At 73.5% G+C, this 55,935-nt stretch carries 50 protein-coding genes, 1 tRNA gene and 1 pseudogene (1 of these 52 only partly in view); 16 read left to right on the forward strand and 36 right to left on the reverse strand.

The window, feature by feature from the left end; all coding sequences use genetic code 11:
• Nucleotides 1-4: 4 nt before the first annotated feature.
• Nucleotides 5-79 (forward strand) — tRNA-Val (locus tag Q0994_RS31415).
• Between the two features lie 114 nt (nucleotides 80-193).
• Here the strand turns inward: Q0994_RS31415 and Q0994_RS31420 are convergent.
• From Q0994_RS31420 to Q0994_RS31430, 3 genes are all read right to left on the reverse strand, one after another.
• On the reverse strand, nucleotides 194-493 hold the full coding sequence (locus Q0994_RS31420) for a zf-TFIIB domain-containing protein (RefSeq protein WP_299541704.1): 300 nt from the start codon (nucleotides 491-493) through the stop codon (nucleotides 194-196).
• A 75-nt stretch (nucleotides 494-568) separates the two neighbouring features.
• The gene (locus Q0994_RS31425) at nucleotides 569-1,633 is read right to left on the reverse strand and encodes an aminoglycoside phosphotransferase family protein (protein ID WP_299541607.1); all 1,065 of its coding nucleotides are present in this window, start codon (nucleotides 1,631-1,633) and stop codon (nucleotides 569-571) included.
• 333 nt (nucleotides 1,634-1,966) lie between these two features.
• Nucleotides 1,967-2,152, reverse strand: coding sequence for a hypothetical protein (locus tag Q0994_RS31430; protein WP_299541609.1), 186 nt, complete (start codon nucleotides 2,150-2,152; stop codon nucleotides 1,967-1,969).
• Between the two features lie 611 nt (nucleotides 2,153-2,763).
• On the opposite strand from Q0994_RS31430, the gene Q0994_RS31435 reads away from it, so the two are divergent.
• Nucleotides 2,764-4,170, forward strand: a complete 1,407-nt coding sequence (locus tag Q0994_RS31435) for a serine/threonine protein kinase (protein ID WP_299541612.1) — start codon at nucleotides 2,764-2,766, stop codon at nucleotides 4,168-4,170.
• 243 nt (nucleotides 4,171-4,413) lie between these two features.
• Here Q0994_RS31435 and Q0994_RS31440 read toward each other — a convergent pair whose 3' ends face one another.
• From Q0994_RS31440 to Q0994_RS31475, 8 genes are all read right to left on the reverse strand, one after another.
• Nucleotides 4,414-5,235 carry an RNA methyltransferase gene (locus Q0994_RS31440; protein ID WP_299541614.1) on the reverse strand — a complete coding sequence of 274 codons (822 nt, stop codon included), beginning with the start codon at nucleotides 5,233-5,235 and terminating at the stop codon, nucleotides 4,414-4,416.
• Between the two features lie 60 nt (nucleotides 5,236-5,295).
• Nucleotides 5,296-6,549, reverse strand: a complete 1,254-nt coding sequence (gene cobA / locus Q0994_RS31445; protein WP_299541616.1) for a uroporphyrinogen-III C-methyltransferase — start codon at nucleotides 6,547-6,549, stop codon at nucleotides 5,296-5,298.
• 233 nt (nucleotides 6,550-6,782) lie between these two features.
• Nucleotides 6,783-10,523: a nicotinate-nucleotide--dimethylbenzimidazole phosphoribosyltransferase gene (cobT, locus tag Q0994_RS31450; protein ID WP_299541618.1), complete on the reverse strand. Its 3,741-nt coding sequence runs from the start codon at nucleotides 10,521-10,523 to the stop codon at nucleotides 6,783-6,785.
• Nucleotides 10,524-10,857: 334 nt separating this feature from the next.
• Complete coding sequence (gene cbiE, locus Q0994_RS31455; RefSeq protein WP_299541620.1) at nucleotides 10,858-12,084, reverse strand: precorrin-6y C5,15-methyltransferase (decarboxylating) subunit CbiE; 1,227 nt, start codon at nucleotides 12,082-12,084, stop codon at nucleotides 10,858-10,860.
• 122 nt (nucleotides 12,085-12,206) lie between these two features.
• Nucleotides 12,207-12,854 carry a GNAT family N-acetyltransferase gene (locus tag Q0994_RS31460; RefSeq protein WP_299541623.1) on the reverse strand — a complete coding sequence of 216 codons (648 nt, stop codon included), beginning with the start codon at nucleotides 12,852-12,854 and terminating at the stop codon, nucleotides 12,207-12,209.
• A gap of 142 nt (nucleotides 12,855-12,996) precedes the next feature.
• Nucleotides 12,997-13,860, reverse strand: a complete 864-nt coding sequence (locus Q0994_RS31465) for a MetQ/NlpA family ABC transporter substrate-binding protein (RefSeq protein WP_299541625.1) — start codon at nucleotides 13,858-13,860, stop codon at nucleotides 12,997-12,999.
• Nucleotides 13,861-13,964: 104 nt separating this feature from the next.
• Nucleotides 13,965-14,636, reverse strand: coding sequence for a methionine ABC transporter permease (locus tag Q0994_RS31470; RefSeq protein ID WP_299541627.1), 672 nt, complete (start codon nucleotides 14,634-14,636; stop codon nucleotides 13,965-13,967).
• Nucleotides 14,633-15,733, reverse strand: coding sequence for a methionine ABC transporter ATP-binding protein (locus Q0994_RS31475; RefSeq protein WP_299541629.1), 1,101 nt, complete (start codon nucleotides 15,731-15,733; stop codon nucleotides 14,633-14,635). The genes Q0994_RS31470 and Q0994_RS31475 overlap by 4 nt, the downstream gene beginning before the upstream one ends.
• 742 nt (nucleotides 15,734-16,475) lie before the next feature.
• Here Q0994_RS31475 and Q0994_RS31480 point away from each other — a divergent pair.
• Nucleotides 16,476-16,835: a hypothetical protein gene (locus tag Q0994_RS31480; protein ID WP_299541632.1), complete on the forward strand. Its 360-nt coding sequence runs from the start codon at nucleotides 16,476-16,478 to the stop codon at nucleotides 16,833-16,835.
• Between the two features lies 1 nt (nucleotide 16,836).
• Nucleotides 16,837-17,292, forward strand: a complete 456-nt coding sequence (locus Q0994_RS31485) for a hypothetical protein (RefSeq protein ID WP_299541634.1) — start codon at nucleotides 16,837-16,839, stop codon at nucleotides 17,290-17,292.
• Nucleotides 17,293-17,377: 85 nt separating this feature from the next.
• On the opposite strand, the gene Q0994_RS31490 is transcribed toward Q0994_RS31485, so the two are convergent.
• The 3 genes from Q0994_RS31490 to Q0994_RS31500 all read right to left on the reverse strand — a co-directional run bounded on the left by Q0994_RS31490 (nucleotide 17,378) and on the right by Q0994_RS31500 (nucleotide 19,848).
• On the reverse strand, nucleotides 17,378-17,881 hold the full coding sequence (locus Q0994_RS31490) for a GNAT family N-acetyltransferase (protein WP_299541706.1): 504 nt from the start codon (nucleotides 17,879-17,881) through the stop codon (nucleotides 17,378-17,380).
• Nucleotides 17,882-17,927: 46 nt separating this feature from the next.
• A complete protein-coding gene (locus tag Q0994_RS31495; RefSeq protein ID WP_299541636.1) occupies nucleotides 17,928-18,482 on the reverse strand; it encodes an RNA polymerase sigma factor in 555 nt (184 codons plus the stop codon).
• A 187-nt stretch (nucleotides 18,483-18,669) separates the two neighbouring features.
• Nucleotides 18,670-19,848: a glycerophosphodiester phosphodiesterase gene (locus Q0994_RS31500; protein ID WP_299541638.1), complete on the reverse strand. Its 1,179-nt coding sequence runs from the start codon at nucleotides 19,846-19,848 to the stop codon at nucleotides 18,670-18,672.
• 232 nt (nucleotides 19,849-20,080) lie between these two features.
• Here Q0994_RS31500 and Q0994_RS31505 point away from each other — a divergent pair, with 232 nt between their 5' ends.
• Nucleotides 20,081-20,752: a 1-acyl-sn-glycerol-3-phosphate acyltransferase gene (locus Q0994_RS31505; protein ID WP_299541640.1), complete on the forward strand. Its 672-nt coding sequence runs from the start codon at nucleotides 20,081-20,083 to the stop codon at nucleotides 20,750-20,752.
• A gap of 327 nt (nucleotides 20,753-21,079) precedes the next feature.
• Here the strand turns inward: Q0994_RS31505 and Q0994_RS31510 are convergent, their stop codons facing one another.
• Nucleotides 21,080-22,624, reverse strand: coding sequence for an MFS transporter (locus Q0994_RS31510; protein ID WP_299541642.1), 1,545 nt, complete (start codon nucleotides 22,622-22,624; stop codon nucleotides 21,080-21,082).
• Entirely contained in the window at nucleotides 22,621-23,172 is a 552-nt protein-coding gene (locus Q0994_RS31515) for a TetR/AcrR family transcriptional regulator (protein ID WP_299541644.1), read from the reverse strand. Before Q0994_RS31515 ends, Q0994_RS31510 begins: the two co-directional genes overlap by 4 nt.
• Before the next feature lie 97 nt (nucleotides 23,173-23,269).
• Here Q0994_RS31515 and Q0994_RS31520 point away from each other — a divergent pair, with 97 nt between their 5' ends.
• Nucleotides 23,270-23,785: a hypothetical protein gene (locus Q0994_RS31520; protein WP_299541646.1), complete on the forward strand. Its 516-nt coding sequence runs from the start codon at nucleotides 23,270-23,272 to the stop codon at nucleotides 23,783-23,785.
• A 40-nt stretch (nucleotides 23,786-23,825) separates the two neighbouring features.
• Here Q0994_RS31520 and Q0994_RS31525 read toward each other — a convergent pair whose 3' ends face one another.
• Both Q0994_RS31525 and argH read right to left on the reverse strand, forming a co-directional pair.
• Nucleotides 23,826-24,797 (reverse strand): aldo/keto reductase, encoded by a 972-nt coding sequence (locus tag Q0994_RS31525; protein WP_299541709.1) that lies wholly within the window; start codon nucleotides 24,795-24,797, stop codon nucleotides 23,826-23,828.
• Between the two features lie 178 nt (nucleotides 24,798-24,975).
• Entirely contained in the window at nucleotides 24,976-26,412 is a 1,437-nt protein-coding gene (gene argH, locus Q0994_RS31530; RefSeq protein WP_299541648.1) for an argininosuccinate lyase, read from the reverse strand.
• A 397-nt stretch (nucleotides 26,413-26,809) separates the two neighbouring features.
• Between argH and Q0994_RS31535 the strand changes: the two genes are divergently transcribed.
• The 3 genes from Q0994_RS31535 (at nucleotide 26,810) to Q0994_RS31545 (ending at nucleotide 29,483) form a co-directional block, all read left to right on the forward strand.
• A complete protein-coding gene (locus Q0994_RS31535; protein ID WP_299541650.1) occupies nucleotides 26,810-28,027 on the forward strand; it encodes a hypothetical protein in 1,218 nt (405 codons plus the stop codon).
• A gap of 99 nt (nucleotides 28,028-28,126) precedes the next feature.
• Complete coding sequence (locus Q0994_RS31540) at nucleotides 28,127-28,720, forward strand: pyridoxamine 5'-phosphate oxidase family protein (RefSeq protein WP_299541652.1); 594 nt, start codon at nucleotides 28,127-28,129, stop codon at nucleotides 28,718-28,720.
• 64 nt (nucleotides 28,721-28,784) lie between these two features.
• Nucleotides 28,785-29,483: a L,D-transpeptidase gene (locus Q0994_RS31545; RefSeq protein ID WP_299541654.1), complete on the forward strand. Its 699-nt coding sequence runs from the start codon at nucleotides 28,785-28,787 to the stop codon at nucleotides 29,481-29,483.
• A 65-nt stretch (nucleotides 29,484-29,548) separates the two neighbouring features.
• On the opposite strand, the gene Q0994_RS31550 is transcribed toward Q0994_RS31545, so the two are convergent.
• From Q0994_RS31550 to Q0994_RS31575, 6 genes are all read right to left on the reverse strand, one after another.
• Entirely contained in the window at nucleotides 29,549-30,085 is a 537-nt protein-coding gene (locus Q0994_RS31550) for an arginine repressor (RefSeq protein ID WP_299541656.1), read from the reverse strand.
• 25 nt (nucleotides 30,086-30,110) lie between these two features.
• Nucleotides 30,111-31,307 (reverse strand): acetylornithine transaminase, encoded by a 1,197-nt coding sequence (locus Q0994_RS31555; RefSeq protein WP_299541658.1) that lies wholly within the window; start codon nucleotides 31,305-31,307, stop codon nucleotides 30,111-30,113.
• Nucleotides 31,304-32,206 carry an acetylglutamate kinase gene (argB, locus tag Q0994_RS31560; protein WP_299541660.1) on the reverse strand — a complete coding sequence of 301 codons (903 nt, stop codon included), beginning with the start codon at nucleotides 32,204-32,206 and terminating at the stop codon, nucleotides 31,304-31,306. The genes Q0994_RS31555 and argB overlap by 4 nt, the downstream gene beginning before the upstream one ends.
• Nucleotides 32,203-33,357, reverse strand: a complete 1,155-nt coding sequence (gene argJ / locus Q0994_RS31565) for a bifunctional glutamate N-acetyltransferase/amino-acid acetyltransferase ArgJ (protein ID WP_299541662.1) — start codon at nucleotides 33,355-33,357, stop codon at nucleotides 32,203-32,205. Before argJ ends, argB begins: the two co-directional genes overlap by 4 nt.
• Entirely contained in the window at nucleotides 33,354-34,382 is a 1,029-nt protein-coding gene (gene argC, locus Q0994_RS31570; RefSeq protein ID WP_299541664.1) for an N-acetyl-gamma-glutamyl-phosphate reductase, read from the reverse strand. Before argC ends, argJ begins: the two co-directional genes overlap by 4 nt.
• A gap of 96 nt (nucleotides 34,383-34,478) precedes the next feature.
• The gene (locus Q0994_RS31575; protein ID WP_299541666.1) at nucleotides 34,479-35,471 is read right to left on the reverse strand and encodes an alpha/beta hydrolase; all 993 of its coding nucleotides are present in this window, start codon (nucleotides 35,469-35,471) and stop codon (nucleotides 34,479-34,481) included.
• 413 nt (nucleotides 35,472-35,884) lie between these two features.
• Between Q0994_RS31575 and Q0994_RS31580 the strand changes: the two genes are divergently transcribed.
• Nucleotides 35,885-36,331 carry an ATP-binding protein gene (locus Q0994_RS31580; protein WP_299541711.1) on the forward strand — a complete coding sequence of 149 codons (447 nt, stop codon included), beginning with the start codon at nucleotides 35,885-35,887 and terminating at the stop codon, nucleotides 36,329-36,331.
• A gap of 107 nt (nucleotides 36,332-36,438) precedes the next feature.
• Here Q0994_RS31580 and Q0994_RS31585 read toward each other — a convergent pair whose 3' ends face one another.
• The 5 genes from Q0994_RS31585 to Q0994_RS31605 all read right to left on the reverse strand — a co-directional run bounded on the left by Q0994_RS31585 (nucleotide 36,439) and on the right by Q0994_RS31605 (nucleotide 41,277).
• Nucleotides 36,439-37,221, reverse strand: a complete 783-nt coding sequence (locus tag Q0994_RS31585; protein WP_299541668.1) for a VOC family protein — start codon at nucleotides 37,219-37,221, stop codon at nucleotides 36,439-36,441.
• Between the two features lie 173 nt (nucleotides 37,222-37,394).
• A complete protein-coding gene (locus Q0994_RS31590; protein WP_299541670.1) occupies nucleotides 37,395-38,297 on the reverse strand; it encodes a carbohydrate ABC transporter permease in 903 nt (300 codons plus the stop codon).
• Nucleotides 38,294-39,181: a carbohydrate ABC transporter permease gene (locus tag Q0994_RS31595; RefSeq protein ID WP_299541672.1), complete on the reverse strand. Its 888-nt coding sequence runs from the start codon at nucleotides 39,179-39,181 to the stop codon at nucleotides 38,294-38,296. Before Q0994_RS31595 ends, Q0994_RS31590 begins: the two co-directional genes overlap by 4 nt.
• Nucleotides 39,178-40,452 (reverse strand): ABC transporter substrate-binding protein, encoded by a 1,275-nt coding sequence (locus Q0994_RS31600; protein WP_299541674.1) that lies wholly within the window; start codon nucleotides 40,450-40,452, stop codon nucleotides 39,178-39,180. Before Q0994_RS31600 ends, Q0994_RS31595 begins: the two co-directional genes overlap by 4 nt.
• Nucleotides 40,453-40,866: 414 nt before the next feature.
• The gene (locus tag Q0994_RS31605; RefSeq protein WP_299541676.1) at nucleotides 40,867-41,277 is read right to left on the reverse strand and encodes a DUF5997 family protein; all 411 of its coding nucleotides are present in this window, start codon (nucleotides 41,275-41,277) and stop codon (nucleotides 40,867-40,869) included.
• 58 nt (nucleotides 41,278-41,335) lie between these two features.
• Here Q0994_RS31605 and Q0994_RS31610 point away from each other — a divergent pair, with 58 nt between their 5' ends.
• Together Q0994_RS31610 and Q0994_RS31615 are read left to right on the forward strand one after the other, a co-directional pair.
• Nucleotides 41,336-42,136 (forward strand): LysR family substrate-binding domain-containing protein, encoded by an 801-nt coding sequence (locus Q0994_RS31610; RefSeq protein ID WP_299541678.1) that lies wholly within the window; start codon nucleotides 41,336-41,338, stop codon nucleotides 42,134-42,136.
• Between the two features lie 170 nt (nucleotides 42,137-42,306).
• Nucleotides 42,307-42,804, forward strand: coding sequence for a peptidylprolyl isomerase (locus Q0994_RS31615; protein WP_299541680.1), 498 nt, complete (start codon nucleotides 42,307-42,309; stop codon nucleotides 42,802-42,804).
• A gap of 194 nt (nucleotides 42,805-42,998) precedes the next feature.
• On the opposite strand, the gene Q0994_RS31620 is transcribed toward Q0994_RS31615, so the two are convergent.
• From Q0994_RS31620 to Q0994_RS31630, 3 genes are all read right to left on the reverse strand, one after another.
• Entirely contained in the window at nucleotides 42,999-44,165 is a 1,167-nt protein-coding gene (locus Q0994_RS31620; protein ID WP_299541682.1) for a serine hydrolase domain-containing protein, read from the reverse strand.
• Nucleotides 44,166-44,292: 127 nt separating this feature from the next.
• Entirely contained in the window at nucleotides 44,293-44,868 is a 576-nt protein-coding gene (locus Q0994_RS31625) for a histidine phosphatase family protein (protein ID WP_299541684.1), read from the reverse strand.
• A 90-nt stretch (nucleotides 44,869-44,958) separates the two neighbouring features.
• Complete coding sequence (locus tag Q0994_RS31630) at nucleotides 44,959-46,413, reverse strand: PLP-dependent aminotransferase family protein (RefSeq protein ID WP_299541686.1); 1,455 nt, start codon at nucleotides 46,411-46,413, stop codon at nucleotides 44,959-44,961.
• Here Q0994_RS31630 and Q0994_RS31635 point away from each other — a divergent pair.
• A pseudogene (locus Q0994_RS31635) lies at nucleotides 46,412-47,386 on the forward strand (DMT family transporter); the annotation flags it as partial. The gene Q0994_RS31630 and the pseudogene Q0994_RS31635 sit on opposite strands and share 2 nt — an antisense overlap.
• Before the next feature lie 295 nt (nucleotides 47,387-47,681).
• Nucleotides 47,682-47,915: a DUF1918 domain-containing protein gene (locus Q0994_RS31640; protein ID WP_299541688.1), complete on the forward strand. Its 234-nt coding sequence runs from the start codon at nucleotides 47,682-47,684 to the stop codon at nucleotides 47,913-47,915.
• 73 nt (nucleotides 47,916-47,988) lie between these two features.
• Here the strand turns inward: Q0994_RS31640 and Q0994_RS31645 are convergent, their stop codons facing one another.
• Nucleotides 47,989-49,236: a glycoside hydrolase family 10 protein gene (locus Q0994_RS31645; protein ID WP_299541690.1), complete on the reverse strand. Its 1,248-nt coding sequence runs from the start codon at nucleotides 49,234-49,236 to the stop codon at nucleotides 47,989-47,991.
• A gap of 199 nt (nucleotides 49,237-49,435) precedes the next feature.
• Here Q0994_RS31645 and Q0994_RS31650 point away from each other — a divergent pair, with 199 nt between their 5' ends.
• Entirely contained in the window at nucleotides 49,436-50,296 is an 861-nt protein-coding gene (locus Q0994_RS31650) for a 3-hydroxybutyryl-CoA dehydrogenase (protein WP_299541692.1), read from the forward strand.
• Between the two features lie 524 nt (nucleotides 50,297-50,820).
• On the opposite strand, the gene Q0994_RS31655 is transcribed toward Q0994_RS31650, so the two are convergent.
• Nucleotides 50,821-52,215 carry a DHA2 family efflux MFS transporter permease subunit gene (locus Q0994_RS31655; RefSeq protein WP_299541694.1) on the reverse strand — a complete coding sequence of 465 codons (1,395 nt, stop codon included), beginning with the start codon at nucleotides 52,213-52,215 and terminating at the stop codon, nucleotides 50,821-50,823.
• Between the two features lie 8 nt (nucleotides 52,216-52,223).
• A complete protein-coding gene (locus Q0994_RS31660; protein ID WP_299541696.1) occupies nucleotides 52,224-53,858 on the reverse strand; it encodes a polyketide synthase in 1,635 nt (544 codons plus the stop codon).
• A 561-nt stretch (nucleotides 53,859-54,419) separates the two neighbouring features.
• On the opposite strand from Q0994_RS31660, the gene Q0994_RS31665 reads away from it, so the two are divergent.
• Nucleotides 54,420-54,809: a nuclear transport factor 2 family protein gene (locus Q0994_RS31665; RefSeq protein WP_299541698.1), complete on the forward strand. Its 390-nt coding sequence runs from the start codon at nucleotides 54,420-54,422 to the stop codon at nucleotides 54,807-54,809.
• A gap of 95 nt (nucleotides 54,810-54,904) precedes the next feature.
• Here the strand turns inward: Q0994_RS31665 and Q0994_RS31670 are convergent, their stop codons facing one another.
• On the reverse strand, nucleotides 54,905-55,935 hold the 3' portion of the coding sequence (locus Q0994_RS31670) for a cytochrome P450 (protein ID WP_299541700.1). It continues 487 nt past the right edge of the window; the window shows 1,031 of its 1,518 coding nt (coding positions 488-1,518); the start codon falls outside the window, past its right edge; it ends in the stop codon at nucleotides 54,905-54,907.

Below are 55,935 nucleotides of genomic sequence, written 5' to 3' on the forward strand. Positions count from 1 at the left end.
CCCCGCGCGATTAGCTCAGCGGGAGAGCGCTTCCCTGACACGGAAGAGGTCACTGGTTCAATCCCAGTATCGCGCACCACCGGAAATCCCCGGCCGTCTCCACGGCCGGGGATTTTCTCGTTCCCGCGGTCGCCCCGGGTGCGGGTCCCGAAGCCCCGGGCTTCCGCGGACCCGCACGGCGGCGGGCGACGGATCAGGAGGAGAAGAGCATCCGGCCGAAGCTCTTCTGGCGGTGGTGGCCGTAGTGGCCGCCGTGCCCGCCGTGCTGCGGTGCGCCCCAGGCGGGCGCGGCGGGGGCCGCGGCCGGGTAGCCCTGCGGGGACGGCGGCACGGGCGGCGGCGCCTGCTGCGTCCACTGCGACTCCAGGCGCGTCAGCGACTCCAGCTCGCCGTAGTCGAGGAATATCCCCCGGCAGCCGCTGCACTGCTCGATCTGGACACCGTTGCGGTTGTACGTGTGCATCTGGGCGTGACACTTGGGGCACTGCATCATCGACTCGGGCTCCTCGCCGTCGGTTTCCGTCACCGGATCCTGCCCGGCGACGGTCGGTTCACCCTACGACGCCCGTCACGCCGTCAACTCGGGCGGGACGGCGGCCATCCGCGCGCAGGCGTCGATCACCATCTGTTCCACTTCGTCCGGAATGCGCTGTTCCGCCGCGGACTTGGCGAGGGCGAGCGCGGCGGTCTGCACGGTCAGCGCGCGGGCCGGCACGTCCAGGTGCGCCCAGGGGTCGCCGGACGCAGGCACGGCGGGGCCGCCGGCCGCGCGGTAGGCGGCGAGGAAACGGGACCAGACGTCCGGGGCGAGGAGTCCGGCCGCGTACCAGGCGGCGGGGCGGGCGAGATCCCAGGCGGGGTCGCCGAGTCCGGCGTCGTCCACGTCGATGAGCAGCCAACTCCCGTACGGGGACGGGTCGCGCACCAACTGGCCCAGATGCAGATCGCCGTGGCACAGGAAACCCGCCCGGCGCGGGGGCGCGGCGGCCTCGCCGCGGGCCCAGCCCGGCAGGGCGTGCCAGGCGGCCAGCACCGGTCCGGTGACCGGCTCCCCGGGGCGGGCCGCGCCCATCCGGGCGACCGCGAGCGCGGCCTTGACCGGGCCCCGCATCGGCGGCAGCGGGTGCGGGGGCGCGGTCAGGTGGAGACGTGCCAGCAGCCCGGCCGCCTCCTCCCAGGGGGCGGCGTCCGGGTCGTCGGGGTCCACCGGTTCGCCGTACGGCCAGAGCGAGACGGCCCGTCCGTCGCGGGTGCGGGCGGCCGGACCGGGGGCGCGTGGGCCGGGGGCCGGGGGGCCGGGGCTTCCGGGGAGGGGAGGGAGCAGGACGCCGGCGAGGGCGGGGGACGCGGCGAGCGCGAGGCGGGCGTCCAGCCCGGCGGGATCGGCGTCGGGGGCGTGCGCCTTGGCCACCACGGGGCCGCAGCGCACCACCGTGCCATCGGCGCGGTCGGCCAGCACAAGGGGGCGCGGGCACCCGCAGGGGGTCGGCGGGGCGGTGCGGGGGACGATCGCGGGAGCGGTCGCGGTCCCCGGGTGCAGCACGGCGTGCGCGGCGGCGCGGGCGCGGGTGCCGAGGTCGTGCGCCAGGGAACCGGGGGCGGGGGCGTCCTCGTCGTGCCGCTCGCGTTCCATCGGCTCCCCCGGTCGTCGTGCACGGTCTCGGCGGCACCGCCACCGGGCACCGCCCGCGGGGATCGCCGTGGCGCGGCGCACCCACGCGCTCGTGGTGCGCGCGGTCCGGCCGTCCCGTGACCGCGTGGGCGTCGCGCGCGGCTCGTCCCACGGTCCGGGGCGCGAGCGTTCGGCGGGCGCTGCCCCCGTACCGTACCGGTCCCGGACAGAGCGATGTCCGGCCGGCTTCGCAGCCGGCCGGACACGCGCAGTCGTCCGCCGCACCCCCGTCCCCACGGGGTTGAACAGGCCGATGTCCCGGTCCGGACCGCTCTTCCGGACCCGGGGCGCCGCTCAGCGCCCCAGCATCACGCCCACGGACGACGCCTGTGTGACCACCGCGTCCCAGCCGCCGAAGACGACCACCAGAAGGGCCGCCAAAGGAAGAACCATGGCCGCCGCCACCAGCGGGTGACGGGTTCCGGCAGGCGCCTCGCGGCCGCGTGCCCGGAACATGGCCCTCGTGGCCGTGTCCGCCATGGGTCCTCTCCTGACCGGGTGTGGTGGTGGGCGGCTGCTCCGTCGGCCGCCGCTCCGAGATCAACCCTAGGCAGGCGGGGGCGCGGGGTCGTCATGCCCGCGTACCGATCGGCGGGCCTCCGGGAGGATGAGCCGTGCGTAATCGTCGTACTCCCCTGGGTGGAGAACACCCGAACGGATCCCGGGCGGGAGGCGGAGGCCGTCCCGGAGACGGAACGCCCTCACGGGACGGGTCCGACGGCCGGGGGCCGCGCCGGAAAAGGTACGGAGGGGGTGATGTCACTCACTCCGGACGGGGGCGGAGCCGGCCGGATCCGCCGGGGAGCCGCAGGTCGGCGGGGTGTGCGGGACGCCGCGTCCGGGGCGGACCGGCAGCGCGGCGGCGGCGTCGCGTGATCCCCGCGGGGCGGCAACCGCCCCTGAGCGGAGCGTCCTTGTGGGCGACCGTGCGTCAGGGTCGCCGTACGAGTCCGTTTCTGACCGTCCTTCGGCCCCCGGACCGGGCACCCGCGATCGAATCTGCGGCGAGGGCGCGGCCTCTGAGCGCGCCGGGCGCGGGATACGTAAGCTGTGCCTCGTCAGGCGGACCAGGCAGCGGGGATGGGCAGACGATGGCGATGATGCGGCTCCGGCGCGAGGATCCGCGTCTCGTCGGCTCGTTCAGACTGCACCGGCGGCTCGGAGCGGGCGGCATGGGGGTCGTCTACCTCGGCTCGGACCGGCGCGGCCAGCGGGTGGCGCTCAAGGTGATCCGGCCGGACCTGGCGGAGGATCAGGAGTTCCGCTCGCGGTTCGCCCGCGAGGTGTCGGCGGCCCGGCGGATCAGGGGAGGCTGCACGGCCCGTCTGGTCGCGGCCGATCTGGAAGCGGACCGCCCGTGGTTCGCGACCCAGTACGTCCCGGGTCCGTCCCTGCACGACAAGGTCGCCGAGGAGGGCCCGCTGTCGGCGGCGGAGGTCGCCACGATCGGCGCGGCGCTCTCCGAGGGCCTGGTCGCGGTGCACGAGGCGGGGGTGGTCCACCGGGACCTGAAGCCGTCCAACATCCTGCTCTCCCCCAAGGGCCCGCGGATCATCGACTTCGGCATCGCCTGGGCGACCGGTGCGAGCACGCTGACCCATGTCGGCACCGCCGTCGGCTCCCCCGGCTTCCTCGCGCCCGAGCAGGTGCGCGGCGCCGCGGTGACGCCGGCCACCGACGTCTTCTCGCTCGGCGCCACGCTGGCGTACGCGGCGACGGCCGACTCCCCCTTCGGGCACGGCAGTTCCGAGGTGATGCTGTACCGCGTGGTGCACGAGGAGCCTCACCTGTACGACGTGCACGACGCGCTGGCCCCGCTGGTACGGGCCTGCCTGGCGAAGGACCCGGAGGAGCGGCCGAGCACGCTCCAGCTCTCCATGCGGCTGAAGGAGATCGCGGCACGGGAGGCTCAGGGGCTGCACGAGAGCCGGCCGCCCGCCCAGCGTTCCCCGCACGAGGCGGACCGCCCGACGGGGCGGCTCGACAGCCCCTGGACCGACCAGCACACGCGGCGGGCGGAGAGCCCGTCGAACACCCGGCCGCCGCAGGGCAGGCGCCCCGCGCCGGCCTCCGGTCCGGCGTCCTCGCCGTCCGCCGCCGGCTCCGGCCGCGCCACGGCGCCCCGGACCGGTGATCCGCGGGCCGGCGATTCCCGGTCCGGTGATTCCCGGACGAGCGGTGCGCGGACCGGCGGGGCCCGGCCTCCGCAGGGGCGGGACGGTACACGTCCGGTCCGGCGTCCGGCGGCGGGCCGTAACACCACGGGCCACCGGCAGGGCACCCGTCCGGGCGGCAGCCGCACGACCGGCACCGGCCGGCGGCCCGCCAACCCGCGACTGCTCCGTCAGCGACTGGTGGTGTTCGTGGTGGTGACCCTGCTGGTCGCCCTCGGCATCGCGGCCGCCCAGGGCTGCCAGGGCCCGGCCGACGGGCTGGGCCCGGTGACGGAGAGGTCCGGCGGACCGGCGGCCGCGGCGGAGGGCCGCGTCGAGGGATAGCTCCCCCGGCACGCAACCCCTCGGCACGCAGGCCGCGCGGCACGCACACACCCCCCGCCATGCACACCTCGGTACGCACCCCCAGAACGCACGCCTCCCGGCCGGAACCCCCGGCGGGAAATCCTCGGTGCGCGGAGCCCTCGCGATCCGTGCTCGCCCTGCGGTGGCCGCTCGGGGGTGTCGGGTGCGCCGCCGGGGCGGGCCCCGCGGTCCCGTTGCCCGGGGGCGCGGCGGGCCGGGCGGCTACCGGGACCAGCGGGCCGCTTCGGGGCGGGTGGCGTAGAAGGCGACCGCGGAGGCGGCGGCGACGTTGAGGGAGTCGACGCCGGGGGCCATCGGGATGCGGACGTGGCTGTCGGCGGCGGCCAGGGCGTCGCGGGACAGGCCGTCGCCCTCGGTGCCGAAGACGAGCGCGAGGCGTTCGTGGTCCTGGGCGGCCAGCTCGTCGAGTGTGAGGGAGCGCTCGCCGAGGCAGAGCGCGGCGGTGTGGAAGCCCGCCCCCCGGAGCAGGCCGGCGTCCGCGGGCCAGGACTCCAGGCGGGTCCACGGGACCTGGAAGACGGTGCCCATCGAGACCTTGACGGCCCTGCGGTAGAGCGGATCGGCGCAGCGCGGGGTGAGCAGGACCGCGTCGACGGAGAGGGCCGCGGCGTTGCGGAAGGCCGCCCCGAGGTTGGCGTGGTCGACGATGTCCTCGAAGACGGCGATCCGGCGCCCGGTGAGGAGTTCGGGCACCGGGCGGAGCGGGCCGCGCTCCATCGAGGCCAGCGCGCCCCGGTGCACGTGGTAGCCGGTGACCCGCTCGGCCACCTCCGGGCTGACCAGGTGGACCGGCGCGTCGGTCGCCCCGATGAGGTCGGCCATCACCCCGGCCCACTTGGGGGTGAGCATCATCGAACGCATCGGGTGGCCGGCCGCGATCGCGCGGCGGATGACCTTCTCGCCCTCGGCGATGAAGAGTCCCTCGGCGGGTTCCCGGCGGCGGCGGAGCTCGACGTCGGTCAGGCCGGTGTAGTCGTGCAGGCGCGGGTCGGCGGGGTCGTCGACGGTGAGGGGTTCAGCCACGGGAGGGTGCCTCGTCCGGTGCGGGGACGGTCCGCTGGGGAGCGTCGGTCGGCGGGTGGGTCAGTGGGTGGGCGGCGTGACGGTGTCCAGGCCGACGCCCACGACGTCGCCGACGACGATGACGGCGGGCGGCCGGACGTCCTCCGCCACGGCCCGCTCGCCGACGGTCGCCAGGGTGGCGTCGACACGGCGCTGGGCGGCCGTGGTGCCCTCCTGGATCAAGGCGACGGGGGTGCCGGGGTCCTTGCCGTGGGCGATCAGGGCGGCGGAGATCTTGCCGATCTTGTCGACCGCCATCAGCAGCACCAGGGTGCCGCGCAGCCGGGCGATGGCGGCCCAGTCGACGAGCGAGCGCGGGTCGTCGGGGGCGACGTGGCCGCTGACGACGGTGAAATCGTGCGCGACCCCGCGGTGGGTGACCGGGATGCCGGCGGCGCCGGGGACGGAGATGGTGCTGGAGATGCCGGGAACGACCGTGCAGGGGATGCCCTCGGCCGCCAGGGCCTGGGCCTCCTCCATGCCGCGCCCGAAGACGAACGGGTCGCCGCCCTTGAGGCGTACGACGGCCTTGCCGGCCTTGGCGTGCTCGATCAGTGCCTGGTTGATGGCCTCCTGGGCCATGTACCGGCCGTACGGGATCTTGGCCGCGTCTATGACCTCGACGTGCGGCGGGAGTTCGTCGAGCAGGTCGCGGGGGCCGAGCCGGTCGGCGATGACGACGTCGGCGGCGGCGAGCAGGCGTCGGCCGCGGACGGTGATCAGGTCGGGGTCGCCGGGGCCCCCGCCGACGAGGGAGACGCCGGGGGTGTGGGTGCGGTGGTGCGGGGCGGCGAGGGTGCCGTCGCGCAGGCCCTCCACGATCGCGTCGCGCACGGCGGCGGAGTGCCGGGGGTCGCGTCCCTGGGAGGTGGTGGTGAGGACCGCCACGGTGACGTTCTCGCTGCGGCCGGTGGCGGGCGTCCAGGCGGTCGCCGCCTCGGCGTCGTCGCTGCGCACGCACCAGGTGCGGGTGCGTTCGGCCTCGGCGGAGGCCGCGGTGTTGGCGGCGTGGTCGCTGCTGGCGACCAGCGCGTACCAGGTGTCCGCGAGGTCCCCGTCCTGGTAGTGGCGGCGCTCCCAGCGGATCTCGCCGGCGTCGGCCATCGCCTCGACGGACGGGGTGGCGGACGGCGAGACGAGGGTGATGTCGGCGCCGGTCGCGATGAGCGCGGGCAGTCGGCGCTGCGCGACCTGCCCGCCGCCGACGACGACGACGCGGCGCCCGTGGAGACGCAGTCCGACGGGGTAGGCGGGGTGATCGGCGTGCTCGGCCATGGCGGGGCGGACTCCTCGGCAGGGTGCGGCGCGTGCGGCGCGGACGTGGGCGCGGGACGCGGCACGGTACGACGGGGGTACGGGCGCTGCGGCGGTGGAGCGGCCGTGACGTGCGGATGTACGGGAGGGTGGCGCGGACCACGATACGGGGTGGCGCGCCGGGGCCGGCCGGACGCCGGTGTGCGGTACGCCTCAGGAGCCCGGCGGGTGGGCCGGGCTCCCGGGGCGGTCCGTCACTTCTCGGTGACGCCCGCCGAGTCGAACGTGGCGACCTCGTGCATGGCGCGGGCCGCGCTCTGCACGATCGGCAGGGCGAGCAGGGCGCCGGTGCCCTCGCCGAGCCGCAGGTCGAGGTCGATCAGCGGACGCAGGCCGAGCTTGTTGAGCGCGGCGACGTGGCCGGGCTCGGCGCTGCGGTGGCCCGCGATGCACGCGGCCATGGCCTCCGGGGCGATCGCGCGGGCGACCAGGGCGGCGGCTCCCGCGCTGACCCCGTCGAGGATGACGGGGATGCGGAGCGAGGCGCCGCCGAGGAGGTAGCCGGCCATCGCCGCGTGCTCCAGGCCGCCGACCGCGGCGAGGACGCCGATCGGGTCGGACGGGTCGGGCTGGTGCAGGTCCAGGGCGCGGCGCACCACGTCCACCTTGCGGGCGTGCATCTCGTCGTTGATGCCGGTGCCGCGGCCGGTGACCTCGGACGGGTCGCTGTCGGTGTACACGCAGATGAGCGCCGCCGACGCGGTGGTGTTGGCGATGCCCATCTCGCCGATGAGCAGGCCCTTGTTGCCGGCCGCGACCAGGTCGCGGGCGGTCTCGATGCCGACCTCGATGGCGGCGAGGACGTCCTCGCGGCTCATCGCGGGCCCGGTGGTGAAGTCCGCGGTGCCGGGGCGCACCTTGCGGGGCAGCAGGCCGGGGGTGGCGGGCAGCTCGCCGGCGACGCCGACGTCGACCACGCACACCTCGGCGCCGACCTGGTTGGCGAAGGCGTTGCAGACCGCGCCGCCCGCGAGGAAGTTGGCCACCATCTGGGAGGTGACCTCCTGCGGCCACGCGGTGACGCCCTGGGCGTGCACCCCGTGGTCGCCGGCGAAGATCGCGACGGCGGCGGGTTCGGGGATCGGCGGCGGGCAGGCGCGGGACAGTCCGGCGAGCTGGGCGGAGATGATCTCCAGCATGCCGAGGGCGCCCGCGGGCGTGGTCATGCGCTTCTGCCGCTCCCATGCCTCGCCGAGCGCCTTGGCGTCCAGCGGGCGGATGGCGGAGATCGTCTCCTGGAGCAGGTCGTGGGGCTCCTCGCCGGGCAGCGCCCGGCGGCCGTACGTCTCCTCGTGGACGACCCAGGACAGGGGACGGCGCTTGGACCAGCCGGCTTGCATCAGCTCGGGCTCCTCGGGGAATTCGTCGACGTATCCGACGCACAGATAGGCGACGACTTCGAGGTGCTCGGGCAGGCCGAGGGCGCGGACCATCTCGCGCTCGTCGAAGAAGCTGACCCAGCCGACGCCGAGCCCTTCGGCGCGGGCCGCGAGCCATAGGTTCTCCACGGCCAGCGCCGAGGAGTACGGGGCCATCTGCGGCTGGGTGTGCCGGCCGAGCGTGTGGCGGCCGCCCCGGGTCGGGTCGGCGGTGACGACGATGTTGACGGGGGTGTCGAGGATGGCCTCGATCTTCAGGGCCTTGAACTGCTTGGCCCGGCCCTTGGGCAACGAGGTCGCGTAGGCGTCGCGCTGGCGCTCGGCCAGTTCGTGCATGGCGCGGCGGGTCTCGGCGGACCGGATGACCACGAAGTCCCACGGCTGCGAGTGACCGACGCTGGGCGCGGTATGGGCGGCTTCGAGGACCCGGAGCAGGACCTCGTGCGGGATGGGGTCGCTGCGGAAGCCGTTGCGGATGTCGCGGCGCTCGCGCATGACCCGCAGCACGGCCTCGCGCTCGGCCTCGTCGTAGCCGGGGGCCGGGGGGCCGGGCGCGAGGACGGGCTCGGCGGCCGGTTCGGCGTCGGTGGGCCCGACGGCCTCCGGGGGCAGCTCGGCGGACTCGGTCTGCCCGGCGGACTCGGTCTGCCCGTTGGCGCAGGGCTGCTCCGCGGTCGGGGGCTGCTCGGCGGGGAGGTTCTGATCGTCGGGGACAGGCAGCTCCGCGGGCGCCGCGGCGGGCTCGTCCGGGGCCCGGTGGACCGGACCCATCGCGAACGGGACCCGGGCCGGGACAGGCTCCTCGACGGGCTCTTCGGCCTCCTCGGCGGCTTCCCGCGCCCGGGCCGCCTCGCGGGCGGACGCGGCGGACGCGTCCACGAACGGCTCGGCCGGCGGCACCGCGACGGACGCCTCGGGGAGGGCCTGCCCGGAGGTGTCGTACGGCGCCTGCTGGTCGGCGTACTGGACCTGCTCGGCGGTCTCGTACGGGGCCTGCTCGGTGGACGGCGCCTGCTGGTCGGCGTGCGCGGCCTGCCCGGCGGTCTCGTACGGGGCCTGCCGGTCGGCGGGCGCCTCGGCCGGGAGCCCGGCCGGAACGGCGTATGCGGTCGCTTCGTCGGCCGGCTCCCTCTGCTCGGGCACCGCCACCGGTTCCGGCGCGGTCCCTACGGCGTCCGGGGAGGCCACGGCCTGAACCTGCGGCCCGGCCGGTCCGGCGGGAGCGGTCGCGGGCAGGTCGGGGACGACCGTTTCTGCCGCGACATCGGTCACGGGAGCGTGCCCGGCTTCCGTGTACGGAGCGGGGGCGGGCTCGGCGGGGGCGGGCTCGGCGGAAGGGCTGTCGGCCGGGGCGAACGCCTGCGCGGCGTCCTGCGGGACCTCCTGGGCGGGCCACACGGGAGTCTCCGGGGCCGCGGGAGCCTCCTGAACCGCGGCGACCACCGGGGCCACGTCGGCCACGGCCGCCACGGGGATCCCGGCGGGCTCACCCGGCTCGTACGCCACGGGGGCCGCGGCCGTCCCGGAAACCTCGGGAGCCACGGGGGCCTCAGCGCCCACCGGGGCCTCGGAAACCGCCTGGGGCGCGGGCGCCTCGGGGGTCACCGGCGCCTCGACAACCTCCGGGGTCGCGGACTCACCGGCAGCGACAGGAGCACCGTCAGCCACGGGAGCGTCAACAGCCGCAGGCACCCCGGCGGTCTCGTACGCCTGAGCCGTCTCGTGCGTCTCGTGCGTCTCGTGCGTCTCGGTCGCCACGGGCGTCTCGTGCGGCACGGACGTCTCGTACGCCGCAGGGGCCTCATAGGCAGCGGGCGCGAAGGGGGCCCGCTGTTCCTCGGCGGCGGGCACGGCGGCGAGGGAGTCCTCCCCGCCGGCAAGCTGCTCGGGCGCGGCTGTCTGCTCCGGGACCGGCACGGCCTCCGGGGTGGCGGGCACCTCGGCGGGAGCCGTCTCCGGCGGGAGGGACGTCTCCGGCTGGGTGGGAGCCTCCGGCTGGGCGGGCGCCCAGGCGCCGCCCTGCGGCGGGACCTCGCCGAACTGCGGGCCGGGCAGCACCGGGGTCTCCTCGGCCGGGGCCTCGTAGGACTCGGGGGCGGGTGCGCTCGGCGCGGCGTGGCGCACCGGGGTGTGCGTGCGCGGGGCTCCGGCCGGGCCGCGGTCGGCGAGCGAGCGGACCACACCGCCGCCGGGCGGGGTGGTGCCGTACGTCGGGCCGTCCACGGCGGACGGCCCGCGGTGCAGCGGGCGGCGGACCGGGGTCTGCGGGCGGGTGTCGTACGGAGTGCGGACCTGCTCGGGGACCTGTGCCTGCGCGGAGGGGACCTGCGCCTGCGCGGCGGAGTCCTGGCCGGCGGGCCGGGCGTGGCCCGGAGCGGTCTGGTGCTCGCTCCAGGCGCCCTGGGCGGCCGGCATCAGCAGCAGGTCGTCGTCCTCGGGGGCGTGTGCGGAGGGTTCGAGGTAGGTGTAGTCACCCGGGGCGGGTACGCCCGGCTGCTCCACCATGCCTGCGTTCTCCGGCTGTCCCTCTTCCGGGAACCGGCCGGTGTCAGTCATGCGTACCCCTTGCCCATCGTCAGTGCTCCTTCGGCCCTTCGCCCGGGACGCGCGGCCACGGCACGCCGGTACTCGTCACGTAGAACGAGCGGGCTCGCCGCGCGGCACGAAACGCCCGCGGACCTCTTCATATTCTCGCGTCCGCCCGCCGCGGCGGCAGGCCGTTGCGCAGCGACCCGATGTGGACTGCGCCACGTTGCGCTTTCCCCGGTTGCGCCCTACCACAAGATGGACCAAAAGAGTCCCCTTTTCCGGACATTGACGCACGAAGCGTCGAACGGCGCGGTTCGGTACGACGATCGGCCAGCCTACCTCTCGCGCCCCGGCGACCTGGTCAGGGGGCGTGCTCCGAACGCCGGGCGGAGAGCAGGAAGACGACGGAGCGTTCGCGTTCCGCCCATACGTCGGTGTCCAGTTCGACGGACTGCAGCAGCGTGCACTCGACCTGGTAGCCGGTGCCGGAGAGGGCGGCGACGAGAGCCTCGGCCTGGTCCCGTGTCGCGGCGTGGGTGACGATCCGTTCGGGGCGCCGGTCCACCACGGCGGCCAGCACCTGGACCCCGCCGCCGCCGACGCGTACCACGTCGGGTTCGGGCAGGCGTTCCAGGACGTGCGGGGCGCGGCCGTGCACCACGTCGACGGTGACGCCGAAGGCGCCGGCCGCTGCGGCCGTCCGTTCGCAGGCCTCCGGGTCGCTGTCGACGGCGAGCACGGCGGCCCCGAAGCGGGCGGCCTCCACGGCGAACGCGCCGCTGCCGGAGCCGAGGTCCCAGACGAGGTCGCCCGCGCGGGGGCCTAGGCGGGCGAGTTGAGCGGCGCGCAGACCGGGCGACTCGCCCTCCACGTACCGCTCGGGGCTCGCGTCGCCGGTCGCGTACTCGCGCGTCGGCAGGGCCCAGCCGCGGACGGTTCCGGGGGCGCGTCCGGCGAACCAGCCGCCGGTGGCGGACGTTTCGGGGCCGCCGCCGGCCACGATGACGACGTTCGGGTCGCGCCAGGTGTGGTCGGCGACCTTGTCGGAGGTGAGGACCGTGACGCGCTCGCGCTCGGTGCCGAGTTCCTCGCAGATCACGAACGTGCGGTGGACGCCCTCCAGGAGCAGGGCGAGTTCGGCCGGTCCGGCGCCCGGCGAGGTGAGGACGGCGACCTTGTGGTGGGCGCGGCAGATGTTCACGGCGCGGCGCAGGGTGCGCGGGTGGGCGACGACGATCTGGGCGTCGTCCCACGGCATTCCGGCACGGGCGAAGGCGGTGGCGACGGAGGAGACCGCCGGCACCACCTCGACCTCCAGGCCGTGTTCGGGGGCGCGCAGGGTGCGGACGACGCCGAAGAAGCCGGGGTCGCCGTCGGCGAGGACCACGACGCTGCCGCGGTGGCGGGCGATCCGACGGGCGGCGAGGTCGACGCTGCCGAGCCGGACGCGTTCGGCGCCGCCGGGGATTTCGGGGAGCGCGAGGTGGTGGGCGGCTCCGGCGACGAGCGTCGCGGCGGAGAGCGCCGCCGTCGCCGCGCGGGTCAGCGGCGAACCGTCCCAGCCGATCACCGTGACGCGGTCGGCCATCGTCGTGTGTCTCCTGGTTCGCTGGTGCCGTGCTGCGGGCGTGCCGCCCCGCCGGACGGGGTCCGGCGGGCAGGGTGAGGTTACCGGGTCGTCCCCGGGGCCGTGCGGGGGACCGCCCGCCGTCAGCCCCAGTCGTCGTACGTGCCGTATCCCCCGGCGTCCGCGAGTTGTTCCGCGACGCCTTCGAGGTCCTCGGGGAGCAGCCCCCAGACGATGAAGTCGGTGCGCACGTCGGTCCAGCCGCCGTCCTCGCCGTTCTCGGTCCGGGTGCGCGCTATGCACGCGTTGCGCAGGACGCCTTCGCTGATGCAGCCGAGTTTCTGCGCGACCTGCTGGGAGGCGGTGTTGTCGGCCTGGGTGCGCAGCTCGATGCGTTCGAACCCCTGGTCGCGGAAGAGCCATTCGGCGAGGGCGAGCACGGCTTCGGTGGCGTATCCCTCGCCGCGGGCCCAGGGGGCGGTGATGTAGACGACCTCGGTGGACCTGGTGCGCCAGTCGGTGTTCAGCAGCCGTACGGAGCCGACGAGCCGCTGGGTGAGGAACTCGGTGACGGCGAGGACGATGCCGCGGCCCTGGGTGCGTTCGGCGGGCGCGATGCGGCGGACCCAGCGTTCGGCGTCGGTCGTGGTGTAGGGGTGCGGGCCTTCGGTCCAGGCGGTGACGGCCTCGTCGTTCATCATGTCGGTGAGCGGGGGTACGTCGGCGGCGTCGAAGGGGCGCAGCACCAATCTGTCCGTGCTGATGGAGATGGACGGAAAGGTGGCAGTCATGCGCAGCTCCATGCCGAGTACCGGGTTAAAGGCACAGCATGCAGCATCGGGCGTGCCGGGCGCATGGGCGGGTCCGCGCGCGGCGGAGCCCCGCACCCCCCGGGCCGGGGGGTGCGGGGCTCCGCCGGAGGGACCGCGGGGGTCAGGAGGCGTCGGAGGCGCCGAACGCCGGGACGACCGAACCGTCGTAGGTGTCCTCGATGTACTGCTTGACCTCGTCGGAGTTGAGGAGCTTCGCGAGCTTCTCGACGCGCGGGTCCTTCTCGTTGCCGTCCTTCACCACGAGGAGGTTGGCGTACGGGTTGCCGTCGGCGCTCTCCAGGGCGAGGGAGTCCTCGGCGGGCTTGAGCTTGGCCTCGATCGCGTAGTTGCCGTTGATGACGGCGGCGTCGACGTCGTCCAGGGCGCGGGGCACGGTGGCGGCCTCCAGTTCCTTGAACTCCAGGCCCTTCTTGTCCGTGATGTCGTTCAGGGTGGCGTCGGTGCCGACGCCGTCCTTGAGGGTGATGACGCCCTGGTCGGCGAGGAGCAGCAGGGCGCGGCCCTCGTTGGTGGTGTCGTTGGGCACGGCGATGGTCTGACCGGCCTTGATGTCCTTGATGTCCTTGATCGTCTTGGAGTAGACGCCCAGCGGCTCCAGGTGCACCTTGACGACCGGCACCAGGTGGGTGTCGTTCTTCTTGTTGAAGTCGTCGAGGTACGGCTTGTGCTGGAAGAAGTTGGCGTCGACCTGGCCGGTCTCGGTCGCGGTGTTCGGCAGGACGTAGTCCGTGAACTCCTTGACCTCCAGCTTGAGGCCCGCCTTCTCCGCCAGGTTCTTCTTGACGAAGTTCAGGATGTCGGCGTGCGGCGTCGGGGACGCGGCGACGACGAGGGCCTTGGAGGTGTCGGCGCTCGCGCCGGCGCCGCTGGAGGACGGGTCGGAGGAGGTGCCGCAGGCGGTGAGGCCGAGGGCGAGAGCGGCGGTGGCGGCGGCTGCCGCGGCGAGCTTCTGGTTCTTGCGCACGAAGAGTGCCTCTTTCGGTGGTGAGGTGGTGCGCCCGGACAAGGAGTGCGGGCTGAGGTCGCGCCGGTGCGACGGGGTCGCCGCCGGCCGGCGTCGGAGGGAGGTCAGGAGGCGGTGCGGCCCCGGCGGGCGAGCAGCCGCACGGCGAGGTCGCCGACGAGCTGGACCACGGAGACGATGACGATCAGCAGCACGACGGTGACGAGCATGAACTGGTTGTCGAACCGCTGGAATCCGTAGGTGACGGCCTTGGAGCCGAGCCCTTCGCCGCCGACCGCACCGGCCATGGCGGAGTAGCCGATCAGCACGATGACGGTGGTGGTGACGCCGGAGACCAGGGACGGGAGGGCCTGCGGGAGCAGCACCTTGCGGACGATGGTGGGCACCGAGCCGCCCATCGACTGGACGGCTTCGACGAGTCCGTGGTCGACCTCGCGGACGGCGGTCTCGACGAGCCGGGCGAAGAACGGGACGGCGCCGACCGCGAGCGGGACGATCATCGCGGTGGGGCCGATGAAGGTGCCGACGACCCAGGTGGTGAAGGGGATCAGGGCGATCAGCAGGATGATGAAGGGGAGCGAGCGCCCGATGTTCACGATCACGCCGACGACCTTGTTGACCACGGTGTTGCGGAGCAGGCCGTCCTTGTCGGTGAGGACGAGGAGCACGCCGAGCGGCAGGCCGATCACGACGGTGACCAGCGCGGACCACAGGACCATGTAGAGGGTGTCGAAGGTGCCCTGCGTCAGCAGGGGCTGCATCTCGGACCAGGTCACTTCGCGGCCTCCTTGGCGAGCGGGGCGGGGGTCTGGGCCGGGACGGCGGCTGCGGCTTCGGCGTCGGCCCCGGCTTCGGCTTCGGCTTCGGCTTCGGCCCGGACGATCTCGGCCTGGAGTCCCTGTTCGCGCAGGAAGCCGATCGGCACGACGTTGTCGTCGAACGTGCCGGGCAGTTCGATGCGCATCCGGCCGATCTGTTTGCCCCCGACGGTGTCCATGGCGGCGCCGAGGATCGAGATGTCGATGTTGTACGTCCGCGAGAGCTGCGAGATCACCGGGCGTCCGGCGGACTCGCCGTGGAAGGTGACGTCGATGACCGTGCGGTCCGGGCCGGAGACGCCGCCGCCGACGGGAAAGAGCGCGCCGGCCAGTTCGGAGCCGGGGGTGGCGAGCAGGTCGCCGACGGTGCCGGACTCGACGACGCGGCCCCGGCGCATCAGCGCGGCGGAGTCGCAGACCGTCTTGACGACGTCCATCTCGTGCGTGATCAGCAGGACGGTGAGGTTCAGCTCGCGGTTGAGGTCGCGCAGGAGCTGGAGGATCGAGCGGGTGGTCTCGGGGTCGAGGGCGGAGGTCGCCTCGTCGGAGAGGAGCACCTTCGGGTCGCCGGCGAGGGCGCGGGCGATGCCGACGCGCTGCTTCTGTCCGCCGGAGAGCTGGCCGGGGTACGCCTTGGCCTTGTCGGCGAGGCCGACCAGGTCGAGGAGTTCGCGGGCCTTGCGGGTGCGGGCCTGGCCGGAGACGCCGAGGATCTCCAGCGGCAGTTCGACGTTGCCGAGGACGGTGCGGGAGGAGAGGAGGTTGAAGTGCTGGAAGACCATGCCGATCCGGCCGCGCGCCTCGCGCAGTTCCCGGCCGGCCCGCCGACCGCGGCCGGCGAGGGCCGTGAGGTCCTGTCCGGCCACGGTGACGGTGCCGGAGGTGGGGCGTTCAAGGAGGTTGACGCAGCGGATCAGGGAGGACTTTCCGGCGCCGCTCTGTCCGATGACGCCGAACACCTCGCCCTCGCGGACGTGCAGGTCGACGTCGTCGAGTGCGGTGACCTCGCGGTCGCGCGACTGGTAGACCTTCGTGAGGCCCGAAGTGGTGATCACAGGGGTTTCCGTCACTGTCGAGTGCGCGGCGCGGTGTCCGCCGGGCACGGGGCGTTCGTCCGAAGAGGCCGGACCGGCACGGTCGGCCGGTCGGTCTCGGCACGTGGGGCCCGGCGGTGGCCGGGTCGACTCGTGCGGGGCGTGGCTCGGTCCGCGGGGGCGCGGACGGCACGGCTCGGTCTCGCTTCGGGGCGCGAGACGCAGGCGGGGGCCCTCAGATGGCGCGCATTCGACACATACAACGAGCACCGGGCGCGCTGATCGCCTCGGTCGCAGGGGTGCGGTTGCTCGTCGTGGTCATGGGCCAAGTAAAACAGATGTAACTTCTCCGGGTCCGAGAGTGTCCGGATACCGGACACCTCCGGGCCGGCCCCCGCGGCGCGGCCCCGCTGCCTCCACCGTACGTTATAGGGTCTCTCTGACCTGCACGGATACCGGTCCTCGGGGTACCGGCCAGGGGCCGTGGGGGCGGGGTGTACGCCCGTGCGATGTGGCCAACGCCACGGCGGGGGGCGGTGGTGGCCCCCTTCGGTTCGTACACGAAGCGTGACGGGCGGAGTGACCGCAGAGGCGGAGGGGCCGCGGACGGACGCCCGGCGGGTGAACGGTCCGGAAGCCCGGGGCCGCACGGCCCCCTGGGGAGCGGGCCGGGCCGGGGCGGGGCCGGGGTCGCACGCCGGGGCGGGGCCGGGGGCGCGGGGTCGCACGCCGGTTCCGGGCGGGGCCGTAATACCCTCGGCTCATGCTCGTCGCCCTGACGGTCACGCTCGCCGTGGCCGCGCTCGCCCTCGCCGCCTGGTGCGGATTCGCCGCCTACCGGGACCAGCCCACCAAGGACTGGCACTTCATCGGCATGGCGGTGGTCTCGCTGCTGGCGTTCGCCCAGCTCGTGGTGGGCATCGTGCTGCTGGCCCGCGGCGAGCGGCCCGACCAGGGCATGACGATCTTCATCTGCTATCTCATCGGCTGCTTCGCGGCGGTCCCGGCGGCCGGTGTCATGTCGCTGACCGAGCGGACCCGTTGGGGTTCGGCGACCGTGGCCGCCGGTGCGGTCGTCCTGGCCGTGCTGCAGGTCCGCCTCTACGACATCTGGGGAAACTGACGTGACCGACACCGACCGCACCCAGGCCCCGGACGCGGCCGGCGCGACCGCCGCCCCGCAGTCCCCGTCGGGTCGGCTGGCCTCGGGCCCCGGCCGGATGCTGGTCTGGTTCTACGGGGTGTTCACCGTCGCGGCGGCCTCCCGCTCGATCGTCCAGATGGCGACGGACTTCGACCGCGCCCCGCTCGCGTACGTGCTGTCGGCGGTCGCAGCGTGCGTGTACGGCTTCATCACCTACTCGCTGGTGCGCGGCGGGGAGGGCGCCCGCCGGGCGGCCCTGCTGTGCTGCGCCGCCGAGTTGGCGGGGGTGCTGATCGTCGGAGCGTGGACCCTGGCGGACCCGTCCGCCTTCCCCGACGCCACGGTCTGGTCCGACTTCGGCATGGGGTACGTCTTCATCCCGGTGATCCTGCCGGTGACCGGCATTCTCTGGCTGCGCCGCCGCCGCACCCTCTGACGCCGCCCGCCTCGCGCGGCACACATCCGGGGCCGGACCGCGGCGGGTTCGCCGGGTACGGCCCCGAAGGCGTGTGCGCCGGCGCTTACGCGCTGGCCACGAAGGACCGCGCGCCCGCTTCCTTCTCCAGCAGGATCAGCCGTACGCCGTCCTCGCCGGTGGCGTCGCCGACCCGGGCGTATCCGGCGCGGCGGTAGAGCCGCAGATTGCCCTCGCTGCGGTGACCGGTGTGCAGCCGGAAACGGGTGGGGTGCCGCTCCGCCTCCAGGGCCGCCTCCGCCGCGTCGAGCAGCCGGGCGCCCAGGCCGTGGCCGCGGAGGCGGGGGTGGACGCAGAGCTTGCCGATCCGTCCGGTGCCGTCCTCCTCGGTGAAGCCCCGTACCGATCCGACGACTTCGTCGCCGAGCCGGGCCACCAGCACGAGGTCCGTAGCGACTTCCGCACGGACCGATTCGAGGGACTGGACCAGAGGGTCGATCCGGTAGTTCCCGTACAGCTCCGCCTCGCTCTGGAAGCAGAGGTACTGAAGTCTGAAGATCTGCTCGACGTCCTGTGGGCCCGCCGCCTCGATGATCACGCTCATGCCCATGTGCGCATGCCTCCCGCTCACCTGATCCGCCGGTTGTGTACCGCTCCTATCCCCGCAGTTCAGGAGCTACAACCTCCGCCGCGAGCATTCTGCGCAGACATCCAAGGCATCGGGAACGCATCGGACCCAAACTCCCCTGTGACATACCCAACTCTCCTGCGATTTCGCGGTAGGTGGGGTCGCCCGGCGAGAGCATCGCCTCCAGCAGCCCGGCGCACTTGCCGGGCAGCCTGGCCACCGCGGCGCGCAGCACCCGCCGTTCGTCGGCGCCGAGCAGGGTCCGTTCGGGACACACGCGGGGGCCGGCCGGCGGCTCGCCCTCGTCGTGCGGCCGCTCGCGCAGCGCGGATCGGCGGGCGCGGCGGGCCTCGGCGCGCACGGTGTCCCGGATCCAGCGGCCGGGATCGGCGGGCGGTGCGACGGCGCCCGAGGCGAGCCCTTCCAGCAGGTGCAGCCAGACCGCCTGTTCGAGGTCGGCGGGCTCGGTGGCCGCGGCGGGCGCCTCCGCCGTGACCTCGGCGCGGACCAGCCGGTGCAGCGGGTGCAGGGACACGGCGGCGTACGCGGTGGGGGCCGCCGGAACGTGATCGGTGAGGGTCATGCCCGCCCAACGCCCGCCGTGCCCGGCCGGTTGCCGAACCGGTGGAGCGCCACCCGCCCGTGGCACTTCGGGCGGCGTGCTGACGCGGCCCCGCCCGCCCGGGTGCGGCGGGCGGGGCGGGGGCCCGGTGGGCGTGGTGCGGCGGGCGGGGCGGGGGCCCGGTGGGCGTGGCGCGGTGGGCGGCGCGTCAGTCGCGGCCCGCGTCGGACGCGGCGAGCAGGGCGGTGTCGGGGTTGTCGGAGAAGACGCCGTCGATCCCGGTGGCGAAGTACGCCCGGAAGGCGCCGAAGGCGTCCCCGTAGGCGTTCGGGTCGGTGCCGCGCCGGAAGTCGGCCGGCAGGAAGCTGTTCTCGTTGCGCATCGTGTAGGGGTGCAGCACCAGCCCCTGGGCGTGCGCGTCGCGCACCAGGGTGGTGGGCGTGGCCAGCTTGCCGGCGGCGTCGCGCGGGATCACCAGGTCCAGGGTCGGACCGATGCCCTGGGCGAAGGACGCCAGCCACCGCAGCCCGGCCGGGGTGACCAGGTCGGCGACGGTGCGCGGGTCGCCGGCCGCCGTGAAGTCCCACGGCCGCGAGGAGGCGCCGGAGAGCAGCACCACGCGCGGGGTGGAGACCAGCTTCGCGAGCCGCTGGACCGAGCCGGGCTCGAAGGACTGGAGGATGAGGGCGGCGTCGGCGTGGTCCCGGCCGTAGCGGCGCAGCAGCCGGGCGAGCGGCTCCTCCAGGCCCAGCCCCAGGGAGCGGAAGTAGGTGGGGTGCTTGGTCTCGACGTACAGCCAGACCGGCTTGCCGCGGGTGCGGCCCTGGGTTTCGGCCCAGCGCAGCACCTCCTCGAAGGTGGGGATCTCCCAGCGGCCGTCGTAGAGGGTGTTCTCCTGGCGGGTGCCCGGGATGCGCTCGGTGGCGCGGAGGGTCTTCAGCTCGGCGAGGGTGAAGTCCTCGGTGAACCAGCCGGTGAGGGAGACGCCGTCGACGGTCTTGGTCGTCCTGCGGCCCGCGAACTCGGGGTGGGCGGCGACGTCGGTGGTGCCGCTGATGTCGTTCTCGTGGCGGCAGACGAGGTGGCCGTCCTTGGTCGGCACCAGGTCCTGCTCGACGATGTGCGCGCCGAGGTCGAGGGCGAGCTGGTAGGAGCCGAGGGTGTGCTCGGGGCGGTAGCCGCTCGCGCCGCGGTGGCCGATGACGGTGGGGACCGGCAGGTCGCGCAGCCGGCGTCCGCCGCCCTTCGGTCCGCCGCCCTTCTTCCCGGCCTCCGACGACGGGGCCGCGGCCGCGGGCCCCGCCACCGCCCCTATTGCCGCCGTCGAGAGCACCGCCGCCCCGAGGAGGGTCCGTCGGCCGGGGCCGTGCTGCGCGCGGTCTGTCATGGGGACTCCTCGTACGGGATGTGGGTGGGCGCCGCTGCGGGACGGGCCGATCGTAGGCAGCGGGCGGGTACGCTGGGCGTCCCGCGCCGGAACGGCGGGTTAACGCACATCAACAGCGCGTATCGACCGCGTGAACCCGGTGTGCGGTCGGCGCGTGCCCGCGAGTATCGTCCTCACCTGCACATACCCTCAACGCACATCGGCCGGCCCGGCCACGACACCGGAGGAACCGTTGTCCCGACTCACGGTCATCAAGGCAGTGCTCGGACCGATCCTGCGCCTGATGTTCCGCCCGCAGGTGGAGGGCGCGCAGAACATCCCGGGGGACGGGCCGGTGATCCTCGCGGGCAACCACCTCACCTTCATCGACTCCATGATCATGCCGATCTGCGTCGACCGGCCGGTGTTCTACATCGGCAAGGACGAGTACGTCACCGGCAAGGGGATCAAGGGCCGCGCGATGGCCTGGTTCTTCACCGGCTGCGGCATGATCCCGGTGGACCGGGACGGTGGGCGGGGCGGGGTCGCCGCGCTGATGACGGGCCGCCGGGTGCTGGACGAGGGCAACGCCTTCGCCATCTACCCCGAGGGGACCCGCTCCCCCGACGGCAGGCTGTACCGCGGCCGCACCGGCATCGCCCGGCTGACGCTGATGACGGGCGCGCCGGTGATCCCGTTCGCGATGATCGGCACCGACAAGCTTCAGCCGGGCGGGGCGGGTATCCCCCGGCCGGGCAAGGTCACGGTCCGCTTCGGCGAGCCGATGGAGTTCTCGCGCTACGAGGGCATGGACCGCGACCGCTACGTCCTGCGGGCGGTGACCGACTCGGTGATGGCCGAGGTGATGCGGCTGTCCGGCCAGGAGTACGTGGACATCTACGCCACCAAGGCCAAGGCCGCCTGACGCCTCCCCACGGGCCCGCGCCCCCCTTCCGGGGGCGCGGGCCTTCGGCGTGCCCGGGGCGGAAAAGGACGTGTGGCGCGGACGGCCGGGGAGCGCGGTCCCGGCCATGGCCGACGAGGAGAACGGGAACGCCGCGGACGCCGCGGACCGCACGGACGACGCGTACGGAGCGGGCGGTGGGAGGGCGGGGACGGGCGGCCGTTCACCCGGGAGAGCGAAAGCCATGTCCCGGTGTGGGAGAAGCCGGCCGCCTGACCCTCCCGCGCCACGGCGGGCCGTGCTTCCGGAACGCCGGCGGGCCGGGTGTTCGGCCGGGGTGACGGCGGGTCAGCCGTGTGCCGGGGCGCCGTCCTCCAGTTTCTGGCCGCGCAGCAGGAACCAGGCGGCGACGGCGGCGGCGAGCAGGACGGCGGCGCCCACCCCGGCGGCGGCCCGCATCCCCTCCACGAACGCGTCCTGGGCCGCCGCGACCAGCCCGGCCGCCTGTCCGGCGGGCAGCGGTCCGGCCGCTTCCACCGCGCCGCCCAGCGACTGGTGGGCGGCGGCGGCCGTGCCGGCGGGCACTCCGGCCGGGGTGGCGAAGCCCTGGTAGACGCCGGTGACGATGGAGCCGAGCAGGGCGATGCCGAGCGCCGTGCCCAGTTCGTACGCCGTCTCGGAGACCGCGGAGGCGGAACCGGCCTCCTCCTGGGGGACGCTGGAGAGGATGACGTCGGCCGTGACGGTGAAGGCGAATCCGGCGCCGACGCCGACGATGAGCAGCATCGCCCCGAGCAGCGGATAGCCGGTGTCGCGGCTCAGCAGGGTGACGGAGGCCAGGGCCACGCCGACCGCGCCGAGTCCGCCGGAGACCACCGACCGCACGGAGAACCGGCGGGCGGCGGTGCCGGCGAGCAGACCCGCGGCCACCGAGCCGACGGCGGCCGGGAGTTCGGCGAGTCCCGCCTCCAGCGGACCGCGCCCCTGGACCAGTTGCAGGAACTGGGAGAGGAAGAAGATGAGCCCGGACAGTCCGAGGATGGTCAGCAGGTCGGCGAGGACCGCCCCGGAGAAGCCCCGGTGGTGGAAGAGGCGCATGTCGAGCAGCGGCTTCGGCAGGGTGAGCTGGCGCCGTACGAAGCCGGTGAGCGCGGCGGCGCCGACGGCTGCGGCCGCCAGGACCTGGGCGCCGATCCCGTGCGCCGCGGCTTCCTTGACCGCGTAGACGACGCCGATGACGCCGACCAGCGACAGCAGGACGCTGGGCAGGTCCCACGGGCCGGGGGCGGGGTTCTTCGACTCGGGGAGGAACGTGATGCCGACCAGGACGAGGACCGCCATCACCGGCAGGTTGATGAGGAAGACCGAACCCCACCAGAAGTGTTCGAGGAGGAATCCGCCGACGACCGGTCCGACGGCGGCGCCCGCGGAGGCCGTCGCGCCCCAGATGCCGATGGCGAGGCTGCGTTCGCGGGGGTCGTGGAAGAGGTTGCGGATGAGCGCGAGGGTGGACGGCATCAGCGTCGCTCCGGCCACGCCGAGCAGGGCCCTGGCGAGGATCATCATGCCGGGGCCGGTGGCGTAGGCGTTGAGCACCGAGACCGCGCCGAACGCGACCGCGCCGGTCAGCAGCAGCTTCTTGCGGCCGATCCGGTCGCCGAGGCTGCCCATGGAGACCAGCAGGCCGGCGATGACGAAGGAGTAGACGTCGCCGATCCACAGCAGCTGGGTGCCGGTGGGTTCGAGGTCCTCGCTGAGGTAGGGGGTGGCGAGGCCGAGCACGGTCGCGTCGACCGCCACCAGCAGCACGGCGAGGACGAGGACGGCCAGCGCGATCCACCGCCCGGGGCTGCGTCCGTCGGTGGTCGAGGGTCGTATGGCGGTGCTGGTCACGGCTGCACGCTCCGTCGTACGCCGCCGAGCAGCAGCTCGGCGACCATGTGGGTGAAGTCCTGGGGGGCGACCCGGCCGGTCTGGACGGTCCAGGCGGCGCTGGAGACCAGGCCGTAGAGGGCCTCGGTGAGCCAGGCGGGGGTGAGGTCGATGCGGAACTCGCCGCGCTCCTGGCCGGCGCGGAAGAAGGCGGACACCTGCGCGTCGAGGCGGCTCCAGCCGTCGTCGACCTGGTCGCCCTCGAAGAGCTGGTTCTCCGTGATGAGGAAGGCCAGCAGTCCGGCGGAGGGTTCCACGGCGGCGACGAGCCGACGCAGTGCCTCCTCGGAGGTGCCCTCGTCGAGCGCGGCGGCCCGGACGGCGCCTTCGAACTCCTGGATGCCGAGCCGTTCCAGCGCCTTCACCAGGGCGTCCCGCCCGGCGAAGTGCCGGTGCAGGGTGGCACGGCTGATGCCGGCGGCCCGCGCCACCTCGTCCATCGTGGCGGTGGACTTGTGGGTCAGCAGACGGGCGGCGCTGCGCAGCACCTGGTCGCGGTCGAGAGGCATGAGACGACCATAACTCACATGAGACAACTTTGTCTCAGGAAGGGATCGTGGAGCAGTATCGGTGTCGCGCGGGCGCGCCCGGCGACAGCATGGGGGGATGAAGCCGCTGCTGCTGATCGACGTCGACGGGCCGCTGAACCCCTTCGCGGCGCTCGCCCGCCGCCGCCCGCCGCAGGGCTACCGGCGGCACCTGATGCGCCCGACCGGCTGGGAGGCCGGGGACCCGCTGCCGGTGCTGCTCAACCCGGAGCACGGCGACGAGCTGCTGACCCTGACCGACCGGTTCGAGCTGGCCTGGGCCACCACCTGGAAGGCGGAGGCGAACCGCTGGATCGCCCCGCAGCTGGGGCTGCCCGCGCTGCCGCACGTCGAGTGGCCCGGCCTGCTCGGTCCCGGACCGGACGCCACGTACGGGAAGACCCAGCACGTCGTGGCGTACGCGGACGGGCGGCCGTTCGCCTGGGTGGACGACGAGATCACCGACCGGGACCGCGCCTGGGTGACCGTCCACCACCCGGCACGGGCGCTGCTGCTGACGATCGACCCGCGGGTCGGCCTGGTGCGGCGCGACTTCGACACGCTGGCGGCGTGGGTGGCGGACGCGGGGGCGTGAACGGGCCCGGCGGGGCGGCCGCGGCGGCGGGCCGGGGTTCTCAGTGCCACGGCAGCGCGGCCCGGTGGCGCCAGTACGCCTCCGGTTCCTCCACCAGGGCGTCGAGCCGTGCCACCCGCTCCTCGTCCAGGTCGAGGGTGACGGCGTGCAGGTTGCCGGAGAGCTCGTCGACCGTGGTCGCGCCGGACAGGACCGCACCGGCCCACGGCTGCCGGAGCACGAAGGCGAGCGCGGCTGCGTCGCTGCCGAGGCCCTGCTCGGCGGCGAGTTCGCGGAGCACGGCGGGCGCGTCGGCGCCGGCCAGCCGGCCGTTGGCCATCGCCTCCTTGACGATGACGGTGAGTCCCGCGTCGTGGGCGTCGGCGAGCGCGGGCCCGGCGGAGGTCTCCAGCACGTTGTACGTGGACTGGACGGTACGGAACAGGGGCTCGCCGTCGACGGTCACGCCGAGCGCCGCCCGGATCGCGTCGGCCTGGCCGGGGCCGCTGGTGGACAGGCCGACGGTGACGCCCTCCGCGGCCAGCGCGGCGAGGCGGGCGTGCAGCTCCTTGTCGGTGAGCGCCGGGCTGTCGGCGGTCACCGAGTGGATCTGGTAGAGGTCCAGCCGGTCGCCGAGCAGGGCGTGGGTCTCGGTGCGCTGCCGCTCGTAGGTGGCGAGGCCGTGGTCCTTGACCTCGTGGGCCTCGGCGTCGATCCGCCAGTCGGCGGTGTAGGTGTAGCCCCACTTGCTGCCGACGACCACGTCCGTGACGTGCGGGCGGGCGGTCAGCCACTCGGCGAGGAACGCTTCGGAGCGGCCGTAGGACCGGGCGGCGTCGAAGTACCGGACGCCCTGGGCGTACGCGGCGTCCAGCAGTTCGTGGGTCCGCTCCCGCAGCGCCTCGGGGGTGCGGGCCCCGGGTTCCCCGAGGTCGCGGGTGACGTTGATGTAGCCGGGCCTGCCCACGGCGGCCAGGCCGAGCCCGATGTGGGCGGTCGAGGTCGTCGCTGCGGTCAGGCGGTCGAAGGACATCGTGGGTTCCTCGCTCTCGGGACGGCTCGTCGTCTCCGGGGCCGCCCCGGCCCGCGCCGGCGGCAGCCCCACCCCGTCAACGTAGCCCGCGAGAGCGTCCCCACACCTCAGGCGGGGGTGTGGGGCGGGTGCGGGCCGCCGCGCACCGGCCGGAGCCGGCGCGCGAGGGCCCGGCCGGCTACCGCGCCTGCGCCCAGGCGTGCTGGACGGCGAGGTCCCGCTTGACCTCGGCGAGCTGGACGGCGACCGCCGAGGGGGCGGTGCCGCCCCGGCCGTCGCGGGAGGCGAGCGCGCCGGGGACGTTGAGCACCGTGCGGACCTCGGGCGTCAGGTGCTCGGAGATCTTGGCGAACTGCTCGTCGGTCAGCTCGTCGAGCTCGATGCCCCGGTGCTCGCACTCCTTGACGCACTCCCCCGCGACCTCGTGGGCGACGCGGAAGGGGACGCCCTGCTTCACGAGCCACTCGGCGATGTCGGTGGCGAGCGAGAAGCCGGCCGGGGCGAGCTCCTCCATCCGCTCCCGGTTGACGGTGAGGGTCGCCATCATGCCGGTGAAGGCGGGGAGCAGGACCTCCAGCTGGTCGCAGGAGTCGAAGACGGGCTCCTTGTCCTCCTGGAGGTCGCGGTTGTAGGCGAGCGGGAGGGCCTTGAGCGTGGCCATGAGGCCCGTCAGGTTGCCGATGAGACGGCCCGACTTGCCGCGCGCCAGCTCGGCGATGTCCGGGTTCTTCTTCTGCGGCATGATCGAGGAGCCGGTGGAGAACGCGTCGTGCAGGGTGACGAAGGAGAACTCCTTCGTGTTCCAGATGATGATCTCTTCGGCGATCCGCGAGAGGTTCACGCCGATCATCGCGGTGATGAACGCGAACTCGGCGACGAAGTCGCGGGAGGCGGTGCCGTCGATGGAGTTGGCGACCGAGCCGCCCTCGAAGCCCAGGTCGGCGGCGACGGCCTCCGGGTCGAGACCGAGCGAGGAACCGGCCAGCGCGCCGGAGCCGTACGGCGACACGGCCGTGCGGGTGTCCCACTGACGCAGCCGCTCGGCGTCGCGGGACAGCGACTGGACGTGGGCCAGCACGTGGTGGGCGAAGAGGACGGGCTGCGCGTGCTGGAGATGGGTGCGGCCCGGCATGGCGACGTCCGGGTGCGCGTCGGCGAGACCGACCAGGGCGTCCTGGAGGTCGGCGAGCAGCCCGCCGAGGATCCGGGCGTGGTCGCGCAGGTACATCCGGAAGAGGGTGGCGACCTGGTCGTTGCGGGACCGGCCGGCCCGCAGCTTGCCGCCGAGGTCCTTGCCGAGCCGCTCCAGCAGGCCCCGCTCCAGGGCGGTGTGGACGTCCTCGTCGGCGATGGTGCCGGTGAACGAGCCGTCCGCCACGTCGGCTTCGAGCTGGTCGAGTCCGGCGGTCATGCGGGTGAGTTCGTCGTCGGTGAGCAGCCCGGCCTTGTTCAGGACGCGTGCGTGGGCACGGGAACCGGCGATGTCGTAGGGCGCCAGCCGCCAGTCGAAGTGGACGGACGCGGACAGCTTGGCCAGCGCCTCGGCCGGTCCGTCGGCGAAACGGCCGCCCCAGAGGCGTACGTCGTCGTGGCCGGTGCCGTTGCCGTTGCTCACTGCTGCTCCTGGGAGAACAAGGGGGTGGATGGTGCGGCCGCCTCCCCGCCGCCGAGGAGCGGGAAGCCGGAGACGTGCCTGCCGCGAAGGTACGCGGGCCGGGGCGGGACCTCATGACCCCACGCTGGGCAGGTATAACTATGCAGTGGTCCGTATGTTTTGTCAAAACTCATGATCTCCCCGGTCCCGCCGCCCGGAAACCACGATGCCCCCGCGTCCTCGTGTCCCTTACAGTCGGCGCGGGCGGGCCGGCGGACGCACGGCTGCCGGGGACGGGGGCCGGACGATGGGTGACGGGGCGAAGGCCGATGCGACGAGCGGGGCGGGGCGCGCTCCCGCGCCGGACACTCCCGGCCGGGAGCCGGCGTCCGCCGACCCCTACGGGTACGGGTACGGCGTGGACGCGGCACTGGACGCCGCGCTCGCCGGCGCCGGCCCGGACGTCTGGATCGCCTTCGACCACGCCGCCCGCGACGCCCTCCGCTACGGCGCCCTGACCCTCCCGGTGTACCGGCGGACCCCCCGGGGCGGCTTGGGCAACCTCCTGGTGCCCGGACGCCGGAAAGCCCCCGGCGACCGCGTCGACCCGGAGTCCGTCGCCGGTCTGTCCCCGAGGAGACGGGCACTCGCCGCGTGCCACGCGGACGGCCGGGTCCGCCGGGCGGCGTTGGAGGCGTTGGCCGCCCTGCCGGAACTCACCCCGCTCCTGCTGCTGCGGGCGACGGACTGGGTGCCGCAGGTCCGCGAAGCCGCCCGGACCCTGCTCGAAGGGCTCCCCCACTCCACGGTCCTGCTCCACGGCAGCCTGATCCTGCGCCTGTCCCGGCGCGAGCGGGGCGGCTTCGCCCGGGAGCTGTTCGGCCGTGCGGTGGACGCCGCGACGCCGGAGGTGATCGCCGCGCTCCTGACCGACGACGACCGCGCGGTGCGCCGGACCGCCCACCGCACGGCACTGGACCGCGGCACGCTCTCCCCCGCCCGGCTGGCCCGGATCGCCGCGGCCGACGCCGACCCGAAGGTCGCGACGATGTGCGCGGAGGCGGCGGTCGCCTCCGTCCGGGGCCCCGGGGACGGACCCGTGGTGGACCTGCTGCTGACGGCCCGGAATGCGCAGGTCCGGGCCGCCGGGGTCACCGCGCTGCGCCGGGCGGGCCGGCATCCGGAGGCCGTGGCGTTCCTCGCCGACCGTTCCGGGGTCGTGCGGGCCTGCGCCCGCTACGTGCTGCGGCAGGACGGCACGGACCCGCTGCCCCGCTACCGCGAACTGTGCGCGGACGCCGGACGCCATCCGGCGGCCGCTACCGGGCTCGGCGAGTGCGGCGGGCAGAGCGAGGAGGACGTCGCCACGCTGTGGGCCCTCACCGGCCACCCGGTGCCCGCCGTCCGCGTCCACGCCGTGACCGGCCTGCGCCTGCTGGACGCCACCCGCCACGAACGGCTCCTCCCGCTGCTCGACGACCCGTCGTCCGCCGTGGTGCGGACGGTCACCCGCGCCCTGCTGCCCGACGCCGCCCGGCTGCCGGGCGCCCGGCTGCGGGACAGGACGGCCGACGACCGGCCGCCCCACGTGCGGGTGGCGGCTCGACGGCTGCTGCGGGCCGCGACCCGGCAGTGACGGCGCACGCGGACACCGGGCACGCGATCCGGCCACGGGGCGCACCCCCGGCCGGAAAAGCGCGTGCGGGCCGGCGCGCCGGAGATCGACACTGACCCCATGGGAAAAACGTACGAGCGTATCGACGGACGTCTGCGGGCCTTCATCGAGGCACAGCAGGTCTTCTTCACCGCGACCGCGCCCCTGGACGCCGAAGGGACCGTCAACCTCTCGCCCAAGGGGGTGGCCGGGTCCTTCGCGGTGCTGGACGAACACACCGTGGCCTACCTGGACTTCGCCGGGAGCAACGCCGAGACCGTCGCCCATCTGCGGGAGAACGGCCGGATCACCCTGATGTGGTGCGCCTTCCAGGGGCCGCCGAACATCGTGCGGGTGCACGGACGCGGCGAGCCGGTGTTCCGGGACGACCCCCGCTTCCCGGACCTGGTGGCCCGCTTCCCCGGCGTGGCCGTGGAGTCGCACGGGCTGCGGGCCGTCGTCGTCGTGAGCGCCGAACTCGTCCGCGACACCTGCGGCTTCGCGGTGCCGTACCTGGCGTACGAGGGTGAGCGGACGCTGCACGGGGACCGCTTCGCGCGCGAGGACGACGAGAGCCTCGACGCGTACTTCGGGAAGAAGGAGCACATCGCGACGTCCCTGGACGGGCTGCCGGGGCTCCCCCTGCCGCTGCCGCCGCTGCCGTCCGCCGGGTGACCGACCGGGGCCGTACGGCGTAGGGCCGCTGGGCCGGGGTCGCGGACCGCCGTACGGTCCGGGCATGCGCAGAGCTCTCGTCACCGTGCCGGTCCTGTTCGCCCTCGCCGGCTCGCTCGCGGCCGGGCCGCCGGACCGCCCGCTGCCCGCGCGGATGGCCGACACCGGCGGCGGCACCCAACTGATCACCGCCGAGGCGCCTTCGGCCGGTTCCACCCGTGGGCGGGTGACCTGGTGGGAGCTGCGGCGGGGCCGGTGGACGAAGGCGGGTTCCGCGCCGGCCCGGTTCGGCTCGGGGGGCCTCGTGGAGGGCCGCACCCGCGAGCAGGGCACCAGCACCACGCCGACCGGGCTGTACGGGCTGCCGTACGCGTTCGGGATCCGGCCGGCCCCGGCCGGCGCCACGTACCCGTACCGCCGGGTCACGGAGCGTTCCTGGTGGTGCCAGGACAACGCGGCCCGCGCGTACAACCGGTGGGTGGAGCCCCGGCCGTCCGACTGCCGGGCGGCGGAGGCCGAGCACCTGATCACCTACCGCGCGCAGTACGCCCGCGGGCTGGTCGTCGGGTTCAACTACGCGAAGCCGGTGCGCGGCCGGGGCGCGGGCATCTTCCTGCACGTCAACGGCAGCGGCGCGACGGCGGGTTGCGTCTCCGTGCCGGCCGGGGCGATGGACCGCATCCTGGCCTGGGCGAAGCCGGGCAAACGCCCGCACCTCGCGATCGGGACGGCCTCGGGGCCGACCCGCATCACCCGGTACTGAACGCGACGGGACGCGCCCGCGCGGGGCGGAAGGTGTCCCCCTCCGTCCCGCGCGGGCGTCGCGCGTCAGCGGTCGTTCTGCGCCAGCCGCAGCAGGTGGTCGGCGAGGGCCTGGCCGCCCGCCGGGTCGCGGCTGATCAGCATCAGCGTGTCGTCCCCGGCGATGGTGCCGAGGATGTCCTGGAGTTCGGCCTGGTCGATGGCCGAGGCGAGGAACTGCGCGGCGCCCGGCGGGGTGCGCAGCACGACGAGGTTGGCCGACGCCTCCGCCGAGATGAGCAGTTCGGCGGAGAGGCGGCGCATCCGCTCCTCCTTCGCGGACCCGCCCAGCGGTGCCTGCGGGGTGCGGAATCCGCCCTCGCTCGGCACCGCGTAGATGAGTTCGCCGCCGGTGTTGCGGATCTTCACCGCGCCCAGCTCGTCGAGGTCGCGGGAGAGCGTCGCCTGGGTGACGCTCAGTCCGTCGTCGGCGAGCAGCTTGGCGAGCTGGCTCTGCGAGCGCACCGGCTGCCGGTTGAGAATGTCCACGATCCGGCGGTGGCGGGCCGTCCGGGTCTGCGGCACCGCGGGCCCCCCGTGGTCGTTCTCCTGGGCCTCGGTCATCGTCGTCGCCTCATTCTCCGGGAGTTCATGCTCCGGATCGTCCGTCCCCGTGCACCGCTTCGAGAGCACCGCGCATGATTCCCAGGAACGCGTCGACTTCCTCGTCCCCGACGAGCAGCGACGGCATGAGCCGTACGACGTCGGGGGCGGGGGCGTTCACCAGGAGTCCGGCTCCCTGGGCCGCCTGCTGCACCTGCGCGGCGACGGGCCCGGTGAGCACGATACCCAGCAGGAGGCCGGAGCCGCGGACGTGGTCGACCAGGGGGTGTCCCCAGCCTTCCACCGCGTCGCGGATCCGCTCGCCCTGCCGCTTGACCTGGTCCAGCGCGCCGTCCGCAGCGAGGGTGTCGAGGACGGCGAGTCCGGCGGCGCAGGCGACGGGGTTGCCGCCGAAGGTGGTGCCGTGGTGGCCGGGGCCGAACAGCTCGGCGGTCGGGCCGAAGGCGACGGTGGCGCCGATCGGCAGGCCGCCGCCGAGGCCCTTGGCGAGGGTGACGATGTCGGGCTCGACGGACTGGTGGGCCTGGTGCTCGAACCACTGGCCGCACCGGCCGACGCCGGTCTGCACCTCGTCGAGCACCAGCAGGGTGCCGGTGGCGCGGGTGATCTGCCGGGCGGCCTCCAGGTAGCCCTTCGGCGGGACGACCACGCCGTTCTCGCCCTGGATCGGCTCGATGATCACCAGGGCGGTGTCCGTGGTGACGGCCGCCCGCAGGGCCTCGACGTCCCCGTACGGCACATGGGTGACCTCGGACGGCAGCGGCAGGAACGGCGCGCGCTTCCTGGGCTGGCCGGTGAGGGCGAGGGCGCCCATGGTCCGGCCGTGGAAGCCGCCGTCGGTGGCGACCATGTGGGTCCGCCCGGTGAGCCGGCCGATCTTGAAGGCGGCCTCGTTGGCCTCGGCGCCCGAGTTGGAGAAGTAGACCCGGCCGGTCCGGCCGAAGAGCTGGAGCAGCCGTTCGGCGAGGGCCACCGGGGGTTCGGCGACGAAGAGGTTGGAGACGTGGCCGAGGGACGAGATCTGGCGGGTGACCGCCTCGACCACGGCCGGGTGGGCGTGGCCCAGCGCGTTCACGGCGATGCCGCCGACGAAGTCGAGGTACTCGGTACCGTCCTCGGCCCACACCCGCGCCCCGGCGCCGCGCACCAGGGAGAGCGGCGGGGTGCCGTAGTTGTCCATCAGGGCGCCCTGCCAGCGCTCGGTCAGACCGCTGCCGCTCATGATTCCCCCTGCGCGTCGGGCACGACCATCGTGCCGATTCCCTCGTCGGTGAAGATCTCCAGCAGGATCGAGTGCTGGACCCGGCCGTCGATCACCCGGGCCGTCTCGACGCCGTTGCGCACGGCGTGCAGGCAGCCCTGCATCTTGGGGACCATGCCGCTGGACAGGTCCGGCAGCAGCTTCTCCAGCTCGGTGGCGGTGAGGCGGCTGATCACGTCGTCGCTGTTCGGCCAGTCCTCGTAGAGGCCCTCGACGTCCGTGAGGACCATCAGCGTCTCGGCGTTCAGCGCGGCGGCGAGCGCGGCGGCCGCGGTGTCGGCGTTGACGTTGTAGACGTGGTGGTCGTCGGCGGACCGGGCGATCGAGGAGACGACCGGGATCCGGCCGTCGTCCAGCAGCGCCTGGATGGCGCCGGTATCGATGGCGGTGATCTCGCCGACCCGGCCGATGTCGACGGCTTCGCCGTCTATGACCGGCAGGTGCTGGACCGCGGTGATGGTGTGGGCGTCCTCGCCGGTCAGACCGACGGCGAGGGGGCCGTGCTGGTTGAGGAGGCCGACGAGTTCGCGCTGCACCTGTCCGGCGAGGACCATCCGTACGATGTCCATCGCCTCGGGCGTGGTGACCCGCAGCCCGGCCTTGAACTCGCTGACCAGTCCGTGCCGGTCGAGCGCGGCGCTGATCTGGGGGCCGCCGCCGTGCACGACGACCGGCCTGAGGCCGGCCTGCCGGAGGAAGACCACGTCCTGGGCGAAGGCCGCCTTGAGATCGTCGTCGATCATGGCGTTGCCGCCGAACTTGATGACGACGATCTTGCCGTTGTGCCTGGTCAGCCAGGGCAGCGCTTCGATGAGGATCTGCGCTTTCGGGAGTGCGGTGTGCTTCCGCGCCGCACTCATGAGCTGTACGCGCTGTTCTCGTGGACGTAGTCCGCGGTCAGGTCGTTGGCCCAGATGACGGCGGACTCGGCGCCCGCGGAGAGGTCTGCGGTGATCTTGACCTCACGGTAGCGCATGTCCACCAGGGTGCGGTCCTCGCCGACGCTGCCGTTCTTGCAGACCCAGACGTCGTTGATGGCGACGTTCAACCGGTCGGGCTCGAAGGCGGCCCCGGTGGTGCCGATCGCGGAGAGCACCCGGCCCCAGTTGGGGTCCTCGCCGTGGATCGCGCACTTGAGGAGGTTGTTGCGGGCGATGGTGCGGCCCACCTCGACGGCGTCGTCCTCGGTGGCCGCGTTGACGACCTCGATCCGGATGTCCTTGGAGGCGCCCTCGGCGTCGCCGATGAGCTGGCGCGCCAGGTCGTCGCAGACGGTCCGGACGGCCTCGGCGAACGCCTCCCGCGCGGGCGTGACCCCGCTCGCCCCGGAGGCGAGCAGCAGCACGGTGTCGTTGGTCGACATGCAGCCGTCGGAGTCGATCCGGTCGAAGGTGGTGCGGGTCGCGTCGCGGAGCGCGGCGTCCAGTCCGGCGGTGTCCACGTCGGCGTCGGTGGTGAGGACGACCAGCATGGTGGCGAGACCGGGGGCGAGCATGCCCGCGCCCTTGGCCATGCCGCCGACGGTCCAGCCGTCGCCGCCGGCGACGGCGGTCTTGTGCACCGTGTCGGTGGTCTTGATGGCGATGGCGGCCTTCTCGCCGCCGTGCTCGCTCAGCGCGGCGGCGGCGGTCCCGATACCGGCCAGCACCTTGTCCATCGGGAGCAGTTCGCCGATGAGGCCGGTGGAGCAGACGGCGATCTCGCCGGCGCTGTGGCCGTCGAGGACCTCGGCGGCCTTCTCCGCGGTGGCGTGGGTGTCCTGGAAGCCCTGGGGGCCGGTGCAGGCGTTGGCGCCGCCGGAGTTGAGGACGACCGCGGTCACCTCACCGCCCTTGAGGACCTGCTGCGACCACAGGACGGGGGCGGCCTTGACGCGGTTGGAGGTGAAGACACCCGCGGCGGCGCGGCGCGGCCCGAGGTTGACCACCAGGGCCAGGTCCGGGTTTCCGCTGTCCTTGATCCCCGCGGCGATGCCCGCCGCCGAGAATCCCTGTGCTGCCGTGACGCTCACGGTGCGACTCCGATCGTGGAGAGACCTGTGTCCTCGGGGAGTCCGAGGGCGATGTTCATGCTCTGCAGGGCGCCGCCCGCGGTGCCCTTGGCGAGGTTGTCGATGGCGCTGATCACGATGACCCGGCCCGCCTCCGCGTCGTACGCGACCTGGAGCTGCACGGCGTTGGAGCCGTACACGGAAGCGGTCGCCGGCCACTGCCCCTCGGGCAGCAGGTCGACGAACGGCTCGTCCGCGTACGCCTTCTCGTAGGCGGCGCGGAGCGAGGCCGCGTCGGTGCCGGGCTTGGCCTTCGCGCTGCACGTGGCGAGGATGCCGCGGGGCATCGGCGCGAGGGTGGGGGTGAAGGAGACGGTGACCCGCTCGCCCGCGGCGGCGCTGAGGTTCTGGACGATCTCCGGCGTGTGCCGGTGCCCCCCACCGACGCCGTACGGGGTCATGTTGCCCATGACCTCGGAGCCGAGCAGGTGCGGCTTGGCGGCCTTGCCGGCGCCGGAGGTGCCGGAGGCGGCCACGACGACGGCCTCGGGCTCGGCGAGCTCCGCGGCGTATGCGGGGAAGAGCGCGAGGGAGACGGCGGTCGGATAGCACCCGGGCACCGCGATCCGCTTGGACCCGGCCAGCGCCTGCCGCGCGCCGGGCAGCTCGGGCAGCCCGTACGGCCAGGTGCCGGCGTGCGGCGAGCCGTAGAACTTCTCCCAGTCGGCGGAGTCCTTCAGCCGGAAGTCGGCCCCCATGTCGACCACCAGCACCTCGTCGCCGAGCTGTTCGGCGACGGCGGCGGACTGGCCGTGCGGGAGCGCCAGGAAGACCACGTCGTGTCCGGCGAGGACCTCGGCGGTGGTCGGCTCCAGCACCCGGTCGGCCAGCGGCCGCAGGTGCGGCTGGAGCGCGCCGAGCGTCTGCCCTGCGTTGGAGTTCCCGGTCAGCGCGCCGATCCCGACCTCGGGATGCACCAGCAGGAGCCGGAGCAGCTCACCACCGGCGTACCCGCTCGCCCCGGCCACCGCTGCACGTACCACCATCGAAATCCTCCTCGTCGATGGCATGACTATACGCAGGTGCGCAGTTTTATGCAAAGGGCGCGTTGTGAGCCGCCTGCCCCGGAACCGCCGGCCGCTTCACCCGGCGAGTGGCGGCAGGGAGGTGAGCCAGCCGGTCAGCAGGCGGTTGACCTCGCCGGGGCGTTCTTGCTGGATCCAGTGGCCGCAGCCTTCCAGCAGGTGGGAGGCGGACAGGGCGGGGAGGGTGGCGGGGTAGGCGTCGATGGCGTCGGACATCCAGGTGGTGGAGGCGTCCAGGGCGCCGCCGATGAACAGGGACGGCTGCTCGATCGGGGCCCCGCGGTGGGGTGCCAGGTCCTCCCAGTCGCGGTCCAGGGCGCGGTAGCGGTTGAGGGCGCCGGTCAGGCCGGTGCGTTCGAACTCCGCCGCGTAGACGTCGAGGTCGTTCCCGCTCAGCCAGGCAGGGAGCGGTCCGGCGGGGAAACGGTCCCGCAGCCGTCCTCCGGGGGCGACGAAGTGCGGGTCGGGCTCGTCGCGGCCGGGCATGGTGTCGGCGGACAGCGCCGCGTAGAAACCGGCGAGCCAGCCCCGGACGTCGGGCTCGATCTCCGCCTCGGCGCGGCCGGGCTCCTGGAAGTAGGAGACGTAGAACTCCTGGTCGGGGCCGCCGATTCGACCGAAGACGTCGGTGGGACGGGGGCCGCCCGGCGGCGCGTAGGGGACGCTCAGCAGGCCGACGGCGCGGAAGACGTCGGGGCGCAGGAGGGCGGACGTGGCGGCGATGCTGGATCCCCAGTCGTGGCCGACGATCACCGCGCTCCGCTCGCCGAGGGCGCGGACCACGGCCACGTTGTCCTCCACCAAATCGAGCATGCGGTAGGCGTCGGTCGCGGCGGGCCTGGAGGAGCGGCCGTAGCCGCGCACGTCGATCGCGACCGCCCGGTGGCCGGCGGCGGCGAGGGCCGGAAGCTGGAGGCGCCAGGAGTACCAGGACTCGGGGAAGCCGTGCACCAGCAGGACCAGCGGGCCGGTGCCCTGCTCGACGAGGTGCAGGCGGCCGGCCGGGGACGCGATGACGCGGTGGCGGAGTTCGGCGGTCGGCGCGGGCATGGGCTTCTCCTCGGTTGCACGGGCGGACGCGGTCACTCGCCGATCATGCGGCGTGGTGGCCGCCCGACGCGATCGGCGTTGCCGTTCCGGCAAACCCGCGGAGGGACTGAAACGGTGGCGGTGCCGTCGAAGACCCGGTACGCCGACGACCCGCACACGCGCCCGCACCCCCGCCTGCCTGCACGCTTGCTCGCTCGCCCGCACCCCCGCCTGCCTGCACGCTTGCTCGCCCGGTCACCGCCCGCTCGCCCGGTCGCCATCAGCCCCGGCCCGCACCGGTCGGCCCTGCGATCGTGGCGAGGGATGTGTCCTGGGATGCGTCATGACCGGAATCGGGGGCAGGAGGGGCGTGACGGGAGAGTTCGGAGAGAGGCGGCGGTATGTCCGGGACTGTGAGCGGCGGGACGCGACGCATGGCGTCGTCGGCCCCCGGGACCCTGGTGGTGTCCGCCTCGTACGAAGGCGGCGAGGGCATCGGCGAGGCGCGGGCGCTGGCCCGTGAGTTCCTGGCCGACGTGCAGGCCGTGCACGGTCTTCCGGTCTCCGACCGGGTGATGGGAACGGTGCAGCTCGTCGTCAGCGAGCTGGTCACCAACGCCCACAAGTACGCGCCGGGCCCCTACGCGCTGACCCTCGCGATCCGCGAGGGGGCCGTCGAGGTGACCGTGTGGGACGGCGAACCGGCGGTGCCGATGGCCCGCGCCGCCGACACCGGCCGCATCGGGCAGCACGGCATGGAGATCGTGATGGCCGTCTGCCGCAGCTTCGAGGTGCACCGCGAGCCGGTGGGCAAGCGGGTCCGGGCGACGGTGGTGCTGGCCGACGATCCGGCCGGGAACATGGTCGGCCGACTGATCTGACCCAGCGTGGCTCGGGCGGGCCGCCCGCTGCGACCGGCGCGGTTCGGGGCCGCCCGCTCCGACCCGGCGCGGTTCGGGGCCGGCCGCCCCTGCGGCGGCGCCCCGCGTCACATCCTCGGGTCCGGCTGGAGCAGCGCGAACACCGCGCCGGACGGGTCCGCGAGCCAGGCGATCCGCCCCACGTCGGGTACGTCGTCCACCGGCATCAGCACGGTCCCGCCCGCCGAACGCGCCGCCTCGGCCTTGGCGTCGACGTCGACCGCGTGGAAGTACGGCACCCAGCGGGGGCCGTCGCCGGCTCCGAGGCCCGTCGGTGCGGCGCCTCCGAAGGCGCTGGTCCGCTGCTCGCCCTCCCGGGTGCTGAGCACCCGGTACGTCATCCCCCCGGTCTGCTGCTCCTGCACGCGCCAGCCGAACAGCCCCTGGTAGAACGCGATGTCCGCGGCCGGCTCCGGGGTGTGCAGCTCCGCCCAGAGGAGCGTGTCGGGGGCGAAGGTGATGTCGAGGCCGGTGGTCCGGCCGGGCTGCCAGAGCGCGAATTCGGCGCCTCTCGGGTCGGTGGCCTGCGCGAGCCACCCCTCCCCCATGACGTCCACCGGTTCCATCCGGACGGTGCCGCCGGCGGTGGCGACGGCCCGGACAGTGGCCCGGACGTCGTCGGTCTTGAAGTGGATCATCCACGCGGGACGCGCTCCCTCCTCGGTGAGCGGCCCGAGGGCGGCGACGGTCTTCCCGTCGAGCTGGAAGAAGCCGTATCCACCCGTGTCGGGGCCGACGGAGACGAACCGCCAGCCGAAGACGGCCCCGTAGAAGGCGGTGGCGGCCCCGGTGTCGGGGCTGCCGAGGTCGAGCCAGTTGGGTGCTCCGTCGGCGAACTCGGTACCGGGCATGCGGTCCTCCTGGAGGTGGGACGGAAGGTGGGACGTGAAGGTGGGACGGGCGGATCGGGCAGGAGGCCACGATGCCGACCCGCGCACGGCCCGGCCGCCCACGGACGCCGGGCGGGCCGGGGGTTCACCCGCACGGCCGCCCCGCCCCGCTCCCCGGACCCCCCGGACGGGGCTCAGCCCTTGAGGCCGCCGGCGAACCCCTTGATGACGTAGCGCTGGAGCAGCAGGAACATCACCAGGACCGGCAGCGCGGCCAGGACGAGGCCCGCGAAGACGAGCCCGTAGTCCGAGACGTACTGGCCGACGAAGGTGAACACCCCGACGGGCACGGTCTCCTTGCCGGAGCCGCCCAGGTAGAGCAGCGGGGTGAAGAAGTCGTTCCACACGAAGACGGCGTTGAGGATGATCACCGTGCCGGTGATGGGCCGCAGCAGCGGGAAGACGATCCGGGTGAACGCCTGCCGGTGGTCGCAGCCGTCGATGAGGGCGGCCTGCGCGTAGTCGGGCGGCAGGGCACGCACGAAGCCGGTGTAGAGGAAGACGGTGAACGGCAGTTGGATCCCGGTGTAGAAGAGGATCATGCCCTGGTAGGTGCCGAGCCAGCCGATGCTGTCGACCAGCTTGTACAGCGGGATCATCCCGAGCTGGAAGGGCAGCACGATGCCCAGCAGGAACAGGATGTAGAGGCCGTATCCGAGGCCTGTGGCGCGGCGGGCCAGGAAGTACGCGCCCGTCGAGCCGAGGACCACGAGGAGCAGCAGGCTCGCGCCGGTGATGACGGTGCTGTTGACGAGCGCGGGCCCCAGCGAGGCCGACGACCAGGCGTTGCCGAAGTTGCGCGCGGTGGGCGGGACGGGCAGTCCCAGCGGGGACCCGGCGATCTGGTGGGGTTCCTTCAGCGCCAGCGTGATCAGCGCGTACACCGGGAACAGGAACACCACCGCGGCCGCCACCATGACCAGTTCCAGGAGGTACCCGCCGTACCGCTGCCGGAGGCGGGCGGCGGCGGGCCGGGTACGGCGCCCGGTGCGGTGGGCGGCCGGTGCGGCCCCGCCGGAAGTACTGCCGCCGCTCACGCGGCGACCTCCCTGGCGCGCAGGAAGCGGAGCTGGACCAGGGAGACGGCGGCCACGAACAGCGCGAGCACCAGCGCGACCGCGGTGCTGTAACCGAACTTCGCGTACACGAAGGCCTCCTTGAACAGTGCCGTGGACAGGGTTTCGCTGGCGGTTCCGGGCCCGCCGTTGGTGGCGGCGTAGACCTGGTCGAAGAGTTTCAGGCCACCGATCGTCGACAGCATGAGATTGACCGTCAGGGCTGGGGCCAGCATCGGCCAGGTGACCCAGCGGAAGCGCTGCCAGGTCCCGGCGCCGTCGATCTTGGCGGCCTCGTGCAGTTCGGCGGGGACGCCCTGGAGCCCGGCGAGGAAGATGACCATCGAGTACCCGGCGTACTGCCAGACGACCATCGCGGCCACCGACCACAGGGCGAGCGACGGGTCGCCGAGCCAGTCCTGGCGCAGGCCGCCCAGTCCCACCGTGCCGAGCAGCCCGTTGATCCCGGCCCCGGCCTCGGGGTTGTAGACGTACTTCCACAGGAACGCGACCATCACCGGGCTGACGACCGCGGGGGCGAAGAAGATCACCCGCAGCAGCGCCCTGCTGCGGATCCCGGAGTCGACCCCGAGCGCGAGCAGCAGGCCGACGGCGTTCTGGACGACGACCACGGCGACGGTGAGCATCAGGGTGTTGGCCACCGAGTCCAGCGTCCGCCGGTCGTCCAGCAGGGTGCGGAAGTTGTCGAGGCCGACGAACGAGGCGGCGCCGATGCCGGACCAGTCGGTGAAGGCGTACGCCACCCCAGCCACGCTCGGGCCGAGCACCACGACCGCGTAGACGAGCAGGGCGGGGACGACGAACCCCCAGGGCGGCACGGTGAGGTCGCGGCGGGGGCGGCTCACGACGACCTCCCGTACGCCTCGTCCATCCGGCCGAGCGCGCCGCGCACGTCCGTCCCGCCGGAGAGCAGGTCCTGGACGGCCGCGAGATGGGTGGGCTGCACCTCGGCGTTGGGCCAGCGCTGGTCCATGAACGGCACGGCCCGGTCCGCGTCCACGATCGGCAGGAAGGGCTCCAGCACCGGGTCGACGACGGTGGAGGCGGTCCGCCGGAACGGGATCGCGAAGACGGCGGCCGCCCAGCGGTCGATGTTCTCCTGCCGCCCGAGGAAGGCGACGAAGTCCCGCGCCGGGGTGGCCGGCTCCGCCCGCACGGAGACGCCGAGCCCGACCACGGTCCCGGCGGCGATCCACGGCCGCGCCGGGTCGTCGCCGCCGGGGAAGGGGAACATCGCCAGGTCGTCCGGGTCCGGCGCGGCCGCCCGGAACGCGGCGAGGACGGCGGAGACCTGGACGGCCATGGCGGCCTTGCCGGTGGCGACCATCGCGGTCTGCTGCTCGAACGTGGTGCCGTTGGGGTTGTCGTTGAAGTACCCCCTGCGCCGGAGTTCGTCGTACTTGTCCAGCGCGTCGGCCCAGCCCGAGTCCCGGAAGCTGGTCCGGCCGGCGGCCAGGTCGTCGTCGAACCGGGGGTTGCCCGCGTAGACCGCCTCGGGGACCAGCGCGTAGCTGATCAGCTGCGTCACCCAGGGCGTCTGGGCGCCGAGCGCGATCGGCACGACACCCCGCGCCCTCAGCCGCGCGCAGACCGCGAGCAGCTCCCGCCAGGTGGTGGGCGGCTCGACGCCGACGCGGGCGAAGACCTTCTTGTTGTGGACGGCGCCGATCACGCAGCTGCCGGCCGAGTAGAGGTAGGTGCGCCCCTCGTACCGGTAGGCCGTGTCGAAGGCGGCCGGCACGTTCCGCGTCCAGGGCTGGGCGCTGAGGTCGGTGAGGAGCCCGGTGCGGGCCAGTTCGACCATGGACATCGCGCTGCCGCTGCCGGGATAGACCACGTGCACGTCCGGGGCGTTGCCGCCGGCGAGCTGGGTACGGACCACCGTCTGCACCTGGTCGGTGGGGGCGAACGAGGTGGTGAAGGACTGGTCGGGCCGGCTCTCGCGGTACAGCGCGAGCAGTTCCCGCACCGGCTGCTGCTGGTCGGCGACGCCCACGATCCGCAGCGTGTCCCCGGAGTCGCCGGAGCACCCGGACGACCCGGACCCCAGCGCGACGGCCGCCGCGGCCCCACCCCCGGCGCGCAGGAACCCCCGGCGGCTGCGACCGGTGGTCATGGCGACTCCGTAAGGTGCTAGGCGGACCGGGCGGGCCCCGCGCGAGTGCGCCCCGTCCGTGGGGGCGTGCCCCGCGCGGCGCACGTGCGTTCCCGGAACCGGAACCGCCGGTCCGGGGACCCGCTTACGTTCGCAGCCGAGCGCCACCGCGCCGCGCACCGACACGAGGCGGACGGGTGGCGGGTGGCGGTGCCGGTGGCCGGGGACGGGAGCCCATGGCGGAGACGCCCTCGCCGGGCATGTCCGCGGGCGGCTGCGTGAGGGGCCGGTGCCCGGCGTACGGGGGCGGGGGCGGGGCGACGGACGGAAGCGGCCCTCCACGCGTCCGCCCCGCACGTTCCCGCCGGTCCGGAGGGACGGGCGGGGACGTACGGGGCGGACGGGACGCGGGCCGGGGCCGGCGGGCCGGGGAGCTCAGTCCTGGTCGGCGCGCTCCGCGGTCTTGGCGGCCTTCGCGGCCTGCAGCTCCTTGATGCGGACGGCTTCCTTGCGGACGTCGGCCTGGGTGGCGCGCTCTTCCCGCAGCCAATCGGGGTCTTCCTGCTTCAGCGCCTCGATCTGCTCGGTGGTGAGCGCGTCGGTGACCCCGCCGCGGGCGAGGCCGGAGATGGAGACGCCCAGCTTGGACGCCACCACGGGGCGGGGGTGCGGGCCGTCGCGGCGCAGGTCGCGCAGCCAGGCGGGCGGATCGGCCTGGAGCGCGTTCAGCTCGGCGCGCGAGACGACGCCTTCCCGGAACTCGGCGGGGGTGGCTTCGAGGTACACACCCAGCTTCTTCGCGGCCGTGGCCGGCTTCATGGTCTGGGTGGTCTGGTGCGACGTCATGGTGTCAAGGGTAGCGAGCGTGTGCGATACCTCCGACCACGACCGGTAGCCTGGCGACGTGACTGGCTCCGACGCTTCCCCTTCCTTCCGGCTCGCCTACGTGCCCGGCGTGACCCCCACCAAATGGGTGCGTATCTGGAACGAAAGGCTCCCGGACGTCCCCCTCACGCTGGTCGCGGTGGAGCCCGGCAAGGCGACGGCGCTGCTGCGCGAGGGCGGCGCGGACGCCGGTTTCGTCCGCCTGCCGGTCGACGGCGAGGACCTCAGCGCGATCCCGCTCTACACCGAGACCACGGTCGTGGTGGTCCCCAAGGACCATGTGGCGGCGGCGGTCGAGGAGCTGTCGCCGGAGGACCTCGCCGACGAGATCGTGCTGCATCCGCTGGACGACCCGCTGGACTGGGAGCGCCCGCCGGGGCGGCCCGCGCTGGAGCGCCCGGCCACCACGGAGGACGCCGTGGCCCTGGTGGGGGCAGGCATCGGGCTGGTGGTGGTACCCCAGTCGCTGGCCCGGCTGCACCACCGCAAGGACCTCACCTACCGGCCGCTGACGGACGCGCCCGAGTCACGGGTGGCACTGTCCTGGCCGGAGGACCGGACGACCGATCTGGTCGAGGACTTCATCGGCATCGTGCGCGGCCGCACCGTCAACAGTTCGCGCGGGCGCAACGCGGCCGCCGCCCAGCCCCAGCAGGAGAAGACCGCCAAGCGCGCGGGCGGTGACGGCCGGCGCAAGCCCGCCCCCGGCAAGGCGGCGGGCAAGAACCCCCGAGGCGGCTCCGGCGGCCCGAAGGGGGGACGCGGCGGCTCGGGCGGCGCGAAGGGCGCCAAGGGCGGAAAGCCCCGCGGCCGGCGCTGACCCGTTCCCCCGCGATCCTCCCGTTTCCCGCTGCCTGCACGGTCCCCTCCCCGTACGACGCCCACGGGACCAGCGGGAACCGGGGGCGCGGGCCCGGAGCCGGGGCCCGGCGCCACTCGCCGCCCTCCCCCCGGTGTGATGTCCGGCGCGGAAAATGTCAGGATGGGCGTATGACCATCAAGGCTTACTTCGACATCACCATCAACGACGAGCCCGCCGGGCGGATCACGTTCAACCTGTTCGAGGACGTCGTCCCGAAGACGGTCGAGAACTTCCGCGCCCTCGCCACCGGCGAGCAGGGCTTCGGCTACAAGGGTTCGTCCTTCCACCGCGTCATCCCGGAGTTCATGCTCCAGGGCGGCGACTTCACCCGCGGTGACGGCACCGGCGGCAAGAGCATCTACGGCGACAAGTTCGCGGACGAGAACTTCCAGCTCAAGCACACCAAGCCGGGCCTGCTGTCGATGGCCAACGCCGGCCCGAACACCAACGGCTCGCAGTTCTTCATCACCACCGTCCTGACCCCGTGGCTCGACGGCAAGCACGTCGTCTTCGGCGAGGTCGCCGACGAGGCCGGCATGGCCGTCGTCAAGAAGATCGAGAGCCTGGGCTCCGGCAGCGGCCGCACCTCGGCGAAGATCACCATCTCCGACAGCGGCGTCCTCTGATCACGCACCACTGCTCGGAGTAGATCATGACGGGGATCACACGCTGATACCCGAACGCGCAGGCCGCCGCTCCCCGCGGCGGCCTGCGCGTCGTCGTGTCCGGGCCCGTCCCGTACGCGTCGGCAGGGCGTCCGCCCGTGCGCGTACGCGGAAGCCGGGCCCGCCCGTGCGCGTGGGCCGGGCCCGTCCGGCGTTCAGAGCGAGGCGTACACCGCTTCGATCAGCGCCATCTTGCGCGGATCGTCGGCGAGGCGGAGCCCCATCCGGTTCATGACGTAGCCGAGGGACACCCCGGCCTCCGGGTCGGCGAGTCCGCAGGAGCCACCGGCCCCGTCGTGGCCGACCGCCCGCGGGTTCGGGCCGTAGGAGCCGTTCTCCCCGCTCAGCCAGACGCCGAGCGCGATCTCCGTCTCGTGGGCGAAGCCGTCCCCGAGCACCAGGTCGCGGCAGGGGCCCTGCCCCTCCCGTACCCGCTCGGCCGCCTCCTCGGACAGGATCCGGTGTCCGTCGTGGCTGCCCCGGCCGGTGATGACGGCGTAGAGCGCGGCGACCGCGCGGGCCGTGCCGTGACCGTTGGCGGCCGGGATCTCGGCCGCCCGCCAGGCGTCGGTGTTGGCGGCGCGGGCACCGCTCGGCGGGTTGGCCAGCGAGGCGACGGCCAGCGGCCCCATCGCGGCGAACGCGGCGGCCGGATCACCCCCGGCGGGCCGCGCCTGGACGAGTTCGGCGACCCGGCCCGCTTCCTTCTCCGGCAGACCGATGGCGAAGTCGAGGTCCAGCGGGCCGGTGATCTCCTGGCGCAGGAACTCCCCCGGCAGCAGGCCGGTGATCCGGCGGACGACCTCGCCCACCAGGAATCCGTAGGTGATCGCGTGGTATCCGGAGCGGGTGCCGGGCTCCCACCAGGGCTCCGTCGCGGCCAGCCGGGAGGTGGTGAGGTCCCAGTCGTAGAGCTCCTCCAGCGTGTGCGGCGCCCGCAGTCCGGCGAGGCCCGCCCGGTGCGAGAGCAGGTGGCGTATGCGTACGGACTCCTTGCCGGCGGCGGCGAACTCCGGCCAGTAGTCGGCCACCGGGGCGTCCAGGTCGAGGAGTCCGCGGTCTGCCAGGACGTGCGCGCAGAGCGCGGTGGGGCCCTTGGTGGTGGACCAGACGTTCACCACCGTGTCGCGCTCCCAGGGGCGGGTGCGGGCGGCGTCCGCCCAGCCGCCCCAGAGGTCGGCGACGGGCGCGCCGTCGACGAGGACGGTGACGGCGGCTCCCAGCTCGTCCCGGTCGGTGAAGTTCCGCTCGAACGCGTCGCGCACCGCTGCGAACCGGTCGTCGCAGTGGCCGTGGATCTGCACGTCGTGGATCGGCGCCATGCGGGGTCTCCTCGGGTCCCGGGGCCGCGCGGCGCGGGCCTGCGGGCTCCCCGCCGGAGCCGTAGGCCGGCCGGTGGCCGTCCCCGTGGGCGGCAACATACCGACTGGTCGGACCGACGGGAAGGGGTCAGCGCGCCGGCGGTTCGAGGCTGAGGGTCCAGCAGCCCGGGAACCCGGCCACGGTGACGGTGGAGAGCGGGCGGACGTCCACGTTCCAGTAGGCCGGGGGCGGCGCCTTCAGCGCGTACACCAGCACCGCGCGGACGACGGAGGGTTCGGCCACCGCCACGATGGACCCGTCGTCGGCGGGCCGGGTGTCGAGCCAGTGACCGACGCGAGCGATGAAGGCGAGCAGCGATTCGCCGCCGTGCGGGGCGCTGCGCGGGTCGGCGAGCCAGGCGTCCACGGCGGCGGGCTCCCGGGCCGCGACCTCGGCGAGCGTCATCCCCTGCCAGCGCCCCATGTCGCAGTCGCGCAGGGCGGGTTGGGCCATGGGAGCGAAGCCGAGCGCGTCCGCGGTGGCACGGCTGCGCGGGGTCGGGGAGCAGTAGCGGAGCTCGGCGGCCCCGAGCGGGACGAGGGCGTGGGCGACGAGCTGGACCTCGCGCCAGCCCGCGTGGTCGAGTGGCCGGTCGTCACCGAACCGTTCGGCGAGCAGCGAGGAACTGCGTGCCGCCGCGACCAGCGAGACTCGAACAGTCATGGCGGCGATCGTGGGCCCCGCCGCACGGGAGGTCAAGGGGGCGCGCACAAGGGGGAGTTGACCGTTCCGGCCGGTGGCGACGGCACCGCTTCAGCGGGTGTCGGGCAGCACCGTGTCGCAGGCCGCGCGCAGCCGCCGGGCGCCTTCGGCGATCTCGGCGGGTCCGGAGACCCCGGCGAAGCTCAGCCGGACGTGCCCGGCCGGGGGCTCCGCGCAGAAGTACGGGCGGCCGGGGGCGACCGCGACCCCGGCCCGCAAAGCGGCGGCGACCAGGGCAGGTTCGAGGGCGGCGCTCCCGCTGCCGGGGATGCGGAGCCAGAGGCTGCCCCCGCCGCCCGGGACGTGCGGAAGGTCCAGTTCGGGCAGCAGACTGCGGACGGCGGCGGTCAACACGGTCCGGCGGGAGGCCAGTTCGGACGCCACCCGGCGCAGGTGACTGCGCCAGGAGGGGGCGCCGACCAGTTCCAGGGCGGTCTCCTGGAGCGGCCGGGGGACGAAGAAGCTGTCCACGACCTGGAGCGCCCGCAACCGTTCGAGGACCGGGCCGCGGGCGGCGAGCGCACCGACCCGGAGACTGGGCGAGGTGACCTTGGTGAGGGAGCAGACGTGCACCACCACACCGTCCGGGTCGTCGGCGGCGAGGGGTGCCGGCAGCGGCCCGGCGTCCTCGTGGGCGAGCCGGCGGGCGAAGTCGTCCTCGACCACGAAAGCGCCCGCGGCGCGGGCGATCCGTATCGTCTCGGCCCTGCGGGCCGGGGAGAGTACGGCGCCGGTGGGGTTCTGGAAGAGCGGCTGGCAGACGAAGACCCGTGCGCCGGTCGCCCGGAACGCGTCGGCCAGCAGATCGGGCCGGACCCCGTCCGCGTCCGCCGGCACCGGTACGGGGCGGAGCCCGGTGGCGCGGGCCACCGCGAGCATGCCGGGGTAGGTGGGCGACTCGACCAGCACGGGCGCACCGGGCGGGGCCAGGGCCCGCAGCGCGGTGGCGAGGGCGCTCTGCCCCCCGGCCGTGATCAGGACGTCGGCGGCGGTCAGACCGGGGCCGATCTCACGGGCGAACCAGGCGCGCAGTTCGGGCAGCCCGTCGACGGGGGGCCGCTCCCAGGCTCCGGGCCGCCGTCCGGCGCGGGCCAGCGCGGCAGACAGGGCGCGTTCGGGCTGGAGCGTGGGGTGGAGGTATCCACCGTTGAACTCGATCACGCCGGCCGGCGGGGCGGTGAGAGTGACCAGCACCCCGGACGCGTCGACGCTGCGGGGGACGACCTCGGGTCCCCCGTCGCCGCTGAGTGACACCTCCTGCCAGGAGGTGTCGCCGGCCGACGGCTGCGCGGTGCGGGGAGCAGCCCGGAACGCGCCGGCGCCGGGACGGGTGACGAGGAGCCCTTCGGCGGCGAGCTGGGCGACGGCTCGGGACACGGTGACCGGGCCCACCCGGAAGCGGGCGACGAGTGCACGACTCGACGGGAGCTTTCCACCGATCGGATAGCGGTCGAGCTCCCGCCTCAGCGCTTCCACGAGTTCAGCCACACTGCTACGCTCTTCCATGAGTGAGAAGAATAGCGCTATCGGGACTTCACCGATAGCGGTCGACGGCAGCGCACCGACTTCGCGCGACATGCTCCCCTCCCTCGCCGCCGGGGCCGCGTCCGGCCCGCCTCCCCGGCCCGCCTCGCGCACCGGCACGGGCCTCGCGGCGCTCGGGGTACTGGCGTTCTCCCTGACCTTCCCCTCCACCGTGTGGGGGCTGGAGTCGTTCGGCCCCTGGTCCTTCGTCGGGCTGCGGAGCGTGCTGGCGGCACTGATCGCCGGGACCGTGCTGCTGGCGACCCGCGCCCGGCTGCCCGAACGGCGCCACCTGGGCGGACTGCTGGTGGTCGCCGGTGGCGTGGTGGCCGGCTTCCCGCTGCTGACGACCCTCGCCCTGCGCACCACCACCTCCTCGCACGCCGCCGTGGTGGTGGGACTGCTGCCGCTGACCACCGCGATCTTCTCCTCGCTGCGCACCGGGGCGAGGCCGTCCCGGACGTTCTGGGGCGCGGCGGTGGCGGGTGCGGCGGTCGTGATCGTCTTCACGGTGGCACAGAGCGGCGGCGCCCTGTCGTCCGGAGACCTCTACCTCTTCGGCGCGCTGCTGGTCTGCGCCGCCGGGTATTCCGAGGGCGGCCGGCTGGCCAGGGTCATGCCGGGCTGGCAGGTGATCGGCTGGGCCCTGATGCTGTCGCTCCCGGTGGCGGTGGCCGGCTCCGTCGTCGCCCTGTCCTTCGAGCCGGTCGAGCTGAACGCGCACGGAATCGTGGGCCTGGTGTGGGTGGCGGCCGGGTCGACCTTCCTCGGCCTCTACGTCTGGTACCGGGGCATGGCCGAGATCGGGGTGGAGCGCGCCAGCCAACTGCAGTTGGCACAGCCGCTGCTGACGCTCGCCTGGTCGTTCCTGCTGCTGGGCGAGGAGGTCTCCGCGGCGGCCCCGATCGCGGCGGTGGCGGTCCTCGTCTGCATCGCGGCCACCCAGCGGTCGGGCGGCGCACGCCGCCGGGGGGAAGCGGGCTCCACGGTCGTCGCGGGTGGAACGGGCGGGCCGGGCGGCAGCGGAAGGGGCGGCGGCGGAACGGGCGGACCCGTCGGAACGGGCGCCCACCCGGAGGCCTGCGCACCCGAGGGCACGTCCGGCGGCGCGAGCGTGAGCGCGGGCGACGGCCCCGCCGGTGAAGACCTCGGCGGACCGGGCGGCCGGACCACCGCCCCGACCGCCCCACGCTCGTAAACTTGTCGACAAAGAGCCTGTTCCGATCACCGTCGCGAGGAGGCGATTCCCGGTGGAGGCACACACGGGCGACCGGCTGCTGACCCACGGCAGGACCGTCGGCCGGCACGACCGCGTCGCGGAGATCGTCGAAGTGCTCGGCGAGGAGGGCGCTCCCCCTTACCGGCTCCGCTTCGAGGACGGCCACGAGTCCCTGAGGTCCCCGGGCCCGGACAGCGTCGTCCAGCACACCGCCGCCCGGAACACCGCAGAACGACCGCCGGACGACGACCCGAAGCGCAGGTGAGTGGCGCGGGACCGGCCGGGCAGCGGCCCCGGACGCGCTGCCCCGGACCGGGCAGCCCCGGCCGCGGGGACGCTCACGCCCGCGGCTTCACCACGCTCCGATAGTGGTCGGCCGCGACCCGGGCCATCGCGCCGATCCGGTCGGCGGCCACACTGCGGGCGGAGAAGAAGACGTGCCCCCGGACCTCGCCGTACCCCTCGGCGAGGGTGAGGTGCCGGGACAACTCGGCCGGGTCCTGCCAGGCAGCCGGCTGGGCCGGGTCGCCCGCCTTGTGCAGCGCCTCCCCCAGGTACAGGTCGACGCCCGTGCCCCGCACCGTCTCGTGCCACCAGGGCACCAGCTTCGCGTAGTCGGCGGCCTTGAGCCCGATGTTCCAGTACAGCTGAGGGCAGATGTAGTCGATCCAGCCTTCACGGACCCACGTGCGGGTGTCCGCGTGCAGGTCGTCGTAGGTCTGCACGCCGGCCGTGGTGGGTGAGCCCTGCGGGTCGGTGGCGGCGTTGCGCCACACGCCGAACGGGCTGACGCCGAAGCGCACGTCCTTCTTGATCTCCTTGATCCGCAGCCCCGTCTCGCGGACCAGCAGATCGATGTTGTCGCGCCGCCACGCGTCCCGGTCGGCGAAGCCACCGCCGTGCCGGGCGTACGAGGCGTCGTCGTCGAAGCTCTGGCCGGCCACCGGATAGGGGTAGAAGTAGTCGTCCCAGTGGACGGCGTCGATGTCGTAGCGGCGCACCGCGTCCAGCATGGCGTCCTGCACGAAGCGCCGGACCTCGGGCAGGCCGGGGTCGTAGTAGAGCTTCCCGCCGTACGGGACCACCCAGTCCGGGTGGCGCCGGGCGGGGTGGTCCGCCACCAGCCGGGACGGATCGGTGTGGTTGGCGATCCGGTAGGGGTTGAACCAGGCGTGCAGCTCCAGCCCGCGCCGGTGCGCCTCGGTGACGGCCGTACCCAACGGGTCCCAGCCGGGGTCCTTGCCCTGCACGCCGGTGAGGCACTGGGCCCAGGGCTCGTACGTCGACGGCCACAGGGCGTCCGCGGTCGGCCTGACCTGGAGGATGACGGTGTTGAGGCGCAGCGCGGCGGCCCGGTCGAGGTGTTCGATCAGCTCGGCGCGCTGAGCGGCCGCGGTCAGCCCGGGGGCCGAGGGCCAGTCGACGTTGGCGACGGTGGCGATCCACATGCCCCGCATCTCCGGCCCCTCGGCCCTGCGGCGCGGGCCCGACGGGTCGCCCCCGGCCGTCGCGAGCCCCGGCGTCACCAGCGAGGCCACCACCCCGGCCGCACCCGCGATCCATGCCCTCCGGCCCGTCCGCCGCATCCCGCACACCTGCTTCCCTGTCGGTCCGTGACGCCACCGTAGCGTTGTGCGACCAGAATCCTGCCCCGCATCCGGTCCGCCGACCCGCGAGTCGGCGGATCTTCCACGGCGGAGTAACGTCGTGGGGTCGAGGCGGGCGCCGGAGACGTACGGGCCCTGCGATACCGGGATCAGCGAAAGGCACGAGGTGACGGACTCTATGGCCGACATTGCACGCGTCGGAGTGGTCGGCTGTGGCCAGATGGGCGCGGGCATCGCAGAGGTGTGCGCCCGCAGCGGTCTCGATGTGAGGGTGGCGGAGACCACCGGCGAGGCGCTGGAGATCGGCCGCACCCGGCTGCACAACTCCCTCTCGAAGGCCGCCGAACGCGGCAAGATCACCGAGGAGGAGCGCGACGAGACCCTCGGTCGCCTGAGCTTCACCACCGACCTCGGCGAGTTCGCCGACCGCGACCTGGTCATCGAGGCCGTGGTGGAGAACGAGCAGGTGAAGACGGAGATCTTCCAGGTGCTCGATCAGGTGGTGACCCGTCAGGACGCGATCCTCGCCTCCAACACCTCCTCCATCCCGCTGGTGAAGCTGGCCGTGGCGACCTCCCGCCCGGACAAGGTCATCGGGATCCACTTCTTCAACCCGGCGCCGGTGCAGAACCTCGTCGAGCTGATCCCCGCGCTGACCACCTCCGACGAGACGGTCAAGCGGGCCGAGGCCGTGGTGGGCGACGTACTGGGCAAGCACGCCATCCGCGCCCAGGACCGCTCCGGCTTCGTGGTGAACGCGCTGCTCATCCCGTACGTCCTCTCCGCGATCCGGATGTTCGAGTCGGGCATCGCCAGCCGCGAGGACATCGACAACGGCATGGAGATGGGCTGCGCCCACCCCATGGGCCCGCTGAAGCTCGCGGACCTGATCGGCCTGGACACGGTGGCCTCCGTCGCCGACTCCATGTACGCCGAGTACAAGGAACCCCTGTACGCCGCGCCCCCGCTGCTCCAGCGCATGGTCGACGCGGGCCGGCTCGGCCGGAAGTCGGGCGCGGGGTTCTACCCGTACGCCTGACCTCCTGGACGCGGGTCCGGTGCTCACGGCGCCGGGCCCGTGGGGGGACGTTCTCCCGACTTTTCGAGGGACTTGCAGCTCTGCCGGACCGTGCGACACCGGGAACCGCCTTACAGGAAAGCGGCTTTGATCCAAGGGTTTCCCTGGACAGGTCGGGGAGAGAGCGCCGGGGAGACATGCCGGCGGCAGGCGGAGCGTGTGCCCACAGGGACAAATCGTGGAGGTTCCTGAGGATGGACGCGGGTTTCAAGCGCGAGCTGAAGCGGAAAGTTCGGGCCGGTGAGCGGCTGACCTGCGAGGACGGCGTGGCGCTGTACGAGTCGAACGACCTGGCCCGGCTCGGCGGGGGCGCGCTTTTTCCGCGAGTCGGGCGAGACCTACGGCTCGCCGGGGATCACCCTGGACCCGTGGGGCGTGGGTTGGCAGGTCCAGGGTGAACACCGTCGCGGAGGTCATGGCCGACTCGGGCATGCAGAGTCGCAAGCCGCCGCGAAGACGGCGCTCACTGACCCGGCGAGATGCCCTCACCGGGGAGCCGGTGCCCCGGCGGCGGCTGCGGCCGGCCGAGGGCTGGTGTCACGGATGGCGAGCAGGGCCAAGCCGCCGGTCAAGCCGCAGGCCGCCATGAAGAACCAGGCGGCGTGGAACGACGACAGGTCCGCGTGGGTGCCCATCACGGCGGCCACTGTCGCCGCGCCCAGCGCCAGGCCGATCTGACGGCACATGGAAACCATCGCGGTGCCGATGGCGAAGCGTTCGGGGGGCAGTGGGAGGGTGGCCGCTCCGGACAGGCTCGGCAGGGCCAGCCCGGCACCGATTCCGGCGATGACGCCCGCCGGCAGGAAGGTGGTCAGGTACGCCGCGTCCGTGGCGGTGGTGGTCGCCCACAGGACGCCGCCCGCCGCGAACAGGATGCTGCCGACAAAACCCACCAGATAGTTGCCGTACCTGGTGGCCAGCAGACCGCCCGGCACCGCGCAGATCGCCGCCATGACCGGACCGGGCGCGATTTCCAGGCCCGCGCGCAACACGGAGTGGTGCCAGAGTTCGGTGAGGAACAGCACCGAACCGAGGATCATCGCTCCGAAGCCGGCGAAGAACAGCATGGTCGCGACGTTGGCCAGTGACACGGCCCTGATGCGCAGGAGCGCCGGTTCGATGATCGGGGCCGGGTGGCGGACCGCCCGTATCGCACTGAACACGATGCCCAGCACGCCCAGCCCGGCCAGGCCGAGGATGCGTCCGCTGGTCCAGCCCCATGTCTCACCCTGCACGATGGCCGCGATGAGGGCGCCCACCGTCATCGCAAGGGCCACGGCGCCCAGCACGTCGGGGGACGCGCCGGAGTCCTCGCGGATCTCGCGCAGCACCCACACCCCCAGGACGACAGCCGCCACGCCGATGGGAAGGTTCACGATGAACACCCATTCCCAGCCGGCCTGTACGAGCAGGCCGCCGATCGGCGGGCCGAGGGCGGCGGCCGCGCCGCCCATCGCCGACCACAGGCCGATCGCGGCTCCGCGCCGTTCCGGGGGGAACAGCGGGAGCAGCAGACCGAGCGAACTCGGCAGCATCAAGCCTCCGCCGATGGCCTGGAGCGTACGCGCGGCGACGAGCGCCCCCAGCGACGGGGCCACGGCACATACCGCGGACGCCACCGTGAACAACGCCATCCCGATCAGAAAGGCGCGCTTGCGGCCGGACCGGTCCGCCCAACGGCCGGCCGGCGCCAGGACCGCGGCGAAGGCGATCGCGTACGCACTCAGCACCCAGGAGAGGTCACTCAGGCTCGACGACGGGAACGACAGGGCCAGGTCGGGAAACGCGATGTTGACGATGAACAGGTCCAGCGAGGAGACGAAGACGCCGATGAGGACGACCGCGATGCTCCATCCCCTCCGGGTCTTCGTCCCACTCATTGACGGTGTCATGCTGCTGACGTCCTTTCGGTCATGTTGATCACCGCGGTTGCAGGTCGGAACGGTCCGGTCCCGGACGGTCGGCCACCGCCTGCGCCCAGCGGCCGTAGCCGTAGCCGTAGCCGTGGACCGACAGGTGGAAGCCGTCCCGTGCGGAGAAATCGGGGGTGATCTGCATGATGTCGGCCGAGCCCGTCCAGGTCGCCCGCAGGCAGCGCAGCGATCAGCCGACCCAACGCAGCCGCCAACGTGCACACATCCTCCGGCGAGAGCACGCCCGACTCCGGACGCGCCGGCACATACGGCCTCAACCGCTCCGCCTCAGCAGCCGACGCCCTCGCACTCTTACCCGACACCGCCACCGGAAGCGGCGCCACAGGCTGACCAACCCGCAGCTCTGACCGCTGCCCAGCCGGGGAGGAGACGGAGGAGTCGGCCGTGAGCACCACGTGACAGCGGCTACCGCCGATACCCAGCGATGTCACCCCTGCCGTGACGGGCTGCCCTTCGGCAGGCCACGGCGCGTTCTCCGTCACCACACGAAGCCCCCACTCGTCCAAGGCGATCTGCGGATCGGGCCGCACAAAGTTCAGGCTCGGGACGAATTCACGGGGGTTGATGCACAGTGCGCTCTTCATCGGACCGGCGATGCCGTCGCCGCCTTCCACATGGCCGATGTCCGTCTTGACCGAACCGACCGCCGGCGGTGCCGGGGATGGACGCGAAGAGCTGTACACGGATCCCGGTGCTCGCGCCTCGACAGGATCGCCGACGCGGGTACCCGTCCCGTGCAGTTCGAGGTACTGCACCTGGGACGCTTCGACGTGAGCGTTCTCCAGGGCTACCGTGATCGTGCGCATCTGTGTGTCGGCGCTCGGGACCGGCAATCCGCCATCGCCGGAGCCCGTTCCGACGGCACTGCCCTCGATGACCGCATCGATGTGACCGCCGCCCTCGATCGCGTGCGTCAGCGGTTTGAGAGCAACGAGGCCACCGCCCTCACTTCGGACATATCCGTTGGCCCGCCCGTCGAAGACATGGCACTTGCCGTCCGGGGGCAGGGGGCCCGCCGCCTCGACGGCGCTGCTGATGGGCGACACATCGAAGTGGACGCCGCACGCGAGGGCGATCTCACTTTCACCCCTGCGCAGGCTTTCGCAAGCGAGGTGAACGGAGACCGGGGACGAAGACCGACCCGTGTCGACGGCCATGCTGGGGCCGGACAGGCCAAGGCTGTAGGAGATCCGGTCGGCGACTGTCGCGCGCCCTACACCTGTCAGGGTGTGCCGGGTGATTCCGTTCGCTCCCGATAACGCGAGGAGGTCCGCGCAGTCGGCAGCCATGGCGCCCATTCGTGGCGCGGTGTGCGGTGTGACGACGATTCCGGCATCTTCCAGACCCTGCCATGCCGGCTCCAGTGCCGGCCGCTGCCGAGGGTCGGTATTCGCCGCTTCACACGGCGTCACAGGGAAGAAATCCGGCTCGAACTCGTCGACGCCGTCGACGAATCCACCGTAATGCGGACCTGAAGGACGATCTGCATCACGTAAGCGGATAGCGTCGACACCATCGCGCAGCCGACTCCGGAGCCCATGCGGACCAGACGAGTCCGGTAACCGAGCCGCAATACCAGCGATTGCCACACGCTGACGACATAGGTCTGCCATGCCCCCCCGTTACCACAGCATCAAACCCGTGAATTACCTCACGCGAATTGGGACGCAACGTCATGCCGGGCCGACAGTAGCAGTGGCGACCACCCCCACCCCCGCACTGTGTCGCACGCCACATTCGAAGTTACTTTCAAGTATCCAGGGTGCCTGCGAGTGACTTCTCCGGCCCAACGGCCACAGGATCCCGATGCACAGGCGCGTTGCGCGACCGAAACGCACGACGGCGCTTCCGAGTCCTCGTCGCCTCTCCGGAAAGGAGCTGACTCTCCAGGGCCTTCATCGCTTCCCCTCCTACGCGCTGATCCTCCGGCTCGAACCCAACGGCTCGGGAAGCCTGCGCAACGCCGAAGCTCCTGGTCGGCAGCCGAACGTTGGATACCGGAATCCGACCCGTGGCGTGCGCCGCTGGCAGCTTCAGGACGACCTTCGGTCCCGGGCAGGGCCGACGGCTAGCGTGACGCGCGTTCCTATGCGGGTGGCGACATCATCCGCACTTGTCGGCGCCCATCACGCCCATCAGGAGGTCAAGTCGTGCATCCGTTCAGAGCCGCTCTCGCCACGGGGGACATGGACGCAGCCGTGGCGCTGCTCGCCGACCACGTGGTCTTCCGCAGCCCCGTCGTGTTCAAGGCGTTCGAGGGCCGGGAGACCGCCGGCCCCATCCTGCGCGCGGTGGGCCAGGTCCTCCAGGACGTGGTCTTCGTGCGCGACCTCGTCTCCGAGGACGGGAGCGATCACTCGCTCCTCTTCCGCGCCCGGGTCGACGGGAAGGAGATCGAGGGAAGCAACTTCTTCCATGTGGACGAGAACGGTGCGATCGATGAACTCGTGGTGATGGTACGCCCGTTCACCGGCACCCTCGCCCTGCGCGAGGCCATGATCGCGCAATTCGCCGCGGCGGGTGTGACCATTTCGGCGTGACCGCCGCAGCAGGACGGGCCGTGGGCATCTGTCGCAGATGCCCACGGCCCGTCCTGCTGCCCGGTACGTCGCCGTCCGTGCCCGCGCCCGCCGGCTCAGACCGCGCCCCGGGCCGCCTCCCGGACCCGGGGGCGCAGCTCCAGCATCGCTCCCCGCTTCGGCAGCGCCGAGACACTGCGGCTACGCGTGCCCTCCGGGGTCGGGTCGTGGCGGTACAGCTCGCACTGGGACAGCACCTCGCGGAGGACGGCCTTCATCTCCAGCAGCGCGATCTTGTCGCCGAGACAGCGGATGCGGCCGCCGCCGAACGGAATCCAGGTGTAGACACCGGGCTTGGTTCCGACGAACCGCTCCGGGCGGAACACCTTAGGCTCCGGGTAGAGGGACGGGTCGCGGTTCATCAGGTAGGCGCTCGCCCACAGGAGCATCCCGGGCTCGAAGCGCACCCCGCCTATCTCGATCGGTTTCATGACCGTACGGGGGATGATCTGCGGGATCGACGGCTTGAGCCGCAGGACCTCCTGGACCGTCGCCGTCAGATACTCGTCGCCCTCACCGAGGTCGATCTCCTCGACCAGCTTCTTCAGCGCCTCCGGCTCGCGGCTCAGGAACTCGAACGACCAGGCGATCGCGGCCGCCGTCGTCTCGGTGCCGGCGAGGAAGATGGTCATCATCTCGTCGCGCAGTTCCCGGTGCGACAGCGGAGAGCCGTCCTCGTGCGTGATGCCGAGCATGACGGCCAGCATGTCGTCACCGGGCTCGCCCGACGCCCGGCGCTCGTCCACGGCCTCCGCGATCAGCGCGTCGGCACGCTCCCTGAGTGTGAGGAACTCGTCGAACCCCAGCGGCTTGACCGCTCGGAGCGCCTTCACCGCCGTGGCCGACATCTTGTGGATCATCATGGCTGAGCCCATGCGGTCGTTGAACCCCATCATCTTGATGAGGACCTCGATCAGCTCGTCCCACTGCCGCGGCACCTTCGAACCGAAGATCACCTCGCGGATCACATGCAGCGTGAAGCGGTGGATGTGCGGGTGCAGCGGCATGTCGCGGCCGCGCGGCCACTTGGCCACCTCGGTCACGGCCATCTCCGGGATCGCCGTGTCGATGCGCTGCAGCGCCTTGC

Source organism: uncultured Streptomyces sp. (assembly GCF_947488945.1).
Classification (GTDB): Bacteria; Actinomycetota; Actinomycetes; order Streptomycetales; family Streptomycetaceae; genus Streptomyces.

What these genes read in the sequence shown, in the direction of transcription:
- Q0994_RS31420 (WP_299541704.1), bottom strand. Translation starts at nt 493, where the DNA reads ATGATGCAGTGCCCCAAGTGTCACGCCCAGATGCACACGTACAACCGC.
- Q0994_RS31425 (WP_299541607.1), bottom strand. Translation starts at nt 1,633, where the DNA reads ATGGAACGCGAGCGGCACGACGAGGACGCCCCCGCCCCCGGTTCCCTG.
- Q0994_RS31430 (WP_299541609.1), bottom strand. Translation starts at nt 2,152, where the DNA reads ATGGCGGACACGGCCACGAGGGCCATGTTCCGGGCACGCGGCCGCGAG.
- Q0994_RS31435 (WP_299541612.1), top strand. Translation starts at nt 2,764, where the DNA reads ATGGCGATGATGCGGCTCCGGCGCGAGGATCCGCGTCTCGTCGGCTCG.
- cobA (WP_299541616.1), bottom strand. Translation starts at nt 6,549, where the DNA reads ATGGCCGAGCACGCCGATCACCCCGCCTACCCCGTCGGACTGCGTCTC.
- cobT (WP_299541618.1), bottom strand. Translation starts at nt 10,523, where the DNA reads ATGACTGACACCGGCCGGTTCCCGGAAGAGGGACAGCCGGAGAACGCA.
- cbiE (WP_299541620.1), bottom strand. Translation starts at nt 12,084, where the DNA reads ATGGCCGACCGCGTCACGGTGATCGGCTGGGACGGTTCGCCGCTGACC.
- Q0994_RS31460 (WP_299541623.1), bottom strand. Translation starts at nt 12,854, where the DNA reads ATGACTGCCACCTTTCCGTCCATCTCCATCAGCACGGACAGATTGGTG.
- Q0994_RS31480 (WP_299541632.1), top strand. Translation starts at nt 16,476, where the DNA reads ATGCTCGTCGCCCTGACGGTCACGCTCGCCGTGGCCGCGCTCGCCCTC.
- Q0994_RS31490 (WP_299541706.1), bottom strand. Translation starts at nt 17,881, where the DNA reads ATGGGCATGAGCGTGATCATCGAGGCGGCGGGCCCACAGGACGTCGAG.
- Q0994_RS31495 (WP_299541636.1), bottom strand. Translation starts at nt 18,482, where the DNA reads ATGACCCTCACCGATCACGTTCCGGCGGCCCCCACCGCGTACGCCGCC.
- Q0994_RS31500 (WP_299541638.1), bottom strand. Translation starts at nt 19,848, where the DNA reads ATGACAGACCGCGCGCAGCACGGCCCCGGCCGACGGACCCTCCTCGGG.
- Q0994_RS31515 (WP_299541644.1), bottom strand. Translation starts at nt 23,172, where the DNA reads ATGCCTCTCGACCGCGACCAGGTGCTGCGCAGCGCCGCCCGTCTGCTG.
- Q0994_RS31520 (WP_299541646.1), top strand. Translation starts at nt 23,270, where the DNA reads ATGAAGCCGCTGCTGCTGATCGACGTCGACGGGCCGCTGAACCCCTTC.
- Q0994_RS31525 (WP_299541709.1), bottom strand. Translation starts at nt 24,797, where the DNA reads ATGTCCTTCGACCGCCTGACCGCAGCGACGACCTCGACCGCCCACATC.
- Q0994_RS31540 (WP_299541652.1), top strand. Translation starts at nt 28,127, where the DNA reads ATGGGAAAAACGTACGAGCGTATCGACGGACGTCTGCGGGCCTTCATC.
- Q0994_RS31545 (WP_299541654.1), top strand. Translation starts at nt 28,785, where the DNA reads ATGCGCAGAGCTCTCGTCACCGTGCCGGTCCTGTTCGCCCTCGCCGGC.
- Q0994_RS31550 (WP_299541656.1), bottom strand. Translation starts at nt 30,085, where the DNA reads ATGACCGAGGCCCAGGAGAACGACCACGGGGGGCCCGCGGTGCCGCAG.
- Q0994_RS31555 (WP_299541658.1), bottom strand. Translation starts at nt 31,307, where the DNA reads ATGAGCGGCAGCGGTCTGACCGAGCGCTGGCAGGGCGCCCTGATGGAC.
- argB (WP_299541660.1), bottom strand. Translation starts at nt 32,206, where the DNA reads ATGAGTGCGGCGCGGAAGCACACCGCACTCCCGAAAGCGCAGATCCTC.
- argC (WP_299541664.1), bottom strand. Translation starts at nt 34,382, where the DNA reads ATGGTGGTACGTGCAGCGGTGGCCGGGGCGAGCGGGTACGCCGGTGGT.
- Q0994_RS31575 (WP_299541666.1), bottom strand. Translation starts at nt 35,471, where the DNA reads ATGCCCGCGCCGACCGCCGAACTCCGCCACCGCGTCATCGCGTCCCCG.
- Q0994_RS31580 (WP_299541711.1), top strand. Translation starts at nt 35,885, where the DNA reads ATGGCGTCGTCGGCCCCCGGGACCCTGGTGGTGTCCGCCTCGTACGAA.
- Q0994_RS31585 (WP_299541668.1), bottom strand. Translation starts at nt 37,221, where the DNA reads ATGCCCGGTACCGAGTTCGCCGACGGAGCACCCAACTGGCTCGACCTC.
- Q0994_RS31600 (WP_299541674.1), bottom strand. Translation starts at nt 40,452, where the DNA reads ATGACCACCGGTCGCAGCCGCCGGGGGTTCCTGCGCGCCGGGGGTGGG.
- Q0994_RS31605 (WP_299541676.1), bottom strand. Translation starts at nt 41,277, where the DNA reads ATGACGTCGCACCAGACCACCCAGACCATGAAGCCGGCCACGGCCGCG.
- Q0994_RS31615 (WP_299541680.1), top strand. Translation starts at nt 42,307, where the DNA reads ATGACCATCAAGGCTTACTTCGACATCACCATCAACGACGAGCCCGCC.
- Q0994_RS31620 (WP_299541682.1), bottom strand. Translation starts at nt 44,165, where the DNA reads ATGGCGCCGATCCACGACGTGCAGATCCACGGCCACTGCGACGACCGG.
- Q0994_RS31625 (WP_299541684.1), bottom strand. Translation starts at nt 44,868, where the DNA reads ATGACTGTTCGAGTCTCGCTGGTCGCGGCGGCACGCAGTTCCTCGCTG.
- Q0994_RS31630 (WP_299541686.1), bottom strand. Translation starts at nt 46,413, where the DNA reads ATGGAAGAGCGTAGCAGTGTGGCTGAACTCGTGGAAGCGCTGAGGCGG.
- Q0994_RS31645 (WP_299541690.1), bottom strand. Translation starts at nt 49,236, where the DNA reads ATGCGGCGGACGGGCCGGAGGGCATGGATCGCGGGTGCGGCCGGGGTG.
- Q0994_RS31650 (WP_299541692.1), top strand. Translation starts at nt 49,436, where the DNA reads ATGGCCGACATTGCACGCGTCGGAGTGGTCGGCTGTGGCCAGATGGGC.
- Q0994_RS31655 (WP_299541694.1), bottom strand. Translation starts at nt 52,215, where the DNA reads ATGAGTGGGACGAAGACCCGGAGGGGATGGAGCATCGCGGTCGTCCTC.